This is a genomic window from Marichromatium bheemlicum, from assembly GCF_012276755.1.
GTDB lineage: Bacteria > Pseudomonadota > Gammaproteobacteria > Chromatiales > Chromatiaceae > Marichromatium > Marichromatium bheemlicum.
In genome coordinates, this window is the sequence record NZ_JAAXKX010000017.1 from 1 (window position 1) to 57,671 (window position 57,671).

The window sequence follows — 57,671 nt, forward strand, 5'->3', positions numbered from 1 at the left end:
GGTGTTGGGAGAAGCGTAGGAGAGGGCCTTGGGAGCGTCAACGATAAATGGGTGTCCCTTTATCTCGCACCGCGTGACGACGTGATACCAGAGCGTATCGGAGAGGGAGACGAGCGAAGCGCGGGGACGAGTCATGGGGCATCTCCGCAGGGGGTGTTGAGAGAAGCGTAGGAGAGGGCCTTGGGAGCGTCAACAATAAATGCAATAAATGGGTGTCCCTTATCTGGGCGTTGGGGTGCCTCTTTGATTGTGATTGCGGATCACCATTGCCATAAAAGACGTCGCCCGTCGCCTAGTCGCCCTGCAGGAGCCTCTTGAGATTTGATAGAATCTGCGAGCGGGAATTCTCGACCGACGACCCCACCGAAGAGGCGACCATTTCGACCGCGCGGCCAACTTCGCCGGGTTCGATCGGCTCGTTACCGCGAGAGAAGAAGGGTCCGTCCGTCTCGGTCAGAACACGGTCGATTGGTATTTCGCGCATCACGCGCAATCCGGCCGCAGAAGCGAGCATGTCCTCGTTAACGGAGAAATAGCAGCCGCGATCAACAGCCCTGCGCACATCAGCCTTGCTGCCAGTGAACCAATGCAAGACGACGCTCGCACGATCTGGGGGAAGATGCTCATCGAGCATGTCCAGGACCGGCTTTGTCGCCCTGACGCTGTGTAGACTCAGGATCTTATCGCCTTGTTCAGAGCAGGCTCGGAGAATTCTGCCGAAGACCGACTGTTGCATCTCGAAAGATCGATAATGAGCGGGTCCGCGATCAAGCCCGATCTCCCCGACGTAACGTGTCCGTGGCAAGAGCTTCTCGAACAGGTCGATCTCAAGATGCCGATCAGCGACGAGCTGCGGATGCAGGCCGAGTCCAACCCTTACGAAGTCGCTGTTCGCAGACAGTTCGACATTCCTTTCAAAAGCCTTCGGGGTCGTCGTGACCGCCAAGGTCGCTACGCGCTTGCGATCACAGGTCGCAATCGCTCGCGCGAGGTCGGGATAGAGGTCGAGATGCGTATGGAAATCAACGTAGTCAGGCCGCATAGTCACCCGCCCGGCCGCGCCCGAACACCTTTCAGGAGCTCGGCGACTTCAAGGACGCCACGTCGAAATACGTCGGCATAATCCGGTATCTCATCCGGCTTGTCATGGAGCGGACCGGGCTTGTGGACCAGTATCTTCGCGAGATCCGGCTGCGCCCTGATCCGCCTGGCCATCAGATGGAAGGACCGGACGTGCTCCCCTTCGGGCTGGTCGGACGCCAAGATATGTCCCTTTAGATCCTCAACCATGTAGAGCGTCTCATCGTCTCCATCGAGACCGACTTCGAGCGAAGCTCTACGGATCAGGCACGGCACGCAGTACCCGCAGTGCCGAGGGGAGAGCTTCTTGTAACGCGCCTTCGCCGGCGACGAGCAAGACATAGAGTTAGCCACGATCTTCTCAAGAAAAGATTTGTCGGCGCAGTTCGTAACCATCTCGCCCTTCGTCATGTGCCTGTATGGATTGTTCAGTTCGACATCAAGGGTGAGAGCATCGATTAACCTCTGCATGCTTGCGATGAAGTGCGGATGCGCCGTCCGCGTGCTCAGGGCCCCAAATCGCAACGGGTCAAGGGGTACGTTGAGCGCGATGAGGCCGTTCTCCGGTATGTCGACCGTGGTCCGTCCATCTATCGCCGATGCTGCCAGCGTCGCCAGTGAGTAGAAGAGGAAGGACCGTCCCCGCTGGGTGTTCTCCGTCTCCCCGGTGGTGAGATTGTGCTTGTCGAACCCCAGCCGCACCCGGAGGCTCTTGAAGGCCTCTTTCCCGAACCGGTTTTCCAACCGGTCGAGGATATAGGCTTGGGCTTTGGCAGTCTCGCTGTCCCAGTAGTGACTGACGAACAGCGGGCGTTCACTGCCGCTCAGAAGATCGACTGCGCCGATGAGACTGTCCAAACCACCGGACAGGAGGCTGACCTTTGTTAGCCCGTCAATCGCCAAGCGTTTCGGTGCGACAGCGAGGGTTCTGGTCCTCTTCGTCCGGTCGCGGAAGAAGACACGCCACCGGTCTCCGGAGAGAAAGCGCAACATCGACTCAATCGATCTCGTGCTCGCCGTCCAGGCCGAAGAGGTGGACACCGGGATGTAGAGATCGATCTCGCGGGTCCAGCCATCTTGTGCGTTCAACTTTCGGGAAACTCTCGTGTCTCCAGCGTTGACGAGCGCCGCGAGGACGACAAGGTCAATGCCCCTCTCCGAAGGTTGCAGCCCGAGGGAGGCGAGCTGGTCCAACGCGTGACCGATGCCGAAGCCCATGCGCAGGTCACCATCCAGGAAATCGATCTCGAATACGTCGGAGTCGGACTGGACCAGGTTGATCTTGCCCTTGTCGTCGGGACCGAGCCGACCGATCAGACTGAACCTTCTCATCCGTCGTCTCCCAAGGCCTCGACCAGATCGAGTGCTGCGCTGTAGAGATCGTCGACGAAGCTATCGATAGCCGCCGCATCCAGGTCGCTCAGATCGGTTCCGAGCACATCGAACTCATCGCGCACACAACCTTCGACGAAGTCATGCAACATGGCTTGTGCGCGTTCGACCCCGCCGATATCCGAAGGCGCCGCGATGGCATTAGTCCCTACCTCATTGAGAATTTTGCCTTCGATCGAGCGGCTCACCACACCGATGAAGAACTCGCGCAAATCGTCTGCGGAGAGCTCATCGAAGTTCCTGACACCCGCGGCGGCCAGGTCGGCGACCGTCTCAAGCATCGCGTCCCTCGCGATCGCTTCGTCAATGGTGCCGCCCGCAGGACACAGCATATCCGTCAAAGCGACGAACACGTCCTCGGCGGGAGCCCCCGCCATGCCCTCAAGATTGAACCGCCTCAGCGCCTCTGCCGGACCCTGATTGACGAAGTTCCTCGCGAGGCCGGCCACGCCGCCTGCCACGGCGCGGGAGTTCGGCATACGGCTCGCCGCAGCGCGTCCGCCACCGCTCGCACCTACATATCGGCTCGCGCCACGCCGCAGGGCTCGCTCATCGGATGTTCGCGCACCCCTCGTCATGTTCCCGCGAGCGCCACCGAGAGCCGAACGCTCTGGAACGGCAGGTATCGGTGGGTATGCCTGAGCCGGTGTCGGCCCGGCCGGTGCCTCGCCGTTTTGATCCGGTCCGCCGTTCCCGTCGCCATCTGTGGATTCCGGCTCGGCATTGTCGGGTGCGGCCGCGGGCGGCGACGCGGGCTCGTCGACCCAACTCGGAACCAGCCCGTTTTTGGAGCCGCCGAATGTTCCGGACGTCCCCATCAGCTACGCCTCCGCTTGCTGGAGAGTTTCATCGCCGCGCTCGCTGCAGCGTTTAGCGGCTTGTTATCGTCCTGATCGGCCCATCCCTTGAGCGTCGTCGCAAAGTCCGAAGCTACGTCGGCTTCGCTGAAGACTGACGCCCAGCCGCTGACCGCCCAAGGGCCGAGTTTGGAGACCGGAAGATCCTGCACGAAAGAGAGCAACGGCCTCTGAAGGAAGGGATGCTGACGCGCCATCTCGGCCAGCCCCTTCACGCCCGCGGGCTCCTGGGCTAAGTCTTCTGCATCTCGCACTTTGGCGCGCAGCGCATCGAAGACCTGTTCCGCTTCAATCGACTGAAGCCGAGCAACTTCCGCCGCAGCCTGCTTCACCTGTAGCGGCGAGCCCTGAAGCTTGGCGACGAGTTCGTCCAGTTCGCCCAGGGATGTGACCGCGCCAAAAACGCTTCGCCTGTCTCGGGTTACGAAGACGTATGGTCTGAGATCGTTTTCGGCGAGCGGCGGATCAATGGCCGCCCACTGCTTCGCCCATTCGATGTTTGGCCAATCGGGCAACGAAGTCTCCGTGGACGGACCAGTCGCTTTCCCGTCCGCCGACTTCGTCTCCAGGTCGGAGTGAGGGGCCGCGACCACGGCTTCGAGCGCCGCGAGTTCCTCCGACGCCCCGGTGTTCGCAGAACCGCGCGCCATAGCGTCGTAAAGCTCGGGGGCGAAGCGTTCTGCGAGCATGATCTTGGCGAGTACCGAGATGTTCAGTTCATCGCGGAAGCCGCGTTCCTCCGCGATAGCCAGACGAAGCATCATCGTGTTGATGAAGCGCTTTATCTGCCTCGGATTACCCCGCGCGCCGTCCGCCAGGATCGGAGCGATCCGCCCGGCCAACTCCATCGCTCGCTCTACCTCGACCGGCACGCCGCCTAAGGCCTGCTCGACCGCCTTCCGGTCGAGGCCAGGGCCTTTCCACGGGCGGCGCAATACCTCGCGCGCCAGTGCGGTCAATTTCTGGAACTCGTCGGATTCCTCACCGAAGGCGTTCAGCACCAAGAGCAGCGTTACATAGATCCGCGTCTCGGCATATCCGAGCGAGGGCAGACGGAACGGGACCTGGATCAGCTTCTCCAAGTAGTTGCGAGCATAGGAGGCCGGACCGGTAGCCACGGGCAGGTCCGGGAAATGTTGCCGCACAGCGTATTCGATCATCCCCTCATCCGCCCCGATGACGAAGGCCGCTCGTGGTACGAACAGAAACAACCTGATCGCCTCCAGCGTCTCGATCGCAATTTTCGGGAGACAGCGGTCGAGGTCGTCGACAAGGACCACCAGGCGATCGATCTCGGCGTCCTGTAAGAGTTTGGCGAACTCCTCCCGGAAAGCGTGCATCTGTTCCGGCGCGCTGTCTTCAGCGACTTCGCGCAAGTACTCGTCGGAACCCTTGACGAGCGCGGCCAGATTCTCCGGCGATACGTCCTCGGCGCCCTTCCCGAGGAGAGTTCGTGCGGCTTCACCAAGATCCTTAATCGTGTCGGGATGGGGTATCCCGGTGGCCAGCGTCAAGCCATACGCTCCCGCCTTGCGCGCGAGCTTCATCCAGTCGACCCGCTTCAAGACCTTCTTGGCCTGCTCAGCAACTTTCTGAGACATGGGCCGCTTGCGGAGTAGTTCCTCGACGATCGTTTCGATCAGGACCGCCTTTGCGTCCTCGAAGCCCTGGAACAGCCAGCCGTTGAACCGCACACAGAGCACGCGGTCGTTTTCAGAAAAGGCCTCCTCGACTATCATGAGGACACTGGACTTGCCGGCGCCCCAATCACCGTGGACGCCTACGCTCAGGGGTTCATCCGACTTCTCGCCGACCAGACGGACTACCGTCTTGGCGATCGCTTCATAGTACAGAAGATCGACCGCAGTCTCATTATCCGCAACGATCATCGGTCGAGCCTCACACGCAAACGTCTGGCACGCTCCTGAAAAGCCTCTGCGCCGCCTTCGAGAATATCGCACACCATTTTTCTAATCTCGCATTCTTCAATCGCCCGGAAACATAGGTGGTCGGCGGGAGCGCATTGTGAGGATGCGGGCCGGCTTCGGCAATGATGATTTGGTCCGCGTCAGTATTTATTACCAGGTTAGCATTGTGCGTGACCATGATCACCTAGCAATGCGATTTGGCTTCGGTGAATAGCTGCACTAGTTCGTAAAATACCGATTTCGGGTCTAAATTTTCTTCTTGATAAATGGGTGTCACGGTGTCCATTAGTTCACCGCCTTAGTTCAAAGATCTCGGGCTGTGCAAGACCAGATCCACAACTGGAGCGAGGCTCAGGGCTATCGCATCAAGGATCTCTAATATTATAAGATGCCAATATCTTTTGATATCAGTCTATTGTCGCCATCGTGCATCGAAACTCCGTCCTTATTCCCACGAAAGATCTCGGACTGTGCAAGACAAGATCCGCAACTGGAGCGAGGCTTCGTCTTGATCATGGCGCCAAGAAGCGAGCCCTCGGCGAAACCTCGTCTTAAGCAACGAGTGCAGAACCCCCTATCGCTTTGAATTATATGCAATATTAGCGTAATCGAATATTAGAGGTGCTTGATGCGATAGCCCTGGAGCGAGGCTTCGTCTTGATCATGGCGCCAAGAAGTGAGCTCTCGGCGAAACCTCGTCTTGAGCAACGAGTGCCGCCCCGCCCTATCGCTTTGAATTATATTGAATATTAGCGTAATCGAGTATTAGGGCGCTTGATGCGATAGCCCTGTCGATCAGCCCCGCCCGTCCCGCACCCATCGAGCCCGAACCACCCCCCATCCAATCCACGCCCCACCACCCCCAACCCAAACATTCGTCGGATCGACCCCCAACCCCATCACCAACCGCAGCCCCTCGACCGCGAACGCCAACCCGCCCCCGACGATTACCGCAACCCAGCCACCCCAAGTGTACGCTCCCCATCGATCCGAGGTCCACGGCACCAGCAACACCCCGGCCATCCCATAGAGCCCGAGGTTGAGCACCAGGCTGACCAGGGCGCCGCTCTCGCTGCTGTAGTAGTGGTAGTAGAAGGGCAGGAAGCGGAGTTGCTGGAGGTCGGTGAGGATGGTCTCGGGGTTGCGCCAACGGTCGGGGGTCGGGAGACCGCCGAGCTGGAGTTCGACGAGCAGCAGCAGGTAGGGGCCGAGCAGGGCGAGCGAGGCCCAGCGGGCATGACGCGGGAGCGCGGCGCGGGTGGCGGGGGCGAGACCGCGCAGGGTGATGACGAGCCCGGCGCCGAGTCCGGCCCCGAGGGCGCGGGTGAGCACCGAGACGCCCTGGGAGACGCCGGAGACGAGCAGCACCTGAACCAGTTCGATCGCCAGCCCGAGGGCGAGCCCGAGCACCACGGCGGCGGCGTGGGTGCCGGGGCCACGCCGGTGACGGGCGAGGAGGATGCCGAGCGGCAGCGCGGTGAGGATCTCGGCGAGGCTGCGGGCCAGGGCCCAGACCGCGCCCTGGTCGGAGACCGGCGCCCACAGCCAGCCGAGCCGTCCGGCGGCGGCCTTGTCGAGGATCTCGTCGACGCCCAGCACCAGATCGAAGGGGAACAGGACGAAGCCGAGATAGGCGAGCAGGAAGAGGCCGAGCGCGGCGTCGACGGCGCCCGCGCCGGGGTGGCGCAGCCGCGCGCCGAGCCGTGCCAGCCGATGTCCGACGAGCGTCCACAGCAGGACCCCGAGGGCGGTGCCGAGCAACTCGGCGACGGGGTCGTTGAGCGAGACGGTGCGCGGCGGGAAGTAGACCTGCAGCGCCTCGATGCCGAGCGCCAGCAGGGTGGCGGCGAGGGCGACGAGGAGCGCGGCGCGCGTCGTGCCGAGGCGCGGCGCCGAGGCGGCCATGCCGAGCGCCGCCCAGGGCAGGTAGAGGAGCAGGTTGGCGATCCAGTCGGCGCGCCGTCCCGGGGTGAGGGTGAGCCAGCCGATGTCGGCGAGCCGGGCGAGCGCCTCGGCGGGCGCGAGCGGTTGCAAATCGAAGGGGATCAGGCTGGCGTAGAGGATCGCCAGGGCGTAGCCGATCCAGGCCAGGGTGAGCGCCCGCATCGCGCCCGCGCCGCGCTCAGTCGTCCCAGCTCAGCGCGCCGCCGGTCTGGTACTCGGTGACCCGGGTCTCGAAGAAGTTCTTCTCCTTCTTCAGGTCGAGCACCTCGGACATCCACGGGAAGGGGTTGGTGACGCCGGGGTACTGCTCGGGCAGGCCGATCTGGGCGCAGCGGCGGTTGGCGATGAAGCGCAGGTATTCCTCGAACATCGGCGCGTTGAGCCCGAGCACGCCGCGCGGCATGGTGTCGCGGGCGTACTGCGACTCCAGCTCGACGGCCTCGCGGATCATTGCGACCAGCTCGTCGCGGAACTCCGGGGTCCAGAGGTGCGGGTTCTCCAGCTTGATCTGGTTGATCACGTCGATGCCGAAGTTCATGTGCATCGACTCGTCGCGGAGGATGTACTGGAACTGCTCGGCGGTGCCGGTCATCTTGTTGCGCCGTCCCATGCTCAGCACCTGGACGAAGCCGACGTAGAAGAAGATGCCCTCGAAGATGACGTAGAAGGCGATCAGCTCGCGCAACAGCTGCTGGTCGTTGGTGGTGGTGCCGGTGACGAAGTGCGGGTCGGCGAGGTGGCGGGTGTAGGGCAGCGCCCACTCGGCCTTGCGCGCCACCGCCGGCAGCTCGCGGTACATGTTGAAGATCTCGCCCTCGTCGAGCCCCAGACTCTCGACCACGTACTGGTAGGCGTGGGTGTGCAGCGCCTCCTCGAAGGCCTGGCGCAGCAGGTACTGGCGGCACTCGGGGTTGGTGATGTGGCGATAGACGGCGAGCACCAGGTTGTTGGCCACCAGCGAGTCGGCGGTGGAGAAGAAGCCGAGGTTGCGCTTGATGATGGTGCGCTCGTCCTCGGTCAGACCCTTGGGGTCCTTCCACAGGGCGATGTCGGCGTTCATGTTGATCTCCTGCGGCATCCAGTGGTTGGCGCAGGCGTCGAGGTATTTCTGCCAGGCCCAGTCGTACTTGAAGGGCACCAGCTGGTTGAGATCGGCGTGACAGTTGATGATGCGCTTGTCGTCGACGCGGATGCGTCCGGCGCCGCGATCGATCGATTCCAGCCCGGTGGCGCCGGCACCGGCAGGCGCGACGGCGGGGCGCTCGTCGATCGGCAGCTCGGGCTGGCGGGCGTGGTGTGCGGCGAAGGGCTCGGGGCTGACCACCGGCGCGGCGCCGGCGCTCGACATCAGGGTGGCGTTGTCGAGCAGGCCGCTGCCGGGGCGCGCGCGCGTGGGCTGCCCGACCTCTGGCGTGGGCGGGATCTCCTCTCGGGGAGTGGCATTGCGGGCGGCGGCGAGCGGGTCGTCCCAGTTGAGCATGGCGGGCCTTCCTGTTGTCTGCAGGGGCACGGCGGGGCGTGCCAAGGGTTCTCGGAAGCCGCGCAGAATCCCTGAGACGAATGCCTCTGTCAAATCGTTATCACAATATGTTGAGATAGATAATCTCTATTTGACACTATATGTAGTGTTAGTGGGCGGCTTCCGGGAGTGGCCGTTCGCGCTGCCGGACTGCTGGGGCGGGGGGCGCGGAGGTCTCGGGGAGGGAGGCCGGAGGGGGGCGGCGGGCACCGGGCAGATAGGTCGCGACCAGGGCATAGAGCGCGTCGGCGGCGGCCTCGGCCTGCTCGATCGGCAGTCGGTCGAGGCCGATCAGGGTCGGCTTGACGCGCAGGTGCGACTCGGCGTCGGCGTGGCGCAGGAAGATCGCGCGTGCGGACTGCTCCAGCTCATCGAGGTGGGCGCGGATGACTGCGTCGCAGCACTCGGGCAGGGTGACGAAGTCCCACAGCACGTCGGCCCGCTGTTCGCTGTAGCGGATCACCACATAGGGCGTCTGGGTCTGACGACAGGCGTGGAACCAGTCGCTGTCGGCAAAGGGGGCGCTGGCCTCGACGCGGTCGAAGGGGGCATCGAACATAGCGAATTCCTGATCGCTTCCTTTCATAACGGTTTGGGGATCGCCCCGGACAGGAGATGGCGCTCCGGCCTGATCGACAGGCGTATCGGCTAGGGCCGGGGCGGTTGGGACTGGCCGATGTCAGCCCGTTAACCTAAGACTCCGCTCGTCGCCGATCAATACCAATCTGATGTTACGTGAGCTGAGTCTCGGCAAGTGTGGCGTCAATCTGCCGTTCAACCCGTGCGCGCGAGCTTGAGACCCACCTTGGTCACGCGGTCGCCCTCGACCTCGCGAACGACCAGTGCCATCTGGCCAAGCTCCAGTCGGTCACCGACCACCGGATGCTCATGACTGCGGCGGATCAGGGCATCGAGGGAGAGTTCACGATCGGCCGGGTCGATGGCCATGCCATAGACCGCCGAGACCGCGCCGAGCTGTGCCTCGCCATCGAGTACGAAGTCACCGAAGAAGGCCCGTTCGGTGAGTCGCTCGGGCACCGGGGTGGCGACAAACAGATGATCGAGCCCGGGCAAGGCCCTGGCCTCGGCCATCAGATAGAGATAATCGCCGGCCTTGAGGTCGGCCAGGCCATCGGCCTCGATCAGCTGGCGCTCGCGTACCACCGCCACCGGACGTACCCCGGCGGGGAGGTGCGGGGCGCGGCGTTCGAGTAGTACCGGGGCGTCGGCGGCAAGGCGGTAGCCGACCAGCTCCAGCTCCTGTTGGCCAGGGATGTCGAGTTCGACGCGCTGCACCACATGCGTGGTGGGCGGCACCTCCAACCCCAGCGTGCGGGCCGCGCTGGCTACCGTCCACCCCTGGACCAGCAGCGACACCAGCACCACGAAGAAGACGATGTTGAAGTAGGTGTCGGCGTGTTCGACCCCGGCGAGCAGCGGGAACAGGGCGAGGATGATGGGCACTGCGCCGCGCAGCCCCACCCAACCGATAAAGGTCTGTTCCCGCCACGGGAAGCGGAAGGGCAGCAGGCACAACCACACCGCCAGCGGGCGGGCGACGAGGATCAGCACCGCCGCGAACAGTAGGGCGTCGCCGGCGACCGGCAACAGGTGCGAGGGCGTGACCAGTAGACCGAGCATCAGGAACATGCCGATCTGCGCGAGCCGGGCGACACCGTCGTGGAAGCGCTTGATGTTCTGGGTCGATTCCAGTGGGCGGTTGCCGATCACCAGTCCGGCGAGATAGATGGCGAGGAAGCCGCTGCCGCCGAGTACCGCGGTCAGGCCGAACAGGGTCAGCCCGCCGGCCATCACCGCCAACGGATGTAGCCCGGGTGACATCGCCAGGCGGTTGATCAGCGCGGTGAGGGCGAAGCCGCCGGCCAGACCGATCAGCGCCCCCAGCCCCATCTGGCGGGCGAACTCGGTGAGCATGACCAGCCCGAAGCCCTGTTCGTCGCCACCGACGATCAGCTCGATCAGGGCGATGGTGAGAAAGACCGCCATCGGGTCGTTGCTACCCGACTCGATCTCCAGGGTGGCGCCAACACGCTGCTTGAGTTCGAGCCCGCGCGAGCGCAGCAACGAGAACACCGCTGCAGCGTCGGTCGAGCCGACGATGGCCCCCAGCAACAGCCCCTCGAGCCAGTTCAGTTCCAGCCACCAGGCGGCGAACAGTCCGGTGAGGGTCGCGGTGATCGCCACCCCCAGGGTGGCTAGCACCAGGGCTGGGCGCAGTCCTACCCGGAAGTGCTTGATCGGGGTCGCCAGCCCGCCGTCGAAGAGGATGATGGCCAGCGCCAGGCTGCCGAACAGGTGGGCTGTTTGCACGTCGTCGAAGGCGATCCCGCCCGGTCCCTCCTCGCCGAGGAGCATGCCGATGAGCAGGAAGACCAGCAGCAGTGGCGCGCCGATACGGTTGGAGAGGACGCCAGCGAGCACGCTGGCCAGCAGGACGGCCGAGCCGAGAAGGATGATCTGATTGGTGAGGTCCATAGACCTCTAAGAATATCGAAATCGTCGGGTCGATGTCCGGGTTGCCGCAACCCGGCCGGTGATCGGCTGCCAACCACCGGCCGCCGGTCCCCTGCCTGTCGCCGTGTCGGGAGTGATCGACGTGACCCGGGCAGAGGTCGGCGGCCGACGGCAGAGTCAGCGTCCCTGTGATTTCTGATCGCGATCGTAGAGATAGCCGCCGAGCGCGCCGGCGCCGGCGCCGATCAGGGCACCCTTGCCGGCGTCGCCGCCGAACGAGCCGATGGCGGCCCCGGTGGCGGCGCCGAGTGCGGCACCGCTGCCGGTGCGCGAGGTCGTGGTGGTACCGCAGGCCCCGAGGGCGAGCGCGGCGATGAGTGCGGTCGGGATCAACGCATAGCGGTACATTTGGGGTCTTCCTTTGCAAGTGATTTGGGGAGTGGGAGTGTGACCCTTGCGAGTCACCGTGTCCCTGGTCGCTAGCTTGGTGCCAGGGTGGCGGCGGCGCAAGTGCTCGCGCCATACGCTCCACCTGATTCCGACAGCCGAGGACCGTGTGGGTTCGCCGCCAGGCTTGGAGCCCTTGCCGCGCTCCACTATAGTTCCAAGCAATGACGGATCACGCGCCGGGTGGATGGAAGCCGTTCCCCCCACGCGCGACCGCTCGGTGTGCGGCGCCGCGCACCGGCTTTCGAGCCAGCCGGTCTGCCCCAACCTTGGGGGAGACCACACCTCAGACCTCGGTGCGGATGATCCGGGGTCGCCCACCCAGCTTGAGACGATTCTGGTGGCAAAACCAAAGACTATTTCGACAGACGACGTCCTGGTGATGTTGTGCAGTTCGGTCACGAAGGTGCTCTCCACCGCCACGGGCAACCAGATTGCCTACTCACCCATGGTGCAGAAGATCACCCGCACCTGTCTGCGTCCGGACATCGGCTGTTTCGTGTTGTTCGACGGTGGATTCTCGGGATTGGTCATCATCAACTTCTCGTCGCAGGCGGCGATGGAGATCTACCGCTCCTACATGACCAACATGGGGATCTCCGAGTCGGAACTGGCCACCGTGCACACCTCCGACGAGGTGGCCAACATGCTCGGTGAGCTGATGAACCAGATCGTCGGTGACTTCACCGGTAACGTCGGTCGTGATCTGCAGGTCTCGATCAACCAGAACCAGCCGAAGATGCTCACCATCAACAAGGAGGTGATGGTCAGTATCGACACCAACCTCGATCGCCCGCAGGCGCGTCGCGTCGCCTTCACCACCGCCCGTCGCAACGTCTTCTACATGGAGTTGGCGATGGACAAGACCGAATTCCTCAAGCTCCACGAGTTCGAGCGCGAGGAGGTCGATCCCGACCGCATCCTCGCCGAGCAGAAACAAAGCAGCGGTGCGGCTGCTCAGGGTGCTCCTCAGCAGTCGGCGCTGGTCGATACCGACCTGCTCGAGGAACTCGGCCTCTAACCCCCTTCCTTCGCGTTTTGGTGACTCCGGTGCCGGGCGGGCGTGTCGCGCTCGTCGCACCGGTGGGTCCACCGGCCTCTGCCCGCAGTCCGTTCGGCCTCGATCCGAGCTGGCGCCCGGTGCATCCCTGCACCGCGTCGGTGATGGCTCAGCCGCGCCCGGTGATCTGGGCGTGGGCGAGCATGGCGTCGATCTCGCGTTCGGCCTCCGCCCAGTCCTCGCCTTCGTGCCCTGGTGCGAAGCCACGGTGTTCGGCCTTGTAGTAGGCCGCCTCGCGGATCATCGCCTGGCGGTGCTCGGGATCGATGGTGAGGAACTGGGTTGGCGGGGTGTAGCTTGGTGGGGGCGTCGGCACCGCGCTCGGGCGAGCAGGTGGCGGCGGGGTGGTCTTGGGCTTGGTCGTGGTGCGCGCGCGGGTGGCAGGCGTCTTGGTCGTGCTCGCGGCGCTAGCGCGTTTCTTGCGCGGGGTTGCCGGCTTGGCCGCGGTCTTCTTGGCCGCAGCCTTGTCGGTGCTCGCGGCCCGCTTGGGAGCGGTCTTCTTGGTCACGATCTTTTTCTCTTCAGCCATATCTCACACTCGCTTGTGGATTCCTTCTCGGTTCGACCTTTGGGGCCGCACCCTTTCGGTTTAGCTGAACGGGTGGGCACCGGCAAGGCGTTCACCCGTCGCAGTGGAGCGGGTCCGGGGCGAGGTCGGAGCGGTTGCCGCGGCCTGGCCGATGACGACCGACATCGCCTCGAGACCTCCATAGAATACACATAATCGACCCCTGGCCGGAGGACGTCCAGGGCGCTGGCGATAGGCGTGCGCACCGGCCCTGGATCAGTCGCCGCGCAGGCCACGTGCTGGTGGCTCGCGACCTGCGCGCAGCGCCGGGGGCAGGGCCGCGAAGAGGGCCGCGCCCCACGCGAGCAAGGGGCCGGAGAGGAGAGCCGAGGCCGGGATCTGCAGGGCCATGCTCCAGCCGAAGGCGCGGACGTTGATGATGCGGATCAGCAGTTCGCCCATCACCAGCCCAAGCGGGATCGCGAGCAACCCGGCCGTCAGTCCGAGGATCGAGCCTTGTGTGAGTAAGGTCAGGGTCAGGGAGCGTCGGCTCATTCCGGTGGCGCGCAACAGCGCATGGGTGCGACGACGCTCGAGCTGGAGCGCGAGCAGGGCGCTGAGCACGCCGACGAAGGCGACAGCGAGCGCGAGCAGGCGTAGGACCTCGGTGATGGCGAAGGTGCGATCGAAGATCTCCAGGGTGAGCGTGCGGATCTCACCGCTGGCAGTCAGCAGCAAGGTGCGGTCGTGGGCCTCGGCGAGCGTCCGTACGCGCTCGCGCACCCGTTGCGGATCGCCGTCGGGGGTGAGGCTCAAGGCGAGCGAGCCGAACCCGATCTCGTCCCAGTACGCGTGCGCCTCGCGGTAATCGAGCATGAGTAGGCCGCGATCCGAGCCGTAGTCGCGAAATATTGCGCCGAGGTTGAAGCGGCGCCAGCCGACGGGCGTGGCCAGTTCGATGTGGTCGCCAGGGGCGAGACGGTGATGATGGGCATAGGGCTCGGAGACGAGGATGCGTCCAGCCGCCCAGGGGTCGCCGTCGAGTTGCGCGAGCAGCATTGGGCCGGTGGCGTCGGGGGCGGGGCGGTCGCGCACCAGTAGGGTTGCCTCGCCCGTGCCGGTGGTGACCGCCATGCGGCGCGCGCGGATCACCGAGGCAAGGTCGCCGGTGGCGCCGAGCGCGTCGTCGAGCCCGGCGGGGAGCACCGCGTCGCGGGTGTCGGTGGTGACATAGAGTTCGCCCTCCAGGGTGTGATCGAGCCAGTCGATCACGCTGTGACGGAAGCTCTCGATCATCACCCCGATGCCGACACTGGTGGCAACGGCCAGGGTCAGGGCCGCGGCGGCGATGCCGGTGCGGGCGACCGATCCGGCCACCGCGCGCGCGGCCAGCACCAACGCCAGGGGCGCGGCGAGCCGGGTGCCCACTTCGGCGAGCGCCGTGGCCGTCACCCGCAGCAGTGCCGGGACGCACAACACCGACCCAAGGACCACCAGCAACAGCAGCGCGAAACCTTGCGCCAGCGATGTCCCGGGTACGAGGGTGGCGAGCCAGCCGCCGAGAGCGATCACCCCGCCGAGACCGGCGAGTGGTCCGGCCCAGCCGTGGGCGCGTCGCTCCAGCCCCTGGGCGCGCATCGCCTCCCGAGGGGTGACGGCGGCGGCCTCGAGTGCCGGGGCGAGTGCCGCGCCCAGGGCGACGAGCAATGCCATCGCGACGCCGAGCAGCAGGGTCTCGGGGTCGAGCGCGAGCCGGGTGACCTCGAGGCGGAAGTACAGGTCATCGATGGTGCGTGCGACCAGTTGCACCAGTCCCTGACCGGCGAGCAGCCCGAGCCCAATCCCGAGCACGGCGCCGATCAGCGCCAGTCCCAGGGTCTCGACGAGGATCAGTGCGGCCACCCGCGCGCGGGTGGCGCCGAGCGCGCGCAGCATGCCGAGCTGGGGGCGGCGGCGCACCACCGCGAAGGTTTGGGTGCTATAGACGATGAAACCACCGACCAGTAGTGCGATCAGGCTCATCGCCAGCAGGTTGATGCGAAAGGCGCGGGTCATCTCGTGGAGTGCCGCGCCACGGCCGGCGGTGGCCCGTAGCTGGAGTTCGGGGGGCAGGGTGGCGGCGATCTCGGCGCCGGCCTCGGGCGGTAGTACCAGATCGATCCGATCGACCCGGCCAGGGCGCGCGGCGAGTGTCTGGGCGGTGGCGAGATCGGCCAGCGCGATACCCTCGAGCCCTTGATCCAGTACCCCGGCCAGGTGCGCCTGGTATAGCTGCCCGCCATGGCGCAGCCGCAGCCGGTCGCCGGGGGCTACACCGAGACGGCGGGCATCGGTGGCGCCGAGCAGCAGTGCGCCGGGCTCGGTGAGTAGGGTGACGAGCCGCGCCGGGTCGGGGCGTGGCGTGGTGGCGAGCGCCGCGCCGCGTAGCGCGTCGGCCTGGAGCAGGTCGATGCCGAGCAGGGTGAAACCCTCTCCCTCGAGGCGCAGCGGCTGCTCGATCACCGCCGTGGCCGGGTAGGGACCGAGACGCTGCAGCAATCGTGCGGCGGTGGCATCGGTGATGCCTTCGCCCGCGCCGCGCGGCTCGATACGATGGCTGGCACGGCCGTCGAGCTGCTCGACCGAGAGCGTGATGGCACGGCGCGCGCTGTCGTTGGCCAGACCCACCGCGACCACCACCGCGACCCCGAGGGCGATGCCCAGGACCGTGAGTCCGGCCTGCCAGGGCTGGCGCGAGAGCTGGCGCAGACCGAGATGGATGAGGATCGGGCTCACCAGGACAGTGCCGTGTCGTCGGCGCGCAGCCGGCCGCGCTCGAGGGTCAGTACGCGGTCGGCGATTGCCGCCACCGCGCGGCTGTGGGTGACCAGCACCAGGGTGCGGCCGTGCTCGCGGAACAGTGCTGCGAGCAGCTCCAGCACCCGTGCGCCGGTGTCGGCGTCGAGGTTGCCGGTGGGCTCGTCGGCGAGGATCAGCGCCGGTTCGTGGATCAGTGCGCGACCGATCGCCACGCGTTGCTGTTCGCCGCCGGAGAGCTGGTCGGGGAAGGCGTTGGCGCGCCCACCGAGACCGAGTCGCTCGAGCATCGCGGCGATGCGGGGGCGGGCGTCGCGGGCGCGGACGCCGTCGAGCGCCAGCGGCAGGGCGATGTTCTCGGCCACGGTCAGTTCGTCGATCAGATTAAACGACTGGTAGATGAAGCCGATGCGGCGGCGGCGCAGCCGGGTCAACGCCGGTTCGCCGAGGGTCGAGAGCCGTGTGCCGGCGACCTCCACCCAGCCGCGATCGGGACGGTCGATGCCGGCGAGCAGGTTGAGCAGCGTCGACTTGCCCGAGCCGCTGCGCCCGAGCAAGGCCACGCACTCGCCGGCACGGGCGCTGAGGGCGACGCCCTCGAGCACCCGCCGCTCACCGTGACCGCCGGCCTCGCGGTAGTGACGGTACAGGTCGTGGGCGCACAGCTGGGGGCTGGTGTCGGACATGGCGTCTCGAGCTGATCGCTGGTCGGCTGTCTCCCGGCGAGATGGTGGGTGCGAGACGCCGGCACAAGGGGGTGGAGCGGCTCTATCGATGGGGTTGGATGAAATGGGGCACGAGCGGTCGTCATCCGCGCGTAGTATGTCTGCCCCGGACCCTCTGTTATGCTCTAGGGAAGGTCGCCCGGTATCGTCCGGGACGCGCCGGACACCACGGCCGGATGCCGTCGGTCGCCCATCACCCGTCGCGGGGTCGCTCGTCATGACTGTGCACCATGCGCTCGTGCTCAACCTGCACCAGCCCACCGGCAACCTCGAGCAGCTGCTCGAGCGCCAGCCCTGGGAGGCGCGTGAGATCCTCTTCGCGCTCGATCGCATCCCGCGTACTCTGTGGGGACACGAGGCGCTGGCGCGGGTACACCTGGCGCTCTCTGGCTCCCTGCTCGCGACCCTCTCTGACCCCGCTTTCCAGCAGCGTGTCTACGGCGTCGTCGACTGCGGCTCGCTGCTCTGGCACCTGCAAAACCAGCGGCTGTTCGAGATCCTCGGCACCGGCTATTACCACCCGGTGCTGCCGCTGATCCCCGAGGCCGATCGTCTGGAGCACCTCGAGCGCTGGCTAGGACTAGCGCGCCATCTGTTCTGGCGCCCACGCTTCGACGGCTTCTGGCCGCCGGAGATGGGCTTCTCGATGGCGCTGATCCCGCAGCTGCGCGCCGCCGGTTATCGCTATGTGCTGGTCGACAGCGAGCACGTCGAGCCGGTCACGCCGATGAGCTGGCAGGCGCTGCGTTACCGCCCGCACATCGCCCGTTACGGTGGCGCCGAGATCGTGGTGGTGGTGCGCGACCGCGAACTCTCCGATGCCCAGGAGTCGGGGATGGAGGTCGACTGGTTCCTGCGCGAGGTGGCCGAGCGCACCAAGTGGTGCGACTTCGAGCCGTTGGTGACCACCGCCACCGACGGCGAGAACGGTGGCTGGTTCCGCAACGTCACCCCTGGCGCGAACTTCTGGAGCGCCTTCTACCTGCCGCTGCTCGAGCGCGTCGGCGCCGGGGATGCCGCACTGGTGCCGACCTTCATCGGCGATTACCTCGAACATCACGGCTTCCACGGCGAGGTGCGGGTGCGTACCGGGGCCTGGAACACCGGCTGGCACCATGGTCGCGACTTCACCCAGTGGACCGGCTCGGCGCGTCAGCGTGCGGCGCTCGCCGACTGTGCCTGTGTCAGCACAGCGCTGCACCAAGCCCGCTGGGCCGCCGGCGAGCGCGATGACGGTGAGGCCCTGCCGGTGCTGGAACAGGCACTGAATGCCTTGTTGCGCGCCGAGACCAGCTGCAATTTCTATTGGGGCGAGGACTGGGTGGAACGGGCCGAGGCCGATGTGGCGGCGGCGCGCGCAACCCTGGCCACCCTTGGTATCGAGCCTGCGGTGCCGACCGAGTCGTCGCCCGACCCCGTCCCGGGCGGTTGAGTCCCGGGGTGGCGTGGTGGTATCACCGCTGCGCAGGATCCACGGGTGCGGCGTGTTGCCGTGCCCGCTCGTGCATCACCAGTCACAGAGGAGCAGCGCTGTGGATCAATTACCCGAATATATCGATGAATTGCCTAATATCAGCGGCCACGAGACCGAGGTCGCGCGGGTGGTGGAGGCGGCGCGCGCGCGCGCGCTGTTCGCCGCGCCCGGCGGCATCGACTTTCCGCGGGTGCGTGCGGCCACCGCCATCGCGCTGCACCAGCACCAGCCGCTGATCCCGGCCGGCGGGGCGGACCTGCGCAGCGCCGCCATCATCAGCAACCTGCAGTACATGATGGAGCACCAGGACATCGGCGATAACCACAACGCCCCGGTGTTCGTCTGGTGCTACAAGCGCATGGGCGAGTTCATCCCCCAGCTGATCGGCGAGGGCCACGCGCCGCGCTGCATGCTCGAGTACTCCGGCACCCTGTTGCACGGGCTGCGGCGGATGGGCGAGCACGGGGTGATCGAGGCGCTGCGGACGATCACCTGCAACCCCGACTACAGCCCCGCGGTGGAGTGGCTCGGCATGCCCTGGGGGCACGCGGTGGCGCCCTCCACCCCGGTGCAGGATTACCGGTTGCACGTGCGCGCCTTCCAGCACCACTTCGCCGCCCTCTTCGGCTGGGAGGCGTTGGAGCGGGTACGCGGCTTCTCGCCCTCGGAGATGGCCCTGCCCAACCACCCCGATGTCGCCTACGAGTTCGTCAAGACCCTGGTCGACTGCGGCTATCAGTGGGTGCTGGTGCAGGAACATACCGTGATCGAGCCCGAGACCGGTGGTCACCCGCGCCAACCGCACCTGCCGCACCGGCTGGTGTGCACCAACTCCAAGGGCGAGCAGGCGAGCATCATCGCCATCGTCAAGACCCAGGGGTCAGACACCAAACTGGTGGCGCAGATGCAACCCTGGTACGAGGCCCAGGGGCTCGCGCCGCTGACCCTCGACGGCCACACCGTGCCGCCGCTGGTCACCCAGATCGCCGACGGTGAGAACGGCGGGGTGATGATGAACGAGTTCCCGCCCAAGTTCATCGAGGTGGTGCGCGCGGCCAGTGGTTCCGACACCCCGTTGATGAACGTCAGCGAGTATCTCGAGCACCTGTTCGCGCTCGGCGTGCGCGAGTCGGCGCTGCCCGAGGTGCAGCCGCTGTTCCAGGATCGGATCTGGGCGCGGATGCAGCCCGGCGACGGCCCGCAGCGGCTGGCCAAGGTGATCGAGACGCTCCAGCGCGAGGACGACCGCTTCCACATGGACGGCGGCAGCTGGACCAGTGATCTGTCCTGGGTGGCTGGCTACGACAATGTGCTCGGGCCGATGGAGGAGGCCAGCGCGCTGTTCAACGAGCGCGTGCTGGTGCCTGGGGTCGACAGCGATGATCCGCACTACCGCAACGCGCTCTTCCATCTGCTGTGCTCGCAGACGAGCTGCTATCGCTACTGGGGGCAGGGCGAGTGGACCGACTATGGGCGCGAGATCTGCCGTCGTGCGATGGCGATCATCGAACACGATCTACCGCGTCGTGGCGATTGAGGCTGCCCGCCTGGGTCTGACCCTTTGCCCGGCCGCCCGCCTGGGTTAGAGTCAGCGGTTGGACGCCGGACGCAAGGACGGCACCTTCCGGCCCCAGGCGGGGCGTCATTTGTACACAGTGGAACGCGATGAAGAATGCAGTCACTCAGCTCGTGCTGGTCTTGGCCTTGGTGCTCGGGCTGGCGCCGCTCCAGTCGGCCGTTGCCCAGGACGAGCCCTTTACCGAGAACTATATCGCCATCGATCCGGCGCTGATCGTCAATCTCGCCAGTGAGCGCCGCACTCGCTTCCTCAAGGTAGGCATCGAACTCTATGTGCGTACCGCCGAGGCCGCCGAGGTGGTCAACACCCACATGCCACTGGTCCGTGATCGACTGATTACCTACTTCGCCGGGCGTTCAGTCGAGGAGGTGAGCGCGGTCGAGGAGCGTGATGCGCTGCGCCTGGGGGCGCTCAAGGCGGTCCAGGAGGTCCTGCTCGAGCGAGCCGGCGTGTTCGCCGTCGATGGTCTTTATTTCGGTAGCTTCATCATCCAGTAAGCCGGCAGCCGCCGCGAGCGACAGCCGTGTATCCTAGTTATTTCGGCCTTTTCGAACCCTGTTTCTCGATCGCGCCCGATCCGCGCTATCTGTTCCTCAGCGCGCAGCATCGCGAGGCGCTCGCGCACCTCGTCCATGGGGCCAGTGAACAGGGAGGTTTCGTGCTGCTCACCGGCGAGGTCGGCACCGGCAAGACCACGGTCTGTCGCGCCTTTCTCGAGCAGTTGCCCGAGGGCGTCGAGGTCGCCCTGATCCTCAACCCCTATCTCACCGCGCGTGAGCTGCTAGTCGCGGTGTGCGAGGCGTTCGGTGTCGCCTTCGATGGCCAGGAGCGTTCGCTGCGGCGGCTGATCGACGCCCTCGGTCACCACCTGCTCACGCTCCATGCCCAGGGGCGACGGGCGTTGCTGATCGTCGACGAGGCGCAGAACCTGCGCCCGCGCGTGCTCGAACAGATCCGCCTGCTCACCAACCTCGAGACCAACACCCACAAACTGCTGCGGGTCTTCCTGCTCGGTCAGCCCGAGTTGCGACAGATGCTGGCGCGGCCCGCGCTGCGTCAGGTCGATCAACGCATCACCGCGCGGGTTCACTTGCGCCCCTTCGATCGGACCGAGACCACGGCCTATATCCGTCACCGGCTCGCCGTGGCCGGCTGCGACCGGGCGCTGTTCACCGCCCCGGCGCTGTGGCGCATCCATCGCTGGAGCCGTGGACTGCCGCGGCTGATCAATGTCCTCTGTGATCGTTCGCTGCTCGGTGCCTATGTCGGCCATCGCCCCTGGGTCGATGCCCGGGTCGTCGCGCACGCCGCGCGCGAACTCGGTGGCGAGCCCGGTCACGACCGCTCCTATGGCGCGCGCCCGGCGCTGATCGTCACCACGGTACTGGCGCTGGCGCTCGGTATCGGCGGCTGGGGCATGGGGTGGCTCGGTCCGAGGACTCCGTTCACCCCGTCCAGCGCTGGCCTGTCGCTGGGCTCGTCGTTGGCCGGGACGCCCGAGCGGCTGCGCGCGGCGGTGGTGCCCGAACCCGAGGCGATGCTACGGCTGTTGCGGCGCTGGGGCATCGACCGCGACGGCCTTGGCGAGGGTGCGCCCTGTGGGCAGGTCGGTGCGTTCGGGCTGCGCTGTGAGTCGGGACAGGGGTCGTTGGCGACCCTGCGTCGGCTCGATCGGCCGGCGCTGTTGAGGCTCGACGGCGCCGAGACCACGACCCCCGGGTATCTGGTGCTCACCGGCCTGACCGGTCGCCAGGCGCTGATCGACCGTCCCGAGGGGGTGCTGGCGGTGCAGGCGGAGGTCCTCGATCGGCTCTGGTCGGGGCGTTTCGTGCTGCTGTGGAAGCTGCCCCCGGTTGGCGGGGCGGTGATCGGCCCTGGTGATCCCCCGGAGGCGATCCGCTGGTTGCGCCAGCAACTCGCCAAGCTGCCCGAACTCGGTCTCAGTGACCATGATGCCCCTGGCTTCGATCCGATGTTGCGCAAGGCGCTGGAGCGCTTCCAGCGCAGTCAGGGACTGGCGGCCGATGGCCTGGCCGGGCCGCGTACCCTGATCGCGTTACACAATCGGGTCGATCGTCCCGGGGTCGCCCGGCTGCGGGAGTGGCGGCCGTGAGTATCGGCTGCGTGGTGCGTCCGCTCTCCCCGACGTCAGTCGCCGAGTCGCTGTAGGGGCGCAGGCCACGCCGGTGGCGCGTCGCCGAGGGGACTCCCTCGCGCTGCCCCCGGCGCCCGGATGGGTATAATCGCTCGGGTCCGTGGTCGCGCGGCAGACGGGGCTCGGACCCGCCCGCGCGTCGCACCCCATCCCCCCTCAGCCCGGCGTCACGCGCATGTCACTGTCGAAATCCCGCGATCCCGACGTCCTCCACCGCCATCTGCGCGATGTGCAGGAGCTGTTGTCACGTCAGCGTCTGGTCGACGAGCTGGTGCACCGTCAGCAGATGCCGCACCGCGACCTGGTCGAGTCGATCACCCACAAGCAGAACCTGGCGCGGTTGCAGCGCAAGCTCGATCGTCTCCACCCGGCCGATATCGCCTGGATCCTCGAGACCCTGCCGCTCGCCGACCGGCTGTTTGTGTGGGAGTTGGTGCGCGCCGACAAGGACGGCGACATCCTCCTCGAGGTCTCCGACGCGGTGCGCGCGAGCCTGCTCGAGACCATGGATCACTATGCGCTCAAGGCGATGGCGCTGGGGCTTGACGCCGACGAGCTGGCCGACCTCGCCCCCGATCTGCCGGCCGAGGTGGTGCAGGCGGTGCTCGCCGCGCTCGACCAGGACGAGCAGGCGCACGTGCGCGCGGCGATGTCCTACCCCGAGGGCACGGTCGGGGCGCTGATGGACTTCGACCTGATCAAGGTCCGCGAGCAGGTCACCCTGGGCGCGGTGTTGCGTTACCTGCGTCGTTTCGGCGCGCTCCCCGACCATACCGACAAGCTCTTCGTGGTCGATCGCGAGGAGCGCTTCCGCGGCCTGCTGACGCTCGAATCCCTGCTGGTCAACGCCCCCGAGCGCACCGTCTCCGAGGTGATGAAGTCGCGCGCAGTGGTCACCTTCCGGCCCGATGACGACGCCCGCGCCGCGGCCGGCGCCTTCGAGCGCTACGACCTGGTCTCGGTGCCGGTGGTCTCGGAGCGCGACCGGGTGATCGGGCGCCTGACGATCGACGACATGGTCGACTACATCCGCGAGGCCTCCGAGGCCGAGATCCTTGGCAACGTCGGTCTGCGTGAGGAGGAGGATCTGTTCGCGCCGGTGATCCGCTCGGTGAAGAACCGCTGGGCCTGGTTGGCGATCAACCTGATCACCGCCTTCGTCGCCTCGCGGGTGATCGACCTGTTCGAGGACTCGATCGGTCAGCTGGTGGCGCTCGCCGCGCTGATGCCGATCGTCGCCGGGATTGGCGGCAATGCCGGCAACCAGACCATCACCATGATCGTGCGCGCGATCGCCATGGGGCAGGTCGAATCGGCGGCGTTGGGACGGTTGTTACGCAAGGAGTTGGGGGTGGCGCTGATCAACGGCCTGGTGTGGGGCGGGGTGGTCGGGGTGCTCGCCGGGGTGCTCTATGGCAGTCCCGGGCTGGGCTTGGTGATGACCGCTGCGATGACCCTCAACCTGTTGTTGGCGGCCACCGCCGGGGTGCTGATCCCGCTGCTGCGCGAGCGTTTCGGTGGCGATCCGGCGCTGGGTAGCTCGGTGCTGATCACCGCGCTGACCGACTCCGGCGGGTTCTTCATCTTCCTCGGACTGGCGACCCTGTTGCTGCTCTGAGTGCCGGCCCCGGGCGGGGCCGGCGTGGTCGGTCCACGCCGGGCGGCGTGGACCGGCGCGATCAGCCACCCACCGGCATCGAGAAGTAGCGGTGGTTGATGATGAAGTGGGCAAGGATGCTCACTACGTAGCCGAGCGCGATCACCGGGGTCCAGCGCAGGTGGCCGAAGAAGGTGTACATGCCCTTCGACTGCCCCATCAGCGCCACGCCCGCGGCCGAGCCGATCGACAGCAGGCTGCCGCCGACGCCGGCGGTGAGGGTGACCAGCAGCCACTGGCCCTGGGTCATGTCGGGGTTCATGGTCAGTACCGCGAACATCACCGGGATGTTGTCGACGATCGCCGAGAGTAGGCCGACCATGGTGTTGGCGATGGTCGGGCCGAGGTCACCGTAGGCGAACTGCGAGACCAGCTCGAGATAGCCGATGAAACCGAGACCACCGACACAGAGGATGACACCGTAGAAGAACAGCAGGGTGTCCCACTCGGCGCGCGCCACACCGGTGAAGATGTCGAAGGGGAGGGTGTCCTCGATCTCGCCACGCTTGATGGTGGCCTGCTCACCGGTGATCTTGAGATAGAAGCCGAAGAACTTGAGATAGGCCAGACCGGTCATCATGCCGAGCACCGGCGGCAGGTGGTAGAAGTTGTGGAAGCTCACCGCGGTGGCGATGGTCGCCAGGAACAGCAGTACGATACGCACCGCGCCACGCTTCATCCGCACACGCTCGTCGCTCGGCGGCGGGGTTTCGTTGGGGATGGCACGGTGCATGAAGGCGGCCGGGACGGCGAAGTTGAGCACCGAGGGGATGAACAGCGCAAAGAAGGTCTGGAAGTCGATCAGGCCCTTCTGCCACACCATCAGCGTGGTGATGTCGCCGAACGGGCTGAAGGCGCCGCCGGCGTTGGCCGCAACCACGATGTTGATGCAGGCCAGGCCGACGAAACGCGGGCTGTCGGCGCCGACGGCCATGACCACGGCGCACATCAGCAGCGCGGTGGTGAGGTTGTCGGCCACCGGCGAGATGAAGAAGGCGAGGAAGCCGGTGGTCCAGAACAGGGTGCGGTAGCTGAAGCCCATGCGGATCAGCCAGGAGCGCAGCGCGTCGAACACCCGTCGCTCTTCCATGGCGTTGATGTAGGTCATCGCCGCGAGCAGGAACAGGAACAGCTCGCCGAACTCCATGATGTTGTGTCGCACCGACTCGGCGGCGGCATGGGGGGCGCCGTGATGAGTGGTGTAGTAGATGGCGATGAGCAGCCAGATCACACCGGCGGCGAGCACCACCGGCTTGGACTTGCGCAGATGGGTGAACTCTTCTGCCATGACCAGGGAGTAGGCGCCGACGAAGATCGCCAGCGCTGCGAAACCAACCCAGGTCGTGGTCAGGTCGAAGTGCTCGACGACCGACTCCGAGGCCATGGCCAAGGTCGGTGAGATGAACAAGAGGGCCGTGAGCAGCCCCCTGGTGAGGGGATGGTGCATTGGGTTTCCTTGTGGATGAGGATGCTGATGCCCACGCCGCGGGCAGGTCGACCGGCTCGGTCGAGGCGTCGTGGAGCACGGGTTTTCGTCAACGAAAAACACTTTAGGATGCCGTCTGGCTCAGGTCTCTGGCAAGTCCCGTGCCTGTTTCTGCGAGCAATTGCGGTTTGTACGCCCGCCTGTCGACTCGTCGGTCCGGTCATCCGCACCCCTGATCCAAGGCGTGCGGCTGTTCACGCCCCGTTGCCATGGTGTCTTTGCGGTTCAAGTCCCCGAACCGTCAACGCCGCCGGGCACGCTGCGCCTTGCCCGACCCACGGGGCTGCTGCGTGCATGATGCCGCTCGGCTTCGAATTCCCTGCTCCCCTTTCGCCAAAAGGAGGGAGATAGCTGACGGCCAGACGACACGTCTCTTGCTTCGTGCCCTTGGCGTCTTGCCGGTTGATACGGCTCCCTGTCCAGAGGTGCACCCTTGAAACCCAAGGGCTCGGGTTTCTCCCTCCCCCAATGTCTGGAGGGCTCGCCTCCTCCTGGTCTTCTTTCACGTTTCGTGTCTTGAAATCCCTTCGATGGGGGCCATTACATGGGATGCAATCGACTTGAAATTGGCAAACGGAGCAACGGGCTGTGGTCGGCGCCATCATCCGGGATTGGCCGCGTCACCGGCATCGGCCGTGTTCGTGGCGAGCGCGTGACCCGGTAGGGACGGGAAGGGCCATGGGATCGACCAGCACAAGGGGGCTTGGATGGTGGACAGACGTGTGCAAGCGGGCCGGGGTAGCCAGGGGCGTAGGGCCGATCGGACGATCCTCGACGAGGAGGTGACCTTCGACCGCGAGCGGCAGCTGGTCTCGACGACCGACCTGCGCGGCATCATCACCTATGCCAACGACGCCTTCGTCGAGGTCAGCGGCTTTACCCTCGACGAGCTGGTTGGGCGACCACACAACATCGTGCGTCATCCCGACATGCCCGCCGAGGCCTTCCGCGACATGTGGGAGAAGCTCAAGGCCGGGGAGAGTTGGCGCGGGCTGGTCAAGAACCGCTGCAAGGATGGCCGTTACTACTGGGTCGACGCCTATGTCACGCCCATCTTCGAGCGTGGTGAGCGCACGGGTTATCAGTCGGTGCGGACCTGCCCGGCTGAGCGCCGCTTGGTCGAGCGCGCTGCGCGGCTCTATGCGCGGATGCGGCGCGGTCAGCGGTTCGACCTGCTGCGCCTGGCGCGGCTGATCACGCCTTGGGTGGTGGGGACGCTCGCCCTCGGCGCCGCCGCCTGGTTGCTCTCGCCCGTGGCGGTGTTGGCCGGCGCGCTGATCGCCACCGCGACGGTACTCGTCGGCGGGGCGGAGCTGGTCGGCTGCCTGCGCCTGCTGGCACGGATGCGTCGCGAGTACGACAGCATCAGCCGTCAGGTCTATGCTGGTGACACCATCGCCGACGTCGTGCGTTTCCGGGTGGGTCTGCTGGAGGCGCGGGTGCGTACCATCCTCGGGCGGGTGAGCGATCGTGCCGACAAGCTCAAGCTGCTCGCCCAGCGCACCGCCGAGGCCTCGGCAGAGACCCTCGGCGAGGTCGAGACCCAGCGCAACGAACTCTCCCAGATCGCCACCGCGATGACCCAGATGAGCACCACCATCACCGACATCGCCAATATCACCCACGAGTCCGAACAGCTACTGCAGCGTACCAATAGCAACTGTGGCAGTGCCCGCGATCGTATCCACGACAGTGCCCAGCGTACCCTGCGGTTGGCCGGCACCATGGAGACGGTGGCCGGACAATCGGAGGACCTACGCCAAGCCGCCGACAAGGTCGGCGGGGCGATGCAGGAGATCAACGGGCTGGCCGAGCAGACCAACCTGCTCGCGCTCAACGCCGCGATCGAGGCGGCGCGCGCCGGCGAGCACGGGCGCGGCTTCTCGGTGGTGGCCGACGAGGTGCGCAACCTCTCCAAGCGCACCCAGCGCTTCACCGGTGAGATCCGTGCCAACATCGAGCAGATGAACGCCTATATCACCTCGCTGGTGCAGTCGCTCGGCGACAGCGTCGAGGGCGCCAAGGTGTGCTCGGCCGATAGTCGCGAGTCGATCACCCTGGTCGAGGAGATCGCCAGTCAGCTCGATCAGGTGCTCGACTATATCCACCGTGTCGCCTCGGCGACCGAGGAGCAGGGCGCGGTGGCCGAGGAGATTAGCCGCAACAGTCATCGCGTCGACGATGCCGCGCGCAGCACCCTGGAGAAGAGCCGCGAGCTGGCCGAGGTCGCCGAGGAGGCGCTCAGACAGTTGCAGCGCCTCCACGACATGAGTCGTACCTTCGGTTGAGCGCGGCGCGGGCGCGCCGGACAGGGTTCGTCGGGGGGGAGGGTGGCCGGGCGTGTGTTTGCACGCCCGGCGTGGTCTTGGCCGGGGTTGCCCCGGCCAGCGACCCGCTCGGCTCAGAGTGCGGCGATACGCGCGCGCTGGGCGCGCAGCTCGGCGATCGCGCGGCTGTGGTCCTCGAGCTTGGCGCGCTCCTTGTCCACCACCGCCGCCGGTGCCTTGTCGACGAAGTTGGGGTTGGCGAGCTTGCCCTCGGTGCGCTTGACGTCGTTCTCCAGACGCTCGATCTCCTTGTCGAGTCGCTTTAGCTCGGCCGCCTTGTCGATCAGCCCCGCCATCGGGATCAACACCTTCATCTCGCCGACCAGGGCGATGGCCGATTCCGGCGCCGCCGCCGGGTCGTCGAGCACGGTGACCGATTCGGTGCGGGCGAGGAAGTCGAGATAGTGGCGCGCGCTCTCCAGCCGTGCCCGATCCTGCGCCGAGGCGTTGGTCACCAGCACCGGCAGCTGCTTGCCGGGGGCGATGTTCATCTCGCCCTTGATCCGTCGCACCCCGAGCACGAACTGCTGCACCCACTCGATCTCGGCGACCGCCTCGGGGTCGGCCGCCGCGGCGTCGACCTTGGGGTAGGGTGCGAGCATGATGGTCTCGCCCTCGACGCCGGCGAGCGGGCGCACCTTCTGCCAGATCTCCTCGGTGATGAAGGGCATGATCGGATGGGCCAGACGCAGCAGCGTCTCCAGCGTGTGGACCAGGGTGTGACGGGTGCCGCGCTTGGCCGCGTCGCTCGCCTCGGCGCCGGTGAGCACCGGCTTGCACAGCTCCAGGTACCAGTCGCAGAAGGCGTTCCAGGTGAACTCGTAGATCGCCTGGGCGGCGTGGTCGAAGCGGTAGTGATCGATGGCGTCGGTCACCGTGGCGGTGGTCTCGGCCAACCGCGCGCGGATCCAGCGATCGGCGGCGCTCAGTTCGAGCGCGCCGCCGCCGGCGCCACAGTCCTCGCCCTCGGTGTTCATCAGCACGTAGCGCGAGGCGTTCCACAGCTTGTTGCAGAAGTTGCGGTAGCCCTCGATGCGCCCGAGGTCGAACTTGATGTCGCGGCCGGTCGAGGCGAGCGCGGCGAAGGTGAAGCGCAGCGCGTCGGTGCCGTAGCCGGCGATGCCCTCGGGGAAGTCCTTGCGGGTGGCCTTGGTGATCTTCTCGGCCAGGTGCGGCTGCATCATCCCCTTGGTGCGCTTCTCGACCAGCGCCTCCAGGTCGATGCCGTCGATCAGGTCGATGGGGTCGAGCACGTTACCCTTGGACTTCGACATCTTGTCGCCGTGGGCGTCGCGCACCAGGCCGTGGATGTAGACCTCGTGGAAGGGCACCTCGCCCATGAACTTGAGGCCCATCATGATCATCCGCGCGACCCAGAAGAAGATGATGTCGAAGCCGGTGACCAGTACCGAGGTCGGGTAGAAGGTCTTGAGACGCTCGGTGTCCTCGGGCCAGCCGAGGGTGCTGAAGGGCCACAGCGCGGAGCTGAACCAGGTGTCGAGCACGTCGTCGTCCTGGCGCAGCTCGATCTCGGGGCCGAAGCCGTGGCGCTCGCGCACCTCCGCCTCGGAGCGTCCGACATAGACGTTGCCCTCGCTGTCGTACCAGGCCGGGATGCGGTGTCCCCACCAGATCTGGCGGCTGATGCACCAGTCCTGGATGTTGCGCATCCACTCGAAATAGGTGTTCTTCCAGTTGTCGGGGACGAAGCGGATGTCGCCGTTCTCCACCGCGGCGATCGCCGGTTCCGCCAGCGGCTGTACGCGCACGTACCACTGGTCGGTGAGATAGGGCTCGATCACCGCCCCGGAGCGGTCGCCGCGCGGCTGCTGCAGCTTGTGGTCGCGCACCGCCACCAACAGACCCTGGGCCTCGAGATCGGCGACGATGCGCTTGCGCGCTTCGTAGCGGTCGAGCCCGACATAGGCCTCGGGGATCAGCTTGCCCTCATCGGGCTCGTTGGCGCGGATCGCCGCATCCGGGGTGAAGATGTTGATCAGGCCGCCGTGGGGCTGGTCGGCGATCGCCGACTCGTCGCGGTGACGCAGCCATACCTGGTGGTCGTTGAAGTCGTGCGCCGGGGTGATCTTCACGCAGCCGGTGCCGAACTCGGGGTCGGCGTGCTCGTCGGCGACGATCGGGATGCGCCGTCCGGTCAGCGGCAGCTCGACATACTCGCCGATCAGGTGGCTGTAGCGGTGGTCCTCCGGGTTGACCGCCACCGCGCAGTCACCGAGCAGGGTCTCGGGACGGGTGGTCGAGACCACCAGGTAACGCACCTTGGCCATGCGCATCGGCCGCACCAGCGGATAGCGCATCTCCCACATGTGGCCCTGCTCCTCCTCGGAGAGTACCTCCAGGTCGGAGACGGCGGTGTGCAGCACCGGGTCCCAGTTGACCAGGCGCTTGCCGCGGTAGATCAGCCCCTCCTCGTAGAGCCGCACGAAGACCTCGCGCACCGCCTCGGACAGCCCCTCGTCCATGGTGAAGCGCTCGTGCTCCCAGTCGAGCGAGGCGCCCATGCGGCGCAGCTGACGGGTGATGTTGCCGCCGGACTCGGCCTTCCACTGCCACACCCGGTCGGTGAAGGCCTCGCGACCGAGGTCGTGACGGGTCTTGCCCTCGGCGTCGAGCAGCCGCTCGACCACCATCTGGGTGGCGATACCGGCATGGTCGCTGCCCGGCTGCCACAGCGTCTGCTTGCCCTGCATCCGCTGGTAGCGGATCAGCGCGTCCATGATGGTGTCCTGGAAGGCGTGCCCCATGTGCAGGCTGCCGGTGACGTTCGGCGGCGGGATCATCACGCAGTAGGCACCCGACTCGCCCTGCTGCGTCCGCGGGACGAAGTAGCCTTGCTCCTCCCAGTGGCTGTACCAGGTCTTCTCCAGGTTCTGCGGGTCGTAATTCTTGTCCAGCATGTCGGTTTAGGGCTCGTTGATGGTGCGAATGCGAAACCTGTCAGTATACCCGATGCAAAGGGCCTGAAAATGACGGACGAGGGCGCTCGCCAGCGACCAGGAGGGTCGAACCGCAAAGTCGCAAAGGAGATGAGGCGTATGCAACCCGTAGGGTGGGCAAAGCGCAGCGTGCCCACCGGGTGCGAGTGATGACCTGCGAGATGGAGCGAGGAAGGCGACCAGCCACCAGTCGCCAGGATTGAACCGCAAAGCCGCGAAGCGCGCAAAGGGGATGATGCATGATGCCGGGGCGAGGCCATGGACGGCGCGGGTCCGCACCACCGTCGGGTGATTGTGCCCACTGGTGGCTGATCGCTGGCGGCTGTCGGCTCAATCCCCCTTCGCGCGCTTCGCGGCTTTGCGGTTCAAGCCTCCCCGCCGACACGATAGACTCGAACCGACGCCGCCGGCGTGGCCGGCATCCATTCGCACACGAACGAGAGGACCGATGATGATGGCGACGACCACCCAGTCCGTGTTCGCATTCGAGGAAGGCGATGGCAAGGACAAGCAGCTGCTCGGCGGCAAGGGGGCGAATCTCTGCGAGATGACCCAGATCGGGCTCAACGTCCCGCCCGGCTTCGTGATCGCCACCAGCGCCTGTCTCGACTATCTGGCCGCGCCCGAGCAGGGGCTGCCGGCGGCGCTGATGGAGGAGGTGCGCGCACAGATGCGCGCGGTCGAGGAGAAGACCGGCAAGGGCTTCGGCGACCCCGACAACCCGCTGCTGGTCTCGGTGCGCTCGGGCTCGGCGATGTCGATGCCGGGGATGATGGACACCATCCTCAACCTCGGGCTCAACGCCGCCACCCTGCAGGGCGAGATCCGCGCCACCGGTGACGCGCGCTTCGGCTACGACGCCTATCGCCGCTTCATCCAGCTCTTCGGCAAGGTCGCGCTCGGCATCGACGACGCGGTCTTCGACACCGCCTTCGACGAGATCAAGCGCGCCGCCCACGCTCGCCAGGACGTCGACCTCTCGGCGCGCGAACTCGAACAGGTCTGCGAGCGCTTCCTCGCGCTGGTGCGCGAGCACACCGGCCAGCCCTTCCCCGAGGACCCCTACCAACAGCTCGAACTCGCCATCCAGGCGGTGTTCAACAGCTGGCAGGGCAAGCGCGCGGTCGACTACCGGCGTCAGTTCCACATCACCCCGGAGATGGCCAACGGCACCGCCGTCAACGTCGTCACCATGGTCTTCGGCAATCGCGGAGAGGACTCGGCCACCGGCGTGGCCTTCACCCGCAACCCGGGCACCGGTGAGAACCGGCTCTACGGCGAGTACCTGGTCAACGCCCAGGGCGAGGACGTGGTCGCCGGCATCCGCACCCCCAAGCCGATCGACCGTCTCGCCGACGAGATGCCGGAGATGGCCACCGCGCTCGCTGAGCTGCGCGACAAGCTCGAACGCCATTACCGCGAGGTGCAGGACTTCGAGTTCACCATCGAGCGCGGCCAGCTCTACTGCCTGCAGACGCGCAACGGCAAGATGAACGCCACGGCGATGGTGCGCACCTCGGTGGAGATGGTCGAGGCGGGGCTGATCGAGCGCGAGCGCGCGTTGTTGCGCATCGCCCCCGACCTGCTCGAACAGATGCTCTTCCCCCGGCTCGACCCCGGGGTGGTGGCCGAGTCCGTCGCCCAGGGGCTGCCGGCCTCGCCGGGGGCGGCCTCGGGGATCGCGGTGTTCGACGCCGATCGCGCCGAGCAGCTCGGGCGCGAACAGGGGCTGAAGGTGATCCTGGTGCGCGAGGAGACCAAGCCCGAGGACATCCACGGCTTCTTCGCCGCCGCCGGCATCCTCACCTCGCGCGGCGGCAAGACCTCGCACGCGGCGGTGGTCGCGCGTGGCATGGGCAAGCCCTGTGTGGCCGGGGCCGAGGGCATCAGCGTCGATGTCGAGCGGCGCGAGGCGCGGGTCGGGCTGACCCGCTTTCGCGAGGGCGAGACCATCACCATCGACGGCACCTCGGGCAAGGTCTACATCGGCGCCATCGCCACCGTCGAACCGGAGTTCACCACCGAACTCAGCACCCTGCTCGGCTGGGCCGACGCGCACGCCCGGCTGCGCGTGCTTGCTAACGCCGACACCCCGGACGACGCCCGTCGGGCGCGCCGCTATGGCGCCGTCGGCATCGGGCTGGCGCGTACCGAGCGGATGTTCAACGACGTCGAGCGGTTGCCGATCGTCATCGAGATGATCGTCGCCGAGACCCCGGAGCAGCGTCAGGACGCGCTCGACCGGCTGCTGCCGCTGCAACGCGCCGACTTCCAGTCGCTGTTCGAGGTGATGTCGCCCAACCCGGTGACCATCCGTCTGCTCGACCCGCCGATCCACGAGTTCCTCCCCGACGCCCAGGTGCTCGAACGCGAGATCGCCGACCTGCGCGCGCTCGAGTGCGGCGCGCGCGGGCTCGGCGTGCTCGCCGGGGCGATGGGCCTGCTGCACGCCGAGGACACCCTGCGCCACGAGGTCGACCGCGCCCGGCGGCTGGTCGAGCCGGCGCTGGTCGAGGAGGCGATCGCCAAGAAGGAGGCGATGCTGCGCAAGGTGCGCCTGCTCTACGAGACCAACCCCATGCTCGGCCATCGCGGCGTGCGGCTCGGCATCACCTTCCCCGAGATCTACCAGATGCAGGTGCGCGCCATCCTCGAGGCCGCCGCCGAGTGCGCCAAGGCCGGCATCGAGGTCCATCCCCAGATCAAGGTGCCGCAGGTCTGCACCGCGCAGGAGCTGCGCATGGTCCGCGCCTCGGTCGAGACCATCCACGCCGAGGTCGCCGAGCGCTACGGCGCGCCGGTCGCTTTCCGCTTCGGCACCATGATCGAGGTGGTGCGCGCCTGCATGCGCGCCGAGTCGCTCGCCGAGGAGGCCGACTTCTTCTCCTTCGGCACCAACGACCTCACCCAGGCGACCTTCTCGTTCTCGCGCGAGGACGCCGAGAACAAGTTCCTGCCGCTCTACAACCAGTCCGGCATCCTCCAGGACAACCCCTTCGACGTGCTCGACCGCAAGGGCGTCGGCAAGCTCATGGAGCTGGCGGTGGAGTGGGGGCGGCGGGTCAAGCCCAACCTGCACGTCGGCATCTGCGGCGAGCACGGCGGCCACCCCGACTCCATCGCCTTCTGCCATCAGGCCGGGCTCGACTACGTCAGTTGCTCCGGCCCGCGGGTGCCGGTGGCGCGGCTGGCGGCGGCGCACGCCGCGCTGGCCGGACGGCCATGAGGGGCATGGCCCGGCGTGCGGGGCGAGGGCGCGGCTAGGGTGTCGAGGGCGGACGGGAGCGGCGCACCGGCCGAGTCGATCCGGGTGCGCGGTCAGGTGCAGGGCGTCGGCTTCCGCCCGACGGTGTGGCGGCTGGCGCGCGACTGCGCCCTGGTCGGCGATGTCCGCAACGACGGCGAGGGCGTGCTGATCCGCGTCCGTCCCGGCGCCGGTGCGCCGCCCGAGGCGATCGCGCGCTTCTGCGCCCGGCTGCGCGCCGAGTGCCCGCCGCTGGCGCAGATCGAGCGCATCGAGCGCGCGCCGCTCGCCGACCCCGCCGCGCTCGCCGGGGTCGGCGATTTCGTCATCGTCGCCAGCGCCGACACCCCGGTGCACACCGCCATCGTCCCCGATGCCGCCACCTGCAGCGCCTGCGCCGCCGAGGTGCGGGACCCGGCGAACCGCCGTCATCGCTACCCCTTCACCAACTGCACCCACTGCGGGCCACGGCTGTCGATCGTCGAGTCCATCCCCTACGATCGGGCCAACACCAGCATGGCGCGCTTCCCGCTGTGCCCGGCGTGCGCGCGCGAGTACGCCGACCCCGCCGACCGGCGCTTCCACGCCCAGCCCAACGCCTGCCCGGTGTGCGGCCCGCGGGTCTGGCTCGCCGGGGCCGACGGTCGGGCGCTGGAGGAGACCGGGGCCGACCCCATCGCCGCCGCCAGCGCCCGGCTCGCCGCGGGCGAGATCCTCGCCATCAAGGGCATCGGCGGCTTCCATCTCGCCTGCGACGCCGGCAATGATCGGGCGGTGGCCGAGCTGCGTCGGCGCAAGCGGCGCCCGGGCAAGCCCTTCGCGCTGATGGCGCGCGATCTTGCGGTGGTGCGCCGCCACTGCCTGCTCGCCCCCGGCGAGGCCGAGACCCTCGCCAGCCCCGCCGCACCCATCGTGCTGCTGGCGCGTCGCGCCGACGGCGCCCCGCTCGCCGAGGCGGTCGCGCCCGGCCAGTCGACCCTGGGGATGCTGCTGCCCTACAGCCCGCTGCACCTGCTGCTGCTCGCCGAGTGGACGCGCCCGTTGGTGATGACCAGCGGCAACCGCGCCGGCGCGCCGCAGTGCATCGACAACGACGAGGCGCTGCAGGCGCTCGCCGGGATCGCCGACGCTTGGCTGCTGCACGACCGCGACATCCGCAACCGCGTCGACGACTCGGTGGTGCGCACCATCGCCGCGCGCCCCCGGCTGCTGCGCCGCGCCCGTGGCCACGCCCCCGGCGCGCTCGTCCTGCCGCCGGGGCTGGCGCAGGGCGCGGCGACGGTCGCGCTCGGCGGCGAGCTGAAGAACACCTTGTGTCTCGGTGACGGTGAGCGGGTGATCCTCAGCCAACACCTCGGTGATCTCGAAGAGGCGGGCAGCGCGCGCGCCTGGGTGGCCACCCTGGCGCGCTATCTGGCGCTGTTCGAGCACCGGCCCACACGCATCGCGATCGACGCCCACCCCGACTATCGCGCCAGCCAGTACGGTCGCGACTGGGCCGCGCGCGCCGGGCTGGCGCTGGTCGAGGTGCAACACCACCACGCCCATATCGCCGCGCTGCTCGCCGAGCACGGCCGCCCGCCCGAGGCCGGGCCGGTGCTCGGCATCGCCCTCGACGGGCTCGGCTGGGGGGAGGGCGGCACCCTCTGGGGCGGCGAGCTGCTGCAGGTCGACTATCGCGGGTCGCGACGGCTCGGCGGGCTGTGCCCGGCGGCGCTGCCGGGCGGGGCGCGGGCGATGGTCGAGCCCTGGCGCAACCTGCTCGCCCAGCTCGAACGCGCCGGGCTGCTCGATGCCGCGCTGCGCCGCTGGGCCGCGCTCGAGGCGGTACGCGCGCTCGCCGCGCAACCGCTCGAGGCGCTACGCACCCTGATCGCGCGCGGGCTCAACGCCCCGTCGTCGAGTTCGGCGGGGCGGCTGTTCGACGCCGTCGCCGCCGCGCTCGGCCTCGCCCCGGCCCGGCTCGGCTACGAGGGCGAGGCCGCGATCGCCGTCGAGACCCTGGCCGCCACCGTGCCCCCCGCGCCCGAGGGCTACCCCTTCGCCCTCGACACCGCCGCCGACGGTCGGCTGATGATCGACCCCGCGCCGCTGTGGCCCGCGCTGTTCGACGATCTCGCCGCCGGGACCACCCCGGCGCGCGCCGCCGCGCGCTTCCACGACGGCCTGATCCACGCCCTGGTCGCATGCGCCACCCGGCTCTGCGCCAGCCACCGGCTCGACACCGTCGCCCTCAGCGGCGGCGTCATGCAGAATCGCCGCCTCGTCGAACCCCTCGCCACCGCCCTGGAGGCCCGGGGCCTCCAAGTCCTCCTCCACCGCCGCGTCCCCGCCAACGACGGCGGACTGGCGCTGGGACAACTGTGCGTGGCGCGGGCGAGAGAACAAGCCGCCCCGTAGACCGGGCAAGGCGTCCGGCGTTGACGGTCTGGGAGAGTTGAACCGCAAAGACACCGTCTTTCCCGCCAACCGCCGACCATGCACGCCAGTCTTCCCCACTGGAGGCTGGAGGCTGGAGGCTGATTCGAACCGCAAAGACGCGAAGGACGCGAAGCAAGAGACGTATCGGCTGGCCGCCAGCCGTCTCCCCCTTTGGCGAAAGGGGGCAGGGGAATTCGAATCTGCCGTGTAGGTTGGGTGAGCCGTCCACCCTTGGCGCTAGCGGTAGACCGCCAAGCTGCCCGGACGGGTCACCCAACAGCGAGGACTCGTCAGGCCCGCGCCAGAGGTCGCCGGGCAACCCGACCCATCACCCTGGTCACCGCCTGCGGTGGGCACGCTGCGCTTTGCCCACCCTACGTTTATTCACCCTGTCCCCTTCTCTATCTTCGCGTTCTTTGTGTCTTGGCGGTTCAATCTGCTGACCGCCGTCATGCGATGACGGTTTCCGGCGTCTGCATGGCTGCGCGTCGTCCGACCCACGGTCCGGTCGCCCGCTGGCGGCTGGCGGCTGGCGGCTGATAGCTGGTAGCTGGTCGCTGACGGCTCGTTGTATCTTGGGTCGTCTTGCAACCCAGGAGATGTTCCCAGATGTCACGTCCGGCTCGTGCTCGTATCGATCTCGCAGCGATACGCCACAATTATCTGCACGCCAAGTCCTGCGCGCCCTCGGCGCGGGCGTGGGCGGTGGTCAAGGCCGATGCCTACGGGCATGGCGCGGTGGCGGTGGCGCGGGCGCTGGCGCCAGTGGCCGACGGCTTTGCGGTGGCCTTCCTGGAGGAGGCGCTGGAGCTGCGCGAGTCGGGCGTCGAGGGGCCGATCCTACTGCTCGAGGGGGTGTTCGCGCCCGATGAGCTGGCGGCGGTCGATCGCGCCGGGCTGGACATGGTGGTGCACGCCGAGCACCAGCTCGAGTGGATCGCGGCGGCCCGTCCCGAGCGCCCCTTCGGCTGCTGGCTCAAGGTCGACTCGGGGATGCACCGGGTGGGGTTTGCGCCGCCGGATGTTGCCGCGGCGTTGGCGCGGTTGCGTGCGTGCCCCCAGGTCGGGCGGCTGCGCGCGATCAGCCATCTGGCGCGTGCCGACGAGCCGGGCGAGCCCTATAGCGCGCGCCAGCTCGCCGCCTTCGACGATGCGGTCGCGGGTGTCGTGCCGGCGAGCCTGGCCAACTCGGCGGCGGTGCTCGATCTGCCGGCGGCGCATCGCGACTGGGTGCGCCCGGGGATCATGCTCTATGGCGTCTCGCCCTTCGATACGGCCCATCCCAATGCCGCCGCGCTACGCCCGGCGATGACCCTGGAGTCGGCGCTGATCGCCATCCGCACGCTGCCCGCCGGGGAGCCGGTCGGCTATGGCGGGCGCTTTGTCTGTCGCCGTCCGAGCCGCATCGGGGTGGTGGCGATCGGCTACGCCGACGGCTATCCGCGCCACGCCCCGGACGGGGTGGCGGTGATGGTGCGCGGGCAGTGCGCGCCGCTCGCCGGGCGGGTGTCGATGGACATGATCACGGTCGATCTCACCGACCTCCCCGAGGCCGTCGTCGGCGATCGCGTCGAGCTGTGGGGGACGCGGGTCGACGCCGGCGCGCTGGCCCGCGCGAGCGACACCATCGCCTATCAGTTGTTCACCAATCTCAAGCGGGTGCGGGTCGAACATCAGGCGTGATGCGCCGTCGCGGCCGTCGATCGCCAACGTTGATCCTGACGATCAAAAAAATTCTCTTTCTGAGCGTCGAACTTTGGAGTAGATAGCCGGCTGTGGTTTGACGGCAATCCAGAGGTAACGGAGAAATGTTGGAACCCGACAGCGGTTATGGCGATGATGTGCTCGATCGCAGCCCGCACTTGATGAGCCAGGGCGAGACCGTCCAGGTGGACGACTCGCTGGCAGCGCGCCGACGCATCGAGCAGATGCGCGAACTCAAGCGGCTGCGCGAACTGCTGGAGGATCCGGACTTCGACGAGCAGATCTGAGGCCGTCGTCCCGGGCCGCGAGCGCCCGGGTCCGTCCGCTCCGGGCGACGGCAATGCCGTCGCCGCCCCTTCCTTCTCTCCCCCGATCCCTTCAGTCCGTCTGTGTCGCCTTCGACGACTCGTCGCCCGAGTCGCGAGCCGCCCGCACGGCCCGGTGCAGCCGCACGTCCAGCGGTGTATGGGCCGAGAGGTGGACGTCGCGCTGCGGGAAGGCGATCTCGATCCCGGCCTCGTTGAAGCGGTCGTAGATCGCTTGGTGTAGCTCGGTGATGATTGCGATGCGCCCGTCGAGCGAGTCGAGATAGCAGCGCATCACCAGGGTCAGGGCATCGTCGCCGAAGCCCTCGAAGCTGATCAGCGGCGCCGGGTCCTCGAGCACCTTCTCGTGCTGCTCGGCGACCTGGGTGAGGATCTCGAGGGCCTGGCGGGTGTCGCTGCCGTAGGCGATGCCGACCGGGATGGTCACCCGGTTTTGTTGATCGGTGAGCGACCAGTTGAGCAGGCGCTCGGTGATGAACTCCTTGTTCGGCACCAGCAGCTCCTGCTTGTCCCAGTTGCGGATGGTGGTGGCGCGGATCTGGATGTTGGTCACCACGCCGGTGGTCTCGCCGATGGTGACGATGTCGCCGACGCGTACCGGGCGCTCGAAGAGGATGATCAGGCCGCTGATGAAGTTGGCCACGATCTCCTGCAGTCCGAAGCCGATGCCGACACTGAGCGCGGCCACCAGCCATTGCACCTGCGACCAGCTCAGCCCGAGGGTGGAGAAGGCGAGGAGGAAGGCCACGGCGGTGATGGTATAGCTCGCCAGGGTCTTGATCGCATAGCGCCCGCCGGCTGAGACCACGTCGCTTTGCAGCAACAGGATTTCGATCAGCGCCGGTAGGTTCTTGGCCGCGACCATGGTGACGAAGATGATTACCAGCACCAGGCCGATATCGGCGGCGGTCACCGGGACCATCTGGGAGACGCCGTCGATCGTGCCCTCATAGTGCCAGAGGGCGAAGCGCTCGAACATCGAGAAGGCCGGTAACACGTCCGACCAGGTGATCCACAGCCCGACCACCGCGGCGAAGAAGATCGAGGCGTTGATCAGGCGTCGGGTTTGCTCGTCCATCGCCGCCAGATCGGGCTCGGCCTCCTCGAGCTGGAGGACCTCGGTGGGGACGCTCGGTTCGTTGCTCTGGGCGCGGCGTGCCGCCTGGCGCTCGAGGGCGGCCTGCAGCGCCAGACGCCGGCGGGTGACGATCAGCCAGCGCACGATCGTCTGGTGGACCACCAGCAGCGTGAGCACCAACCAGGTCTGGCCGACCAGTGAGCGGAAGAGGATGCCGGCGGTATAGACGTAACCGGCCAGTGCCAACCCGGCCAACGCCAGCGGTGCGCCCACCACCAGAGGGAACCACAGCAGCCGCAGCCGATTGAGCCAGCCCTGCGGGTGCTCGGCGAGGATGCCCTTGAACAGCCCCTTGGAGGGGCTGAGCAGGTGCCAGAAGAAGGCGGTGAAGCCGATCATGCAGGCGACCAGGGTCAGGCGCATCAGGTCGCCGGTGTGTGCCGGGTTGTTGTAGTCGTAGGCGGCGATGGTCACCAGCGCGATCGGCACGATATAGCCCGAGAACCAGTCGATGGCGTGACGGATTCGCGCCAGGGTCGCGGTGCTCCAGCGGAAGTGCCGGTCGGCGACGCCTCCGGTGATGCACAGCCCACGGAAGGCGAGCAGGAAGTAGAGCCCGCTGGAGACCTCGATGAGTGCGCTGGCGAAGGCGCGGGTGAAGGCAGTTGCCTCGGTCGAGGCCTGTAGCTGCTGGCCGAGCAGCCACATCAGCAACGGGATCGGTAACGCCATCAGCAGGGTCAGGGCGATAGCCTTGACGGTGTGACGGATGCTGTCGGTGCGCACCCGGCGCAACGGTTCGGCGCTGGCGCGGATGGCGCGGCGCAGCGCCGTCAGGCGCCACAGCAAGAGGCTGACCGTGAACAGCCAGATCCACAACCCCCAGGCGTGTCGCAAGCGCTCGTGGAGGATGTCGACCACCGCCTCCCAGGCGCCCTCCCAGGACAGCAGCCAGGTGGTTGCCGCCGGCAGCGAGGTCAGGGTCTCGAGCCCGACCGGGGGTGAGCTGCGCACCCACAGCAGGCGCTCGGCGAGGAAGTCGTCGTAGGACTCGGCCAGGCTTACCACCTGGTCGGTGGCGTAGTTGAGTTCGGTGAGCTGGCGGATGTAGTCGTCCTCGATGTCGAGGCTCTGCGCGAGCAACCGCCGACGCTGGTCGAGGACCGGGTCGAGCTGTGCGCGCACCTGGGCGCGTTCGCCCTCGGGGACGTCGAGGGTGAGTTCGTCGACATAGCGCTCGCGATCGCGCAGCCGGCGCTGCTCCTCGCGGTAGCGGATCTGGCGCAACGAGGCCTCGGCGATCTCGTCCTCGCGGTTGTCGATGTCCTTGCGGTACTGGCGCAGGTCGGGCAGGCGGGTGCGACGGTCGAGCAGCACCTGGCCGAGCGCCCGGCTCAGTCCGGCGGCCTCGAGCCGTTGCTGGGCGCCGCGGAAGTCCTCCTCGATGCGTTTGCGTTCACCGTCGATGCGCACCTGGTGGTCGCCAAGGGTCTCGAGCTGGCGGGCGATGCGCGTCAGCGAGGCGCTGATCTCGGCGTTGAGCTGGGCCTGTTGTTGGACCACCGGGTGTTTGTCGGCGACCTCGCGCTGGGTCTGCTCGGAGGCGCGTTGCGCGGCCTCGGCCTCGGCGTTGCGGCGTTGGTTCTGCAGCTCTTCGAGCGCGCGTTGATAGGTCCGCAGCCGCTTCAACCGCAGCGCGGCGAGGTCTCGTCTGATCTGGTAGAGGGCGAGCCGCGCCGGCTGACTGAGCAGCTCCTGTTCGAGCATCCGCGCCTCCGACCACAGCGCCTGGCGCCGGGTCTGGTGGGCCCAACGCTGGGCCTGCAGCAGCTCGCCGGGCTGGCCCTCGACGACGCTGTCGGCGCCGGGCGGGTCGCCGAGCTGGTCGAGCGCCTGCTTGACCTCGGCGAGACGCGCGCGAGCGCTGGTCGGACGGCTGCCGGTGATCTGGGTCAGCTTCTCGAGTTCGCTGAGACGGGTCTCCTCGACGGCGATGTCGGCCAGGGCCTTGTTGAGGCGCTGGGCGATGGCCTCGCTGCCGAGCCCCGTCGGGATCACCTCCGCCGGGGTGGTCGAGGCGCCGCGCGCGGCCTCGAGTTCGCGCTCGGCGCTCTTGCGTTGGCGGGGCGCGGTCTCGAGGGTGTGGGCGAACTCATCGGCCTTGAGTTCGAAGTTGCGGGTGTCCTCGAGGTTGGCGCGGGCACGGCGGTAGAGTTCGAGCAGCGTGGCCTTGTCCGCCTCGTCGAGCGTGGTCGAGTTCTCGACCTCGGCGGTGCGCGCCTCGATCTGGGACACCGTGGGCTGATTGGCGGTGGTGTCGGCCAGCAGTGGGGGGGCGAAGAGCAGCGCAAGGCACAGCAGCAGCACGGGCCAGGGGCGGGGGATCTGAGGAGCGCGGGTATCGGGGAGCACGTCGGGCACCAATCTCGGTGGGCGGGTGTTGGCTCTGTCGAGCTGGGTGTCGGTGACCGCTCAGCGCTGGGGTGGTCGCTGGCGGTCTGCGGCGACCGCACAGGGGGCGTGGTTCATCGCTCCTGGGGAGTTGCCGCGGGGTAGGTTGGGTCAGAGTCGCTTGATGAAGACCTTGGAATTGCGCTGAAAATTGTAAAGCGCCTGTCGGGCCATGGGAAGCGCCTCCCGCCCGGCCGGGGCGAAACCGCGCTCCTGGAACCAGTGCGCGGTCTGGGTGGTGAGCACGAACAGTTGCGCGATCCCCTGGGTGCGCGCCAGTCGTTCCATGTACTCGAGCAGCCGATCGCCGCGGCCACCGGCGCGGTACTGGGTGTGCACGGCGACACAGGCGAGTTCGGCCATGGCCTCCTCGGCATAGGGGTAGAGTGCGGCGCAGGCGGTGATCAGGCCGTCGCGCTCGGCGACCACGAAGCGCTCGATCTCGGTCTCGAGGCGCTCGCGCGAGCGTCGTACCAGGATGCCGCGCTCCTCGAGCGGTCGCAGCAGTTCGAGGATGCCGGCGACGTCGTCGATACGCGCCGCGCGCAGCTCCTCGAACGGTTCGGCCGAGACCAGGGTGCCGCTGCCGTCGCGGGTGAACAGCTCGCGCAGCAGTGCGCCGTCGCCGCTGCGCCCGACCAGATGGACGCGAGGGATGCCGTGGCGACAGGCCTCGGCGCTGGCGCGCAGACACTTGCCTAGGCCCTCGGGCAACGGCGTGTCGCCGCCGAGCAGGGCGTCGACCTCGCCGGTAAGCAGGGTCGCGGGCAGGGCCGCAGTGCGGACCTCGGCATCCTCGAGCAAGAACACCAGCTTGTCGGCCTGCAGTGCCTCGGCGGTGCTACGGGCGACGTCGGCGGCGCTGAGGTTGAACACCTCGCCGGTGGGCGAGTAGCCGAGCGGTGGCATCAGTGCCACCGCGCCCTGGTCGAGCAGCGCGCGCAGGGTGTGGCGGTCGACCCGGCGCACCGTGCCGGTGTGGGCGTAGTCGACGCCGTCGAGCACCCCGATCGGTCGGGCGGTGACGAAGTTGCCCGAGACCACCGGGATACGTACCCCGGCCATCGGCGAGTTGGCCAGCCCTAGTGAGAGCAACGCCTCGATCTCCACCCGCACCACCCCGGCGGCCTCCTTGACGCAGGCCAGCGCGGTGTCGTCGGTGATGCGCAGACCGTTGACATAGCGCAGCTCGGCGCCGCGCTCGGCCAGGCGCGCCTCGATCTGGGGCCGTGCGCCGTGGACCAGCACCAAGCGGATGCCGAGCCCGTGGAGCATGGCGATGTCGTGCACCAGGTCGGGGAAGCGGGCATCGGTCAGTGCCTCACCACCGATGGCGATGACGAAGGTCTTGCCGCGATGGGCGTGGATATAGGGGGTGACCTGGCGGACCCAGTCGACGAAGGGGTCGCGCGGCGAGGTGGATGAGGTGGACAAGCACGGGTCCTCGGCTGTGGCTACGACGAATCGCTACTCGATCCCGAGCCGGGTGAGTCGGTAGTGCAACGAGCGCTGTGACATCCCCAGCCGCCGTGCCGCGGCGGCGTGGTCCCACTGCATCGGATCGGGCGGGACGGGCGCGCTGTCGGGGGGCGGGGCGGGCGCGGTGGTCACCGGCGTGGTCTCGGGAAGATAGAGGTCAGCGGCCTCGATCCGGCTGTGCTCGCACAATGCCGTGGCGCGCTCGAGGATGTTCTCGAGTTCGCGCACATTACCGGGAAAGGGGTGGCGCGCGAGTGTCGCCAGTGCCTCGGGTGAGAGCGGCAGGGGGGCGGTGGCGGTCTTGTCGGCGATGCGTGCGAGCAGCCAGTCGGCCAGCGCGGGGATGTCCTCGCTGCGCTCACGCAGCGGTGGCATGCGCAGCTCGATGACGTTGATGCGGTAGAACAGGTCCTGGCGGAAGCGCCCGCGTTCGACCTCGGCGTTGAGGTCGCGGTGGCTGGCGCTGATCAGGCGCACGTCGACCGGTTGCTCGCGCTGGGTGCCGATCGGGCGCACTGCCTTTTCCTGGATCGCACGCAGCAGCTTGACCTGGGTCTGTAGCGGTAGCTCGGCGACCTCGTCGAGAAACAGGGTGCCGCCCTCGGCGGCCTGGAACAGCCCCTGTTTGTCGCTGCTGGCGCCGGTGAAGCTGCCCTTCTTGTGGCCAAACAGCTCGCTCTCGACCAGGTCGTGGGGGATGGCGCCGCAGTTGAGCGCGACGAAGGGACCGTCGCACCGTGGTCCCTGGGCGTGGATCAGCCGCGCGGCCAGCTCCTTACCGGTGCCGCTCTCGCCGGTGACGAACACCGGCGCCTGGCTGCGTGCGAGCTTGGCGATGAGTTGGCGGATACGCGCCATCGCGGGCGAGGCGCCGAGTAGCTGGGGCGCGGCGGCGTCGGATTCGCCACCGGGGCGGTGGCTGAGCTTGAGCGCGGCTGCGACGAGTTGACGCAGCCGCTGCAGCTCCACCGGCTTGGAGACGAAATCGAAGGCCCCGGCCTTCATCGCCTCGACCGCCGAGTCCATGTTGCCGTAGGCGGTGATCATCGCCACCGGCAGCTCCGGGTGACGGGCGCCGATGTGGCGGATCAGCTCGATGCCGTTGCCGTCGGGCAGCTTCATGTCGGTCAGACAGAGGTCGAAGGACTGCTCGGTGAGGCGGGCGCGCGCCTCGGCCACGCTGGTTGCGGTTACGGCGTGGATCTCCATGCGCGCGAGGGTGATTCGCAACAGCTCGAGGATATCGGTCTCGTCGTCGACGACGAGCGCCTGGGCCTTGTCGGTCGGCATCGGGTCGGTCTGGGTCCGTCGGTGGTAGGGCATGCGCTGCATCAAGGATAGCGCGGAGCGTCGACCGGTCGCCAGCGATCAGCGGTCAGAGAGATGAACCGCGAAGAGATGAACCGCGAAGATGAACCGCGAAGGCGCGAAGAGCGCGAAGATAGAGATAAGGTTTTCGGTCGCCAGCCGCCAGCCGCCAGCCGCCAGCCGCCAGCCGCCAGCCGCCAGCCGCCAGCCGCCAGCCGCCAGGATTGAACCGCAAAGCCGCGAAGTGCGCAAAGGGGATGATGCGTGATGTCGGCGTGAGGTCGCGGACGGTGCGGGCCTGCGCCGCCGTCGGGCGATCGCGCCCAGTGGTGGCTGGTCGCAGGTGGCTGACCGCTCAATCCCCCCTTCGCGCCCTTTGTCGTTCAATCTTTCCGGCTGGCTGCTGGGTTCAATCCGCCCGGTCCTCGTTCGTCGTGGTCGCGAACAGTCTCAGTCGGTTGGGTTAACCGTCCGCCCACCATGGCATCGACGAATCTGCGGCGCTCGTCGACGGTTAACCCAACATCGGGGCGCCGACCGCAGAGCTTCGATGCATGAAGGCGCGAAGAACGCGAAGCAGGAAAAGACCTCCTAGCGTCAGCCTGCAGCGAGCGGAGCAGGCTTGTCGTACCGTCAAGGTTGACTGCAACCCGAGACTGGAGGCTGCTTGCTGGAGGTCGGTCGCTTTCTTCGCGCCTTCAGCCGTCAGCCGCCAGTGGGGAGGGTGGCGTCCATGATGGCGGCAGTGGCCGATGTCTTGCGACGACGGCTGGAGGAGGAACGCCCACTGGAGGCTGACAGCTGGTAGCTGATTGCTTTTCCCTTCGCGTTCTTCGCGGCTTTGCGGTTCAACCCGCTGGCCGCTGGCCTCAATCCGCCCGGTCCTCGTTCGTCGTGGTCGCGAACAGTAGACGGAAGCGGCAGCCGCTGGGGCGGTTGGGCAGCAGCGCGAGGCTCATGGCGTTGCTCTCGGCCAGCTCGCGGGCGATGTAGAGGCCGAGCCCGGTGCCGCCGTGGCGAGTGGTGAAGAAGGGGTCGAAGATGGTGTCGGCGATCGCGGCGGGGATCCCGGGGCCCTGATCGATGACCTCGACGAGCGGGCGGCGGGTATGGAGGTCGCGATCGAGCACCAGGGTGATGACGCCCTCACCGCCGTGCACCAGGGCGTTCTCGCAGAGGTTGGCGAGGATCTGGTGAAGGTGCCTGGGATCGGCCTCGACGACGCCGGGGTCGCGTTCGAGGTGCAGGTGCACGCGACGTGGCTGGAGTTGGCGGGTCTGGTTGAACTCGTCGACGAAGCCGCGCAGCCACTCGTAGAGTTCGAGGGGATGGCGCTGGATCTGATCGCGTCGCGAGAGTTCGAGCACGCTGCTGACGATCTCGTCGATCCGGGCGCTGTTGCGGTGGACGATGGCGAGCAACTGCTGCTCGTCGTCGCCGAGCCCTGGCGACTCGGCGCACAGCTCGGCGGCGTGGGAGATGGCGCTCAAGGGGTTGCGGATGTTGTGGGCGATGCTGGCGGTGAGGGTGCCGAGTGCGGCGAGCTTGATCCGCTGCGCCTCGGCGGTGGCCTCGCGGTCGTCGCGCAGATAGACGATCACGCCGCTGGCGCGATCGGCGCCGAGCAGCTTGACGCTGGCACGCAGGGCGCGGTCTTGGTGGTTGATCACCGTCTGCCGGACGGCGCCGGGTTGGACGAGGCGTTCGAGTGCATCGGCGAGTGCGCGACTGACGGTCGCGAGTGCCCTTCCACGGTGCTGTCGAGCGGTGCCGAGCAGGTCGTGTGCGGCCTGATTCATCAGCCGCAGCCGACGTTCACCGTCGACCACCAGGATGCCGGTGGCCATGTTGTGGATGATGAAGGCGTTGAGTTTGGAGAGGTCGTCGAGATCGACCTGGCGCCGTGCCGCCAACGCCTCGGCGGTGCGCGCCCGGCGATAGAGCATCTGCGAGAGCAGCGCCACGGCGAAGAAGAGGATGCCGAGCAGCCCGGCCTGGGTGAAGGCGGGGGACTGGCCCTGCAGTGCCTGATAGCCTTGTTGGGTGATCACCGCGATGGCGGCGAGCGCGGCGAACAGCAGTGTCAGCCGTCCCTCCATGCTCAGCGCCCCGGCGGCCACCGTCACCGTCAGCAGGATCCCCAGGCCGCTAGCCACCCCGCCGGCGGCGTGCATCAGCAGGGTGAAGACGACGATGTCGACCAGGATCGCCAGGTAGACCTGGTGCTTGCGTGTTGGCCACCGACCGTAGAGACTCAGCCCGCTGAGCAGCACCAACAGGGTGTAGACCAGGAGCACCGACCAGGCCAGCTCGGTGTCGGCGCCGGCGAGCAGAGGGTCGACCGCGTTGGGCGAGAACACCAGGGTCAGCCCGACGACCAGCAGCAGCCGGATCAGTAACAACCAGCGCAGCGCCCCCCAGGTGGGATAGGATGCCGGGTCCAGCGGGGTGGTGGAGACGTGTGACTGGGGCTGCTGAGACATCGGGGACGTTGTCGAGACGCTGACGGTGCTTTGCCAAAGGCGCTGGAATTAGACCAGAATTATCGCGTTGCGAACATGGTTGGCAGGATGGCGCGCCCGCTGCGGCGTCCGCCACCATCGGTCGCGTCCCCCTGTCATCGCGGCGCCCCGGGGCGGGGGCGTCTTCTGTCATCAGCGTGACGACGAGTTTCGATGAATCTACACGAATACCAAGCGAAGCGGCTCTTGCGGGAGCGCGCAATCCCGGTGCCCGAGGGCTGCGAGGTGAGGACCCCGCAGCAGGCCAGGGCGGCCTGCGAACGACTCGGCGGCACGCGCTGGGCGGTCAAGGCGCAGATCCATGCCGGCGCCCGGGGCAAGGCCGGAGGCGTGGTGCTGTGCGACGACCCCGAGGCGGTCGAGCGCGAGGCGCGGCGACTGCTCGGCAGCCATCTGGTCACCGCGCAGACCGGCCCGCGCGGGCTGCCGGTCGAGACCCTGTTGATCGAGCGCCCGACGGCGATCGCCCGTGAACTCTATCTCGGGGTGTTGGTCGATCGTGCCAGCGAGCGGGTGGTGTTCATGGCCAGCGATGCCGGCGGGGTCGACATCGAGGCGGTGGCCGCGGCCACCCCCGAGCGCATCCTGCGCATCGCCGTGCACCCGGCCCCCGGGCTACGGCCCTATCATGCGCGCCGTCTCGGCTACGGGCTGGGGCTCGAGCGCGCGCAGATCGAGGCGCTCGGGCGACTGCTCGCCGCGCTCTATGCGCTCGCCCTCGAGCACGATGCCACCCTGATCGAGATGAACCCGCTGGTGGTCACCGAAGGCGGTGAGTTGGTCGCGCTCGATGCCAAGATCGAACTCGACGACAACGCGCTCTATCGCCACCCCGAGCTGAGCGCATTGCGTGATCTCGGTCAGGAGGACGACCGCGAGGCCACCGCGCGCGGCCATGCGCTCAACTACATCAGCCTCGAGGGCAACATCGGCTGCATGGTCAACGGTGCCGGGCTGGCGATGGCGACCATGGACCTGGTCAAGCTCCACGGCGGCACCCCGGCCAACTTCCTCGACGTCGGTGGCGGCGCCACCGCCGAGCGGGTGGCCGAGGCCTTCAAGCTGATCCTGTCCGACCCCAAGGTTGAAGCTGTGCTGGTCAATATCTTCGGCGGCATCGTGCGCTGTGACCTGATCGCCGAGGGCATCATGCAAGCGGTGCGCGAGGTCCAGGTCGCCGTCCCGGTGGTGGTGCGTCTGGAGGGCACCAACGCCGCCCAAGGGCGTGCGCTGCTCGCCGCCAGTGGGCTGGCGCTGGAGCCGGCGAGCAGTCTCAACGATGCGGCGGCCCGGGTGGTCGCCTTGGCGGGCGGTGCCCGCGAGGAGCAGGGGCGATGAGCGTACTGATCGATGCCGATACCCGGGTGATCTGCCAGGGCTTCACCGGCCGTCAGGGCACCTTTCACAGTGAACAGGCGATCGCCTACGGCACCAACCTGGTCGGCGGCGTGACCCCGGGCAAGGGGGGGCAGCGTCATCTCGACCGCCCGGTGTTCGATACCGTCCACGAGGCGGTGGCCGCCACCGGGGCCGATGCGAGCATGATCTACGTGCCCGCGCCCTTTGCCGCCGATGCCATCCTCGAGGCCGCCGATGCCGGTATCCGGGTGATCGTGTGCATCACCGAGGGCATTCCGGTGCACGACATGTTGCGGGTCAAGACGGCGCTCGCCGGTACCGGGGTCTGTCTGATCGGCCCCAACTGCCCCGGGGTGATCACCCCGGAGGCGTGCAAAATCGGCATCATGCCCGCTGACATCCACAGCCGGGGCCGGGTCGGGATCGTCTCGCGCTCGGGGACGCTCACCTACGAGGCGGTGTGGCAGACCACCCAGGTCGGGCTCGGTCAGAGCACCTGTATCGGTATCGGCGGCGACCCCGTCCACGGGCTCGACTTCGTCGACTGTCTGGCGTTGTTCGAGGACGACCCCGAGACCGAGGGCGTGATCCTGGTCGGCGAGATCGGCGGTGGCGCCGAGGAGGCCGCGGCGCGTTTCATCGAGCAGCGCATGAGCAAGCCGGTGGTGGCCTACATCGCCGGGGTGACCGCGCCCCCGGGCAAGCGCATGGGCCATGCCGGGGCGATCGTCACCGGCGGGCAGGGCACCGCCGAGGGCAAGTTCGCCGCGCTCGATGCCGCCGGGGTGGCGGTGGTGCGCTCGCCGGCGCTGATGGGCGCGCGGATCGCCGAGCTGTTGAAGCCGTGATGGGTGCCGTGACGAAGACAATGCCGTCGCCGAGCCGGGTGCGGCTCGTGCAGTGCAATCCGCTGGTCGGCGACATTGCCGGTAACACCGAGCAGGTGATCGCCGCGCTCGCCACCGCCCGTGCCGAGGGCATCGATCTAGCGGTCTTCCCCGAGCTGATGCTCACCGGCTACCCCCCCGAGGACTTGCTGCTGCGCCCGGAGTGCGCCGAGCGGGTCGAGGCGGCGCTGGCGCGCATCCGCGCCGCGAGCGCCGGCATCACCCTGGTGCTCGGCTATCCGCGTGCCGCCGGCGGTGAGTTGTGCAACGTCGCCGGGGTGATCCGCGACGGCGAGACGGTCGTCGAGTACGCCAAGCAGGCGCTGCCCAACTACGGCGTGTTCGACGAGAAACGCTACTTCCGGCCCGGCACCCTGGCCGGGGTGTTCGAGCACCGCGGGCTGCGCGTCGGGTTGAGCGTGTGCGAGGACATCTGGCAGGAGGCGCCGACCCGCCAGGCGGTCGAGGCCGGCGCCCAGCTGCTGGTCAACATCAACGCCTCGCCCTTCCACGCCGGCAAGCGCGTCGAGCGCGAGGCAGTGGTGGCGCGCCGCGCGCGCGAGCACGCGCTGCCGATCCTCTATGTCAACCTGGTCGGTGGTCAGGACGAGCTGGTGTTCGACGGCGCCTCCTTTGCCGTCGATGGCGCAGGCGAGCTGGTTGCGCGGGCGCCTTGTTTCGACGCGGCACAGCTCGATCTGGTGCTCGATGCCGACGGGGTGCCCGGTGCGGCGTGCGTCGATGTGCCTCAGCCGCAACCGCTCGATGACGAGGCGGCGATCTACCGCGCGCTGGTGCTGGGGGTACGTGACTATGCGCGCAAGAACGGCTTCAAGGGGGCGGTGCTCGGACTCTCGGGCGGGATCGACTCGGCGCTGACCCTGGCGATTGCGGTCGATGCGCTCGGTGCCGAGCACGTCGAGGCGGTGCTGATGCCCTCGCGCTATACCGCCGATATCAGCAACGAGGACGCCTTCGAGGAGGCGCGTCGGCTCGGGGTCCGGGCTCACCAAGTCCCCATCGGTCCGGCCTTCGACGCCTTTCTCGAACTGCTCGAACCGGTCTTCGCCGGCGCCCCGGCCGATGTCACCGAGGAGAACATCCAGGCGCGCTGTCGTGGGGTGCTGTTGATGGCCATCAGCAACAAGCGCGGCTATCTGCTGCTCACCACCGGTAACAAGAGCGAGGTGGCGGTCGGTTACGCCACCCTCTACGGCGACATGGCTGGCGGTTTTGCGCCGATCAAGGACGTGCCCAAGCAGCTCGTCTACCGGCTCGCGCGTTACCGCAACCGCGAGGCCGAGGTGATCCCGGAGCGGGTGATCACCCGCGCCCCCTCGGCCGAGCTGCGTCCCGACCAAACCGACCAGGATAGCCTGCCGCCCTATGACCGGCTCGACGAGATCCTGCGCCGTTATGTCGAGTGTGACGAGGGCGTCGCGGCCATCGTCGCCGCCGGTTATGCGCGCGAGGAGGTCGAGCGCGTCGCGCGCCTGGTCGATCGCAGCGAGTACAAGCGCCGTCAGGCCGCGCCCGGGGTGCGCATCTCCGCGCGGGCCTTCGGGCGCGATCGGCGCTATCCCATCACCAGCGGCTTCTGAACCCGGCAGCCGATGCCGAGGCACCCTGGGCGCGGCCCGGGGGCCGCTGTCTTTTGCCCGGACGCAAACGTATACTCACGGCCAGGCCGTGATCCACACTGGAGAGAGATTGCATGAAAAAGGTCGAAGCGATCATCAAGCCCTTCAAGCTCGACGACGTCCGTGAGGCGCTGTCGGCGGCCGGCATCACCGGCATGACCGCCATCGAGGTCAAGGGGTTCGGGCGCCAGAAGGGTCATACCGAACTCTATCGCGGCGCCGAGTACGTGGTCGATTTCCTGCCCAAGGTGAAGATCGACCTGATCGTCGGCGATGATCAGGTCGAGGACTGTATCAGTGCGATCATGACCGCCGCGCGCACCGGCAAGATCGGCGACGGCAAGATCTTCGTCTCCGACGTGCAGCGGGTGGTGCGCATCCGCACCGGTGAGGAGGACGAGGCGGCGATCTAGGCCGCGATCGGGCGCCGCGCCCAGCGCACCGTCGGGGTTACGGCCGATCGCAGACGCTGCGCGGGGCGGGCGCCCCGAGGGGCGCGGGCTCAGTTCTCGTCGAGGCTGAGATAGTCCCAGACCTTGCGCGCGAGGCTGATCTCCTCGGGCTTGGGCGTGTCGTCGACGAGTCGCCCGGCCTCGCGGTTGACCTCGAGCACCCGGCGCGCGGCGGCGGCCAGCTGCGTCTTGCCGAGCGCCTCGTAGGCGTCGATCATCACCTCCAGCGCATCCTCTACCGCGCTGGTGCGCTGGAAACGGTGGATGACGTACTCAGCGCGATTGGCCGCGGCCAGATAGGCCCCCCGCTTCATGTAATAGCGCGCGACATTGACCTCGTGCTTGGCGAGGTTGTTGCGCAGGTAGAGCATGCGCTGGCGGGCATCGGCGGCATAGCGGCTCTCCGGGAAGCGTTCGACGAGGATGGCGAAGTCCTCGAAGGCGTCGAGCGCCGAGCCCGGGTCGCGCTGCGACGGGTCGGTGGGGATGTAGCGGTCGAGGAAGCCGACGCTGCGGTTGTAGTTGACGATCCCCTTGAGATAGTAGGCGTAGTCGACGAAGGGGTTCTGCGGATAGAGCTTGATGAAGCGGTCCGCCGCGGCCAGCGCCGCCTCCGGCTCGTCGGCACGATAATTGGCGTAGGCGACGTCGAGCTGGGCCTGCATGGCATAACGCCCGAACGGATAGCGCGCCTCGAGTTTTTCGTAGTATTCGATCGCCCGTGTGTAGTTGCCTGCGTCGAGTTCGGCGGCGGCCTCGGCGTAGAGCTTGGACGCGCCCCAGTTCGCGGTCTGGTCGATCTCTTCGCCGAACACGCCACAGCCGGCGAGCAGCGCGGCGAGCAGCAGCGCGGGAAGTCGTGTTAACGTTCTTGGCATGTCCGTGGAATACCTGTTCGAAAATCATTCCAGTATACGCGAAGGTGTCTTCGCCAGCGCCCCCCCTTTGGCCCCCCGGAGCGGGGTGGGGGTGGCGTGAACAGCGGAGTCGTACACCAACGCATCGACCGTGATCTGGTGCTCGATGCCGGCCACGCCGGGCGGCGTCTCGACCAGGTGCTCGCCGAGCTGCTGCCGGAGTTCTCGCGCAGTCGTTTGCAGCAGTGGGTCGAGTCCGGCGAGCTGCTCGTCGACGACCAGCGCCGGCGTCCGCGCGACAAGGTCTGGGGGGGAGAGCGCGTGCGTCTTGCCGCCACCCTGGCGCTCGACGAGCGTTGTCTGGCGCAACCGATCGCGCTCGACATCGTCCATGAGGACGAGGCCCTGCTGGTGGTCAACAAGCCCGCCGGGCTGGTGGTGCACCCGGCCGCCGGCAACCCCGACGGCACCCTGCAGAACGCACTGCTCCATCACGATCCGGGGTTGGCGGCACTGCCGCGGGCCGGGATCGTCCATCGTCTCGACAAGGACACCTCGGGGCTGCTGGTGGTGGCCAAGACGCTCACCGCCCACCGCTCGCTGGTCGAGCAGCTGCGCTTGCACGAGGTCCATCGCGAGTATCGTGCCCTGGTGATCGGCGAGTGTGTCGCCGGTGGTCGGGTCGAGGCCCCGGTGGGACGCCATCCCACCCAGCGCACGCGCATGGCGGTGGTCGCCGGCGGGCGCCCGGCGGTGACTCACTACCGGGTGCTCGAGCGCTTCCCCGGTCACACCCTGCTTGCCGTCGAGCTCGAGACCGGGCGCACCCACCAGATCCGCGTACATATGTCACACCTGCGCTATCCCCTGGTCGGGGATCGTGTCTATGGTGGCCGACCGCGCCCGCCGCGCGGCTGCAGTGTGGCGGTGCGCGAGGCACTGCAACACTTCCCGCGCCAGGCGCTGCACGCCATCCGGCTCGGCCTGCGTCACCCCGAGCAGGGCCGGGTCTGTCACTGGGAGGTGCCGATGGCTGCTGATCTGGAGGCACTGCTCGCGCAGCTGCGCGAGGAGGGCGGGAATGACGCCGATCCGACCTGACTGGCCGGCCCCCGCGGCGGTCCGTGCATTGGTCACCACCCGTAGCGGTGGTGTCAGCCAGGGCCCTTATGCCAGCCTCAATCTCGCCACCCACGTCGGGGACGACCCAGCGCGGGTGGCACGCAATCGTGCCCTGCTGCGCCAGCACGCGGGCCTGCCGAGCGAGCCGCTGTGGCTCGATCAGGTCCATGGCTGTGTCGTCGCCGATGATGCCGCTGCGCTCGGTTGTCAGGCCGATGCCGCGGTCAGCGCCTGGCCGGGGCGGGTGTGCGCGGTGCTCACCGCCGATTGCCTGCCGCTGCTGCTGTGCGATCGTGAAGGCACCCGGGTGGCGGCGGTGCATGCCGGCTGGCGGGGGCTGGCCGGCGGGGTGATCGAGCGCACCCTGGCCGCGCTGGCGCTCGAGCCCTCGCGGCTGCTCGCCTGGTTGGGACCGGCCATCGGTCCTTCGGCCTTCGAGGTCGGCCCCGAGGTGCGCGCGCGCTTCGTCGATCTCGATGTCGCCGCGGCTGACGCCTTTCGTCCTGGCCGGGCCGGGCGCTGGCTGGCCGATCTGTTCATGCTGGCCCGTCAACGATTAGTGGCCGCCGGGGTCCCGGCGGTTTACGGCGGCGGACAGTGCACCCATATCGATCCCCAACGATTCTTTTCATATCGGCGTGACGGCACCACCGGACGGATGGCCAGTCTGATCTGGCTCGACCCGGCCGTCGCCGCGCCCCCTGGAGACCCTGAACATGTCTGACTGGATGATGTTGACCCTGGTCGGTGCCGACCGGCCCGGGATCGTCTCGCGCGTCACCCGCGCGCTTTGCGGCGTCGGCTGCAACCTCGGTGAGGCCTCGATGCTGCGCCTCGGTGGCAACTTCACCATCATGATGATGGTGGCGACCGAGCGGCCCGAGTCGGCATTGCGCGAGGCGCTCGCGCCGGTGGCCGAGACGCTCGGGCTGCGGCTGCACATCGACACCGTCAACGGTGATCTGCACCAACATCTGCTGCCCAATGTCCAGGTCCGGGTGAGCGGGGCCGATCGCACCGGCATCGTCGCCGACGTCACCGAGGCGCTGGCCGAGCAGGGCTTCCACATCCTCGAGCTGGAGTCGGACGTTGCCGGTGACAGCGCCAGTCCGCTCTACATCATGAACATCCAGGGCTACAGCGAGTGCTCGCTGGAGACGCTGACCGGGGCCCTCGCCGGACTGGACCGGCGTGGTGTCTCGGTCGAGGTTGCGCCCATCGACGTGATGATCGGCTGACCGATGGCCATACTCGATATCCTCAAACTCCCGGACCCGCGGCTCAAGCAGGTCTCGACCCCGGTCGAGCACTTCGATGCGGCCTTGCGTGACTTCGTCGCCGATCTCGAGGAGACCCGCCAGGACGGGCCCGCCGCCGTCGGCATCGCCGCGCCCCAGGTCGGACACTTCGAGCGCATCGTGATCGTCGACTGCTCCTCGCGCCCGAAGACCCCCAACCATGGCAATCTGGTGTTGATCAATCCCGAGATCGTCCACTGGGAGGGCTATGCGATGGGGCGTGAGGGCTGTCTGTCGGTGCCTGATTACACCGGCAACGTGATCCGCGCCACCCAGATCCGGCTGCGTGCCCAGGACCCCGAAGGCGTGGTCCACGAGTACGAGATGGAGGGCTACGAGGCGCGCGCGGTACAGCACGAGATCGACCACCTTGATGGCATGTTGTTCGTCGATCGGGTGGTGAGCCGGCGCACCGATCTGTACCGGCGCAAGACCTACGCCAAGAAAAAATCCCCGAAGTCGGCGGCCTGAGTGTGCGCGGCGTCGTTGCGCCGGTGCGTTGAAGCCCTCGATAATCGGCCTTAATTCGCCCCCATGGACGGGTTGCGGGGCGCTGCCCGTGCAGCCCTCGCCGCGGCGTCTGCGCCATTTCGGGCGCGACGCGCTGCGCCACCCTCCGCCAACCGTCAGCCCCCGCGAGCCGGGGGTCCGAACACGAGTACCGCTCATGAGACCGCGTCCCCTACGGTATCTATCCTCACTCGCCTTGCTGCTGGTAGCCGGACTGGCCGTCGCCTCGCCGCGCCCGGTGGCGCTCGCCGACCTTTATCCGGTCCCCGAGCAGACCAAGTCGGCGGTGGTCATCAACCAGGTGCTCGAGCGCTATCACTATCGCAAGCTCTCGCTCGATCCGGCCTTCGCCCGGGCGGTGCTGGTGAACTATCTCGATGCCCTCGATCCGAGCAAGTCATTCTTCCTCGCCCGCGACGTGCGCCGTTTCGAGGACGGTGGTCGTCGTCTCGACGAGCGGCTGCGGCGCGGTGAACTCGATACCGCCTTCGACATCTTCCGTCTCTATCGCATGCGGGTCGACGACCGTGTCGACTATGCCTTGCAATTGCTGCAGGGCGAGTTCGACTTCTCCCGCGACGAGCACTATGCGCTCGAGCCGGCCGAGGACGCCTGGGCCGAGGACGGCGCCGCGCTCGACGAGCGTTGGCGCAAGCGGGTGAAGAACGACTTCCTGGTGCTGCGTCTGGCCGATCGTAGCGATGAGGACATCCGCGAGCGGCTGCGCAAGCGCTACGAGGGGTTGGCGCGGCGCATCGAGCAGTTCGACCGCGATGATGTCTTCCAGACCTTCATGAACGCCTACACCCTGGCGCTCGAGCCCCACACCAGCTATATGTCGCCGAGCACCTCGGAGAACTTCGACATCAGCATGAAGCTCTCGCTCGAGGGCATCGGTGCGGTGCTGCGTGCCGACAATGAGTACACCGTGGTGCAAAGCACGGTGCCCGGTGGTCCGGCCCGCGAGTCGGGCCAGGTGCACACCGGCGACCAGATCGTCGGCGTCGGTCAGGGGCTCGACGGCCCCTTCGAGGACGTGGTCGGGTGGCGACTGGAGGACGTGGTCGAGAAGATCCGCGGTCCCAAGGGCTCGGTGGTGCGCCTGCAGCTGCTCTCCAAGGGCGCTGGGGTGAGTGCACGGACCCGCGAGGTCGCGCTGGTGCGCAACGAGATCAAGCTCGAGGACCAGGCGGCCAAGAGTTATGTCATCGACGACCTCGAGAGCGCCGCCGGGGTACGCGTCGGGGTGATCGAGATCCCCGCCTTCTATCGTGACTTCCAGGCCGAAGGCGAGGGGCGGCGTGACTTCCGCAGCACCACCCGTGATGTCCGCGCGTTGATCGACGATCTGGTGATGCAGGGCGTCAATGGCCTGCTGATCGACCTGCGTGCCAACGGCGGTGGCTCGCTGGCCGAGGCCACCGCGCTCACCGGGCTGTTCATCGACACCGGGCCGGTGGTCCAGGTCAAGGATGCCTTCGGTCGCGTCGAGGTCGAGTCCGACCCCGAGCCCGGGGTGCTCTACACCGGGCCGCTGGCGGTGCTGGTCGATCGTGACAGCGCCTCGGCCTCGGAGATCTTCGCCGCCGCCATCCAGGACCACGGGCGCGGTTGGGTGATCGGCGAGCCGACCTTCGGTAAGGGGACGGTACAGACCCTGATCGATCTCAACCGCTATGTCCCCGGTGAGCAGACCGACCTCGGTCGGCTGCGTCTGACCATGGCCGAGTTCTTCCGCATCAGTGGTGGCAGTACCCAGTTGCGTGGCGTCGAGCCCGACATCCGTTTCCCCACCGCCGATACCGTCATCGATCACGGTGAGCGTGCCCTCGACAACCCGTTGCCGTGGACGCGGATCTCGCCGGCGACCTACCGCCACCTCGACATGGCCGGCGATGTCGAGACGCTGATCGACAGATCGCAGGCGCGCATCGCCGATGACCCCGGTTTCCGCATGCTCACCGAGCGCGGCAAGTTGCTGGCCGAGATGAAGGAACGCACCCTGGTCTCGCTCAACGAGCGCGCACGTCGTGCCGAGGACGAGCGCCTGGAGTCGGCCTTCAAGGCCCATCAGGATCGCTTCCTGCGTGCCCATGGCATCACCCCGGTCGACGAGGACGCAGACCCCATCGACGAGGAGGCGCTCGAGGCCCAGCGCGAGGCGATCTCACGCATCCAGGTCGAGGAAGCCGCACGTATCCTCGCCGATGCGATCGTGCTCGGCCGCCAGGCGCCGCCGCGTGCGGCGATGACCCACTGACCCTCCCGGCCGGCTGCGATCATCGCATCCGGCCGCTCTCCGCAAGACTCAAGGACACCCCCTTTGAACGACCCCCGATCGACCTACGCGCGCCGTGTCGAGCAGCTCGCCACCGCCACCGACGACCTCTTCGCCGGCAATCGCATCGGCCTGGAAAAGGAGGGGCTACGCGTCTCCCCCACCGGCCAGCTCGCCACTACCCCACACCCGTCCGCGCTCGGTGCCGCGCTCACCCATCCCTACATCACCACCGACTTCTCTGAGGCCCTGCTCGAGCTGATCACCCCGGCGCTTACCCGCGCCGAGGAGGCACTCGCCTTTCTCACCGATCTCCATGCCCATGTCCACCACCACCTCGACGACGAGCTGTTGTGGGCGACGAGTATG

The 57,671-nt window shown here is 67.7% G+C and carries 40 protein-coding genes and 1 pseudogene (1 of these 41 running past the window's edge); 21 read left to right on the plus strand and 20 right to left on the minus strand.

Features of this window, described 5'->3' with window-relative positions; genetic code table 11:
* Window positions 1-66: 66 nt before the first annotated feature.
* The 10 genes and pseudogenes from HF203_RS16295 to HF203_RS11880 all read right to left on the minus strand — a co-directional run.
* Window positions 67-135 (minus strand): annotated as a pseudogene (locus HF203_RS16295) (transposase); the annotation flags it as partial.
* 157 nt (window positions 136-292) lie between these two features.
* A complete protein-coding gene (gene qatD / locus HF203_RS11835) occupies window positions 293-1,042 on the minus strand; it encodes a Qat anti-phage system TatD family nuclease QatD (protein ID WP_168669962.1) in 750 nt (249 codons plus the stop codon).
* A gap of 2 nt (window positions 1,043-1,044) precedes the next feature.
* Window positions 1,045-2,412: a Qat anti-phage system QueC-like protein QatC gene (gene qatC, locus HF203_RS11840; RefSeq protein ID WP_168669964.1), complete on the minus strand. Its 1,368-nt coding sequence runs from the start codon at window positions 2,410-2,412 to the stop codon at window positions 1,045-1,047.
* Complete coding sequence (qatB, locus tag HF203_RS16300) at window positions 2,409-3,290, minus strand: Qat anti-phage system associated protein QatB (RefSeq protein WP_343043914.1); 882 nt, start codon at window positions 3,288-3,290, stop codon at window positions 2,409-2,411. Before qatB ends, qatC begins: the two co-directional genes overlap by 4 nt.
* On the minus strand, window positions 3,290-5,218 hold the full coding sequence (gene qatA / locus HF203_RS11850) for a Qat anti-phage system ATPase QatA (RefSeq protein WP_168669968.1): 1,929 nt from the start codon (window positions 5,216-5,218) through the stop codon (window positions 3,290-3,292). The genes qatB and qatA overlap by 1 nt, the downstream gene beginning before the upstream one ends.
* An 834-nt stretch (window positions 5,219-6,052) precedes the next feature.
* Window positions 6,053-7,363: a VanZ family protein gene (locus HF203_RS11860; RefSeq protein WP_168669969.1), complete on the minus strand. Its 1,311-nt coding sequence runs from the start codon at window positions 7,361-7,363 to the stop codon at window positions 6,053-6,055.
* 16 nt (window positions 7,364-7,379) lie between these two features.
* A complete protein-coding gene (locus HF203_RS11865) occupies window positions 7,380-8,681 on the minus strand; it encodes a ribonucleotide-diphosphate reductase subunit beta (RefSeq protein ID WP_168669971.1) in 1,302 nt (433 codons plus the stop codon).
* A gap of 148 nt (window positions 8,682-8,829) precedes the next feature.
* Window positions 8,830-9,279 carry a hypothetical protein gene (locus HF203_RS11870; RefSeq protein WP_210424755.1) on the minus strand — a complete coding sequence of 150 codons (450 nt, stop codon included), beginning with the start codon at window positions 9,277-9,279 and terminating at the stop codon, window positions 8,830-8,832.
* 215 nt (window positions 9,280-9,494) lie between these two features.
* A complete protein-coding gene (locus HF203_RS11875) occupies window positions 9,495-11,216 on the minus strand; it encodes a potassium/proton antiporter (protein ID WP_168669973.1) in 1,722 nt (573 codons plus the stop codon).
* A gap of 156 nt (window positions 11,217-11,372) precedes the next feature.
* Entirely contained in the window at window positions 11,373-11,603 is a 231-nt protein-coding gene (locus tag HF203_RS11880; protein ID WP_168669975.1) for a glycine zipper domain-containing protein, read from the minus strand.
* A 379-nt stretch (window positions 11,604-11,982) separates the two neighbouring features.
* Between HF203_RS11880 and HF203_RS11885 the strand changes: the two genes are divergently transcribed.
* Window positions 11,983-12,663: a DUF3334 family protein gene (locus HF203_RS11885; RefSeq protein WP_168669977.1), complete on the plus strand. Its 681-nt coding sequence runs from the start codon at window positions 11,983-11,985 to the stop codon at window positions 12,661-12,663.
* Between the two features lie 148 nt (window positions 12,664-12,811).
* Here HF203_RS11885 and HF203_RS16305 read toward each other — a convergent pair whose 3' ends face one another.
* From HF203_RS16305 to HF203_RS11900, 3 genes are all read right to left on the minus strand, one after another.
* Entirely contained in the window at window positions 12,812-13,210 is a 399-nt protein-coding gene (locus HF203_RS16305) for a DUF2934 domain-containing protein (RefSeq protein WP_210424756.1), read from the minus strand.
* Between the two features lie 276 nt (window positions 13,211-13,486).
* On the minus strand, window positions 13,487-15,985 hold the full coding sequence (locus HF203_RS11895; protein ID WP_168669981.1) for an FtsX-like permease family protein: 2,499 nt from the start codon (window positions 15,983-15,985) through the stop codon (window positions 13,487-13,489).
* Complete coding sequence (locus HF203_RS11900; RefSeq protein WP_168669983.1) at window positions 15,982-16,692, minus strand: ABC transporter ATP-binding protein; 711 nt, start codon at window positions 16,690-16,692, stop codon at window positions 15,982-15,984. Before HF203_RS11900 ends, HF203_RS11895 begins: the two co-directional genes overlap by 4 nt.
* A 256-nt stretch (window positions 16,693-16,948) precedes the next feature.
* Between HF203_RS11900 and HF203_RS11905 the strand changes: the two genes are divergently transcribed.
* The 5 genes from HF203_RS11905 to mgtE all read left to right on the plus strand — a co-directional run bounded on the left by HF203_RS11905 (window position 16,949) and on the right by mgtE (window position 23,557).
* Window positions 16,949-18,163, plus strand: a complete 1,215-nt coding sequence (locus HF203_RS11905) for a polysaccharide deacetylase family protein (RefSeq protein WP_168669985.1) — start codon at window positions 16,949-16,951, stop codon at window positions 18,161-18,163.
* A gap of 100 nt (window positions 18,164-18,263) precedes the next feature.
* A complete protein-coding gene (locus HF203_RS11910) occupies window positions 18,264-19,742 on the plus strand; it encodes a glycosyl hydrolase family 57 (protein ID WP_168669987.1) in 1,479 nt (492 codons plus the stop codon).
* 128 nt (window positions 19,743-19,870) lie between these two features.
* Window positions 19,871-20,281: a flagellar basal body-associated FliL family protein gene (locus HF203_RS11915; protein WP_168669988.1), complete on the plus strand. Its 411-nt coding sequence runs from the start codon at window positions 19,871-19,873 to the stop codon at window positions 20,279-20,281.
* A gap of 26 nt (window positions 20,282-20,307) precedes the next feature.
* Window positions 20,308-21,897 carry an AAA family ATPase gene (locus HF203_RS11920; RefSeq protein ID WP_168669990.1) on the plus strand — a complete coding sequence of 530 codons (1,590 nt, stop codon included), beginning with the start codon at window positions 20,308-20,310 and terminating at the stop codon, window positions 21,895-21,897.
* Between the two features lie 217 nt (window positions 21,898-22,114).
* Complete coding sequence (gene mgtE, locus HF203_RS11925) at window positions 22,115-23,557, plus strand: magnesium transporter (RefSeq protein ID WP_168669992.1); 1,443 nt, start codon at window positions 22,115-22,117, stop codon at window positions 23,555-23,557.
* A gap of 61 nt (window positions 23,558-23,618) precedes the next feature.
* On the opposite strand, the gene nhaD is transcribed toward mgtE, so the two are convergent.
* A complete protein-coding gene (nhaD, locus tag HF203_RS11930) occupies window positions 23,619-25,043 on the minus strand; it encodes a sodium:proton antiporter NhaD (RefSeq protein WP_168669994.1) in 1,425 nt (474 codons plus the stop codon).
* 746 nt (window positions 25,044-25,789) lie between these two features.
* On the opposite strand from nhaD, the gene HF203_RS11935 reads away from it, so the two are divergent.
* Entirely contained in the window at window positions 25,790-27,370 is a 1,581-nt protein-coding gene (locus tag HF203_RS11935) for a methyl-accepting chemotaxis protein (RefSeq protein ID WP_168669996.1), read from the plus strand.
* A gap of 113 nt (window positions 27,371-27,483) precedes the next feature.
* On the opposite strand, the gene HF203_RS11940 is transcribed toward HF203_RS11935, so the two are convergent.
* Window positions 27,484-30,327 carry a valine--tRNA ligase gene (locus tag HF203_RS11940; protein WP_168670004.1) on the minus strand — a complete coding sequence of 948 codons (2,844 nt, stop codon included), beginning with the start codon at window positions 30,325-30,327 and terminating at the stop codon, window positions 27,484-27,486.
* 493 nt (window positions 30,328-30,820) lie between these two features.
* Between HF203_RS11940 and ppdK the strand changes: the two genes are divergently transcribed.
* The 4 genes from ppdK (at window position 30,821) to HF203_RS11960 (ending at window position 38,022) form a co-directional block, all read left to right on the plus strand.
* Complete coding sequence (gene ppdK / locus HF203_RS11945; protein WP_168670081.1) at window positions 30,821-33,592, plus strand: pyruvate, phosphate dikinase; 2,772 nt, start codon at window positions 30,821-30,823, stop codon at window positions 33,590-33,592.
* A 39-nt stretch (window positions 33,593-33,631) separates the two neighbouring features.
* Window positions 33,632-36,010, plus strand: coding sequence for a carbamoyltransferase HypF (hypF, locus tag HF203_RS11950; protein ID WP_343043915.1), 2,379 nt, complete (start codon window positions 33,632-33,634; stop codon window positions 36,008-36,010).
* 630 nt (window positions 36,011-36,640) lie between these two features.
* Window positions 36,641-37,714 carry an alanine racemase gene (gene alr, locus HF203_RS11955; RefSeq protein ID WP_168670008.1) on the plus strand — a complete coding sequence of 358 codons (1,074 nt, stop codon included), beginning with the start codon at window positions 36,641-36,643 and terminating at the stop codon, window positions 37,712-37,714.
* 125 nt (window positions 37,715-37,839) lie between these two features.
* Window positions 37,840-38,022 carry a PA3496 family putative envelope integrity protein gene (locus tag HF203_RS11960; RefSeq protein WP_168670010.1) on the plus strand — a complete coding sequence of 61 codons (183 nt, stop codon included), beginning with the start codon at window positions 37,840-37,842 and terminating at the stop codon, window positions 38,020-38,022.
* A gap of 91 nt (window positions 38,023-38,113) precedes the next feature.
* On the opposite strand, the gene HF203_RS11965 is transcribed toward HF203_RS11960, so the two are convergent.
* From HF203_RS11965 to HF203_RS11980, 4 genes are all read right to left on the minus strand, one after another.
* Window positions 38,114-41,560 (minus strand): mechanosensitive ion channel domain-containing protein, encoded by a 3,447-nt coding sequence (locus HF203_RS11965; RefSeq protein WP_343043916.1) that lies wholly within the window; start codon window positions 41,558-41,560, stop codon window positions 38,114-38,116.
* A 141-nt stretch (window positions 41,561-41,701) separates the two neighbouring features.
* Window positions 41,702-43,024 carry an amino-acid N-acetyltransferase gene (gene argA, locus HF203_RS11970; RefSeq protein WP_168670012.1) on the minus strand — a complete coding sequence of 441 codons (1,323 nt, stop codon included), beginning with the start codon at window positions 43,022-43,024 and terminating at the stop codon, window positions 41,702-41,704.
* A 33-nt stretch (window positions 43,025-43,057) separates the two neighbouring features.
* Complete coding sequence (locus tag HF203_RS11975; RefSeq protein ID WP_246221758.1) at window positions 43,058-44,392, minus strand: sigma-54-dependent transcriptional regulator; 1,335 nt, start codon at window positions 44,390-44,392, stop codon at window positions 43,058-43,060.
* An 854-nt stretch (window positions 44,393-45,246) separates the two neighbouring features.
* Window positions 45,247-46,860, minus strand: a complete 1,614-nt coding sequence (locus tag HF203_RS11980) for a sensor histidine kinase (protein WP_168670014.1) — start codon at window positions 46,858-46,860, stop codon at window positions 45,247-45,249.
* 192 nt (window positions 46,861-47,052) lie between these two features.
* Here HF203_RS11980 and sucC point away from each other — a divergent pair, with 192 nt between their 5' ends.
* The 4 genes from sucC to HF203_RS12000 all read left to right on the plus strand — a co-directional run bounded on the left by sucC (window position 47,053) and on the right by HF203_RS12000 (window position 51,198).
* A complete protein-coding gene (gene sucC, locus HF203_RS11985) occupies window positions 47,053-48,237 on the plus strand; it encodes an ADP-forming succinate--CoA ligase subunit beta (protein ID WP_168670016.1) in 1,185 nt (394 codons plus the stop codon).
* On the plus strand, window positions 48,234-49,106 hold the full coding sequence (gene sucD / locus HF203_RS11990) for a succinate--CoA ligase subunit alpha (RefSeq protein ID WP_168670018.1): 873 nt from the start codon (window positions 48,234-48,236) through the stop codon (window positions 49,104-49,106). Before sucC ends, sucD begins: the two co-directional genes overlap by 4 nt.
* Before the next feature lie 20 nt (window positions 49,107-49,126).
* Window positions 49,127-50,746 (plus strand): NAD+ synthase, encoded by a 1,620-nt coding sequence (locus tag HF203_RS11995; protein ID WP_210424762.1) that lies wholly within the window; start codon window positions 49,127-49,129, stop codon window positions 50,744-50,746.
* Window positions 50,747-50,859: 113 nt separating this feature from the next.
* Window positions 50,860-51,198 (plus strand): P-II family nitrogen regulator, encoded by a 339-nt coding sequence (locus HF203_RS12000; RefSeq protein ID WP_168670022.1) that lies wholly within the window; start codon window positions 50,860-50,862, stop codon window positions 51,196-51,198.
* An 89-nt stretch (window positions 51,199-51,287) separates the two neighbouring features.
* Here HF203_RS12000 and HF203_RS12005 read toward each other — a convergent pair whose 3' ends face one another.
* Window positions 51,288-52,115 carry an outer membrane protein assembly factor BamD gene (locus tag HF203_RS12005; protein ID WP_168670024.1) on the minus strand — a complete coding sequence of 276 codons (828 nt, stop codon included), beginning with the start codon at window positions 52,113-52,115 and terminating at the stop codon, window positions 51,288-51,290.
* 96 nt (window positions 52,116-52,211) lie between these two features.
* On the opposite strand from HF203_RS12005, the gene rluD reads away from it, so the two are divergent.
* The 6 genes from rluD to gshA all read left to right on the plus strand — a co-directional run.
* On the plus strand, window positions 52,212-53,195 hold the full coding sequence (rluD, locus tag HF203_RS12010) for a 23S rRNA pseudouridine(1911/1915/1917) synthase RluD (RefSeq protein WP_168670026.1): 984 nt from the start codon (window positions 52,212-52,214) through the stop codon (window positions 53,193-53,195).
* Entirely contained in the window at window positions 53,176-53,940 is a 765-nt protein-coding gene (gene pgeF, locus HF203_RS12015; RefSeq protein ID WP_168670028.1) for a peptidoglycan editing factor PgeF, read from the plus strand. Before rluD ends, pgeF begins: the two co-directional genes overlap by 20 nt.
* Window positions 53,933-54,454, plus strand: coding sequence for a glycine cleavage system transcriptional repressor (locus HF203_RS12020; RefSeq protein ID WP_168670030.1), 522 nt, complete (start codon window positions 53,933-53,935; stop codon window positions 54,452-54,454). The genes pgeF and HF203_RS12020 overlap by 8 nt, the downstream gene beginning before the upstream one ends.
* Before the next feature lie 3 nt (window positions 54,455-54,457).
* Window positions 54,458-54,985 (plus strand): peptide deformylase, encoded by a 528-nt coding sequence (gene def / locus HF203_RS12025; RefSeq protein WP_168670032.1) that lies wholly within the window; start codon window positions 54,458-54,460, stop codon window positions 54,983-54,985.
* 196 nt (window positions 54,986-55,181) lie between these two features.
* Window positions 55,182-57,284, plus strand: a complete 2,103-nt coding sequence (locus HF203_RS12030) for a carboxy terminal-processing peptidase (protein WP_168670034.1) — start codon at window positions 55,182-55,184, stop codon at window positions 57,282-57,284.
* Between the two features lie 63 nt (window positions 57,285-57,347).
* A protein-coding gene (gene gshA, locus HF203_RS12035) for a glutamate--cysteine ligase (protein WP_168670035.1) crosses the window boundary here: on the plus strand, window positions 57,348-57,671 show its beginning. 1,275 nt of this gene lie beyond the right edge of the window; only the first 324 of its 1,599 coding nucleotides appear in the window; the start codon lies at window positions 57,348-57,350; its stop codon lies beyond the right edge, outside the window.

Coding starts and splice junctions, on each gene's coding strand:
- HF203_RS11915 (WP_168669988.1), top strand. CDS start 19,871: ATGAAGAATGCAGTCACTCAGCTCGTGCTGGTCTTGGCCTTGGTGCTC.
- qatB (WP_343043914.1), bottom strand. CDS start 3,290: ATGGGGACGTCCGGAACATTCGGCGGCTCCAAAAACGGGCTGGTTCCG.
- nhaD (WP_168669994.1), bottom strand. CDS start 25,043: ATGCACCATCCCCTCACCAGGGGGCTGCTCACGGCCCTCTTGTTCATC.
- qatD (WP_168669962.1), bottom strand. CDS start 1,042: ATGCGGCCTGACTACGTTGATTTCCATACGCATCTCGACCTCTATCCC.
- HF203_RS11900 (WP_168669983.1), bottom strand. CDS start 16,692: ATGTCCGACACCAGCCCCCAGCTGTGCGCCCACGACCTGTACCGTCAC.
- HF203_RS11960 (WP_168670010.1), top strand. CDS start 37,840: ATGTTGGAACCCGACAGCGGTTATGGCGATGATGTGCTCGATCGCAGC.
- HF203_RS11940 (WP_168670004.1), bottom strand. CDS start 30,327: ATGCTGGACAAGAATTACGACCCGCAGAACCTGGAGAAGACCTGGTAC.
- HF203_RS12030 (WP_168670034.1), top strand. CDS start 55,182: ATGAGACCGCGTCCCCTACGGTATCTATCCTCACTCGCCTTGCTGCTG.
- HF203_RS11875 (WP_168669973.1), bottom strand. CDS start 11,216: ATGGACCTCACCAATCAGATCATCCTTCTCGGCTCGGCCGTCCTGCTG.
- qatA (WP_168669968.1), bottom strand. CDS start 5,218: ATGATCGTTGCGGATAATGAGACTGCGGTCGATCTTCTGTACTATGAA.
- def (WP_168670032.1), top strand. CDS start 54,458: ATGGCCATACTCGATATCCTCAAACTCCCGGACCCGCGGCTCAAGCAG.
- pgeF (WP_168670028.1), top strand. CDS start 53,176: ATGACGCCGATCCGACCTGACTGGCCGGCCCCCGCGGCGGTCCGTGCA.
- HF203_RS12020 (WP_168670030.1), top strand. CDS start 53,933: ATGTCTGACTGGATGATGTTGACCCTGGTCGGTGCCGACCGGCCCGGG.
- mgtE (WP_168669992.1), top strand. CDS start 22,115: ATGTCACTGTCGAAATCCCGCGATCCCGACGTCCTCCACCGCCATCTG.
- ppdK (WP_168670081.1), top strand. CDS start 30,821: ATGGCGACGACCACCCAGTCCGTGTTCGCATTCGAGGAAGGCGATGGC.
- HF203_RS11870 (WP_210424755.1), bottom strand. CDS start 9,279: ATGTTCGATGCCCCCTTCGACCGCGTCGAGGCCAGCGCCCCCTTTGCC.
- HF203_RS12000 (WP_168670022.1), top strand. CDS start 50,860: ATGAAAAAGGTCGAAGCGATCATCAAGCCCTTCAAGCTCGACGACGTC.
- HF203_RS12005 (WP_168670024.1), bottom strand. CDS start 52,115: ATGCCAAGAACGTTAACACGACTTCCCGCGCTGCTGCTCGCCGCGCTG.
- sucD (WP_168670018.1), top strand. CDS start 48,234: ATGAGCGTACTGATCGATGCCGATACCCGGGTGATCTGCCAGGGCTTC.
- HF203_RS11995 (WP_210424762.1), top strand. CDS start 49,127: ATGCCGTCGCCGAGCCGGGTGCGGCTCGTGCAGTGCAATCCGCTGGTC.
- HF203_RS11975 (WP_246221758.1), bottom strand. CDS start 44,392: ATGCCCTACCACCGACGGACCCAGACCGACCCGATGCCGACCGACAAG.
- HF203_RS11860 (WP_168669969.1), bottom strand. CDS start 7,363: ATGCGGGCGCTCACCCTGGCCTGGATCGGCTACGCCCTGGCGATCCTC.
- HF203_RS11865 (WP_168669971.1), bottom strand. CDS start 8,681: ATGCTCAACTGGGACGACCCGCTCGCCGCCGCCCGCAATGCCACTCCC.
- HF203_RS11980 (WP_168670014.1), bottom strand. CDS start 46,860: ATGTCTCAGCAGCCCCAGTCACACGTCTCCACCACCCCGCTGGACCCG.
- HF203_RS11935 (WP_168669996.1), top strand. CDS start 25,790: ATGGTGGACAGACGTGTGCAAGCGGGCCGGGGTAGCCAGGGGCGTAGG.
- HF203_RS11880 (WP_168669975.1), bottom strand. CDS start 11,603: ATGTACCGCTATGCGTTGATCCCGACCGCACTCATCGCCGCGCTCGCC.
- alr (WP_168670008.1), top strand. CDS start 36,641: ATGTCACGTCCGGCTCGTGCTCGTATCGATCTCGCAGCGATACGCCAC.
- HF203_RS11905 (WP_168669985.1), top strand. CDS start 16,949: ATGACTGTGCACCATGCGCTCGTGCTCAACCTGCACCAGCCCACCGGC.
- qatC (WP_168669964.1), bottom strand. CDS start 2,412: ATGAGAAGGTTCAGTCTGATCGGTCGGCTCGGTCCCGACGACAAGGGC.
- sucC (WP_168670016.1), top strand. CDS start 47,053: ATGAATCTACACGAATACCAAGCGAAGCGGCTCTTGCGGGAGCGCGCA.